This window comes from Thalassotalea montiporae, assembly GCF_053485855.1.
Window position 1 is genome coordinate 865,070 of sequence record NZ_JBQRUO010000002.1, and the last position, 57,671, is coordinate 922,740.

Consider the following 57,671-nt stretch of genomic DNA (forward strand, 5'->3'; position numbering starts at 1 on the left):
CAACTCTTCTTTCAATTCAGTTTTTACTGATTGCGAGAATTGTCGAACACCATTGATCCAATCACGTACGGTACGAATCGCCACAGGCAACCGTTCTGGACCCAGCACAAGCAAGCCAATCACGGCGATCAGCATTAACTCCCAAAAACCAATGTCGAACATAAACTAGGCGCGATCTTTTTCTTTGTCTGCACCCGTTTTTTCAACATTAGCTGGTGCGGAATTGTCTTCCAACGAATCAGTCTTTGCTGTTGCTTCGTTGTTTTCCTCAGATACCGCTTTCTTGAAACCTTTTACTGCCGAGCCTAAATCTGTACCTAATGTACGTAACTTTTTAGTACCGAACAATAAAATGACAATCACTGCGACAATCAGCAACTGCCAAATACTAATACCACCCATAAATCGCTCCTATTGATGCATCTTGGTGATGCGCACGGGCACCTGAAACAGGCTTACTATGTACGCTGTGGCTCTATTATACCCAAGCTAACCCAAAGTGCGAGTTTCACTTAGTGATTTAACTGATACAGATCACAACTGTGCCGACAACTCACTTATACCAATTCGCATAATAATATGGTCAGCTCAGAACGGTTTCAGCGGTTCAAGTACAAGTAAAACTTTTGCAGATATAGTCGCTCTCGGTTTTGTCTCCTGAGTCACTCTACCTCCTGCATCCATGCAGTCGTACATCAATAAAGTTTTGCGCAGTAACTGGGACGCTGAAAAGTTCCTGAAAGGCTTGGCTAAAACGCTTTATCGCTTCGTTGCTTGTCTTTGAAAGGGAGTAACCATTACGTGCAAACAAGCGCCTTGCACTAAAGCGTTTTATCACAAGCTGAGCGATCATTTATTTATGCGAAATGGTATTAAACCTATACTAAATTGATATAAAAGGTATTTTAAAGTAGCAAAATAAGCGCTAATTTAATGATAGCGACTATGATAGTGGCTGTAGTTGATTGTTCATCGGATGAAGTAAATGACAAGAACGGTTTGTTACCTCAGAAAACTTGCTTGGCTGCTAATGAGCGGTGTTTTTGTTGCGCCTATTGTTCATGCCCAACAAACAGCAGCTGAGCCAGATAACACGCCACCTCAAACAATTGAAAAACCACAAAACCCAATAAAGCCCGACGAACAATTCACCATTGTTGGTAGCCAAAGCCAAGCTGAAATCGATTGGATGGAAAGCCTGCACAGCAAAGTAAGCGACACTGTCTTTCGTTCCGCCTTCTGGTTCGATGGCTTTTTTACCGACAATGATGACGATGACCGAGAGCGGCCAAATGTAAAAGCCAGAATTAGACTTGGCTGGGAACCTAAAGCCAGAGACTTATCAGGCTTCGATAACAAGTTTCGCGTTCGCCTTAAGCTACCGCATTTTAAAGACCGCTTAGATTTAATCTTTTCTGACGATGAAGAAGATAGTTTGAGCCAGCTACCGCTTGAAGTGGTCAACACTCGTGAACAAGTGGAAGACGATTCTTTCGCGGCTGCTGTACGCTTTGTCCATCATAGCGATAGCGACCATATTACCGATACTCGCTTGGGCGTTTCATCTGGCGATATTTTTGTGCGAGCACGCCATAAAAGCCGCTATTCATGGAATAAAACCCATGGCCTGCGCGTGGAGCCCGCCTTATTTTATTTTGTGGATGACGGACTAGGGGCAAGACTGCTTCTTGAGTATGACTATCAATTAAGCCTGCGCAATCAGTTCCGTTTTGATTATTCCATTCGAGGTTCTGAATCGTTCAGTGGTATTCGCTGGAAACACGGCTTTTATCACCTGCATCAATACTCTTTAAAACGCGCAGGAGCACTGGGACTAGTGATTGAAGGGGAACGAAATGGTGGAAATGGTTTTATCATCGACAACTACACGCTGAGCTATCGTTACCGTTTTAACGCCTATAAACGTTGGTTATTTTTTGAAGTTGAGCCTTTTTTAGAGTGGCCTGAAGACGAAAATTACAAAACGACACCTGGCATTGCACTGCGAGTAGAAGGTTACTTCTACAAAAACCAATAGCAATGGTAAGCAACGATGGTAAACAACGAAGAGTAGCGATATCGCGCTATGCATATCACAGCGGGATTTAAACACGACTTGGTTGGAAACTCGATTAAGTTTATATCTCGACTAGGCGTATGTTTTATCTTCCAACGGAAGAATCGCTTGCGCAAGTTTACTTGGCTTGGCGATAAAATACCCTTGCCCAAAATCACACCCAGCCGCTTGCAACTTAGCTAGCGTCTCTTGATTTTCTATGCCTTCGGCAACTAATCGGTAACCAAATTTATTGCCAAGTTGATGCAATGCGGTAACTAAAGATAAGTGCTTGTCATTGTTGTTCAAGCTGCGAATAAAGCTGCGATCAAGCTTAATAAATTCAAATGGATACTGATGTATAAAGTTAAATGACGATTGCGAGGCACCGTAATCATCAAGCGCCAATTTAACGCCTAACTTCTTGAGTTTGCGCAAGCTAGCGAGTGCTAAATCAGGCTGTGGCAAGATTGCTGATTCATCAAACTCTAAAATCAAACGATGTGGCTCAATGCTCTGATCTCTGATCACTGCGATAAGTTCGTTTAGCTGGTTATGCTGTGTCAGATATCGGCTTGATAAGTTAATGGCGATTAACGCATTTTGGTATTCAGCAGAGGTATCAGGTGATGATTGCCATAAGGACAACTGCTCGACAACTTCACCAATTAACCAGCGTTCAATCTCAACAATCAAACCCGTTTCTTCCGCCATAAACAAGAATTCGCTCGGCGTTAACAAACCTTTCTTAGGGTGTTGCCAACGCAGTAAGGCTTCAAAACCAATGGTATTGGTGCGCTCTAAATTGGAGATTTGCTGGTAGTGCAACTCAAACTGTTGCTGTTTAATCGCAGCTCTTAACTCTTGTTCAAGCGTCATGCTTTTAAGCAGCTGCTCACGCATGCTATCGTCAAAAAACACATAGCGCCCACGACCTAAATTCTTCGCTTGATACATGGCTGCGTCTGCATCGCGCAGGATTTCTGATGCATCTTTGTAGGCTGGCGTGCACTGTGCAATACCGATACTCGCATTCGAGTATAAACAGTGCCCATCAAGATCAAAGGGTTGACTCACTGCCTCAATGATTCGTTCGGCAACGTCTTCAACATCATCGTGATTGGTCAGCGAATCCAGTAAGATCACAAATTCATCACCGCCTAAACGAGCTAGTACGTCATTATCACGCACGCAACTTGATAGGCGCTCTGCAATTTCAATGAGAAACTTATCGCCAATATGATGACCGAGTGTATCGTTAATCAGCTTAAAGCGGTCAAGATCAATAAAGAGTACCGCAAAACTATGCTCTACATGGCGCTTAATATGACGTAAGGCATGGGTTAATCGGTCAGTAAATAACGCTCGATTTGGCAATCGCGTTAATGCGTCATGATGTGCCTCAAAATACAAACGCGACTCCGCTTTACGACGCTCTTCAATTTGCATTCGTAATTTGTAATTTGACGTTTGCAACGCTTGCGTTCGCTCATTAACAATTTGTTCAAGCGACTCTTTACTTTGCTCGACTAAACTTAAATCTCGTTCACGCACAACCGCACTGGTCACCTGCTGAGCAACAAAGCGGAACATTTCTAAATGCTTTTCATGGTAGGCTTGTTGGTTCGAATAGTGCTGTGTCGCAATGATACCAATTGGCTGACCATTCTCAATTAATGGCGCTGCTAACCAAGTTTGAGGCTTACTCTTACTGTCAAAATCTAATAGATATTTCGCACGCTCTTTCGTGCCATCAGCGTTAAGTGTTACTAATTGACCTTGTGCTATTAGCAGAGGTTTCGCGATTTTTAACGCAAGCTCAGTAAATATGGCTAAGCGTTTGTAACTATCAATGCCGATGGTGTCGGCATCTTTTTGATAAACAACTTCTGTAGATTCTTGCTTATCTTGATTACATTGCTTAGTCACCACATAAAAATTCTGGCACGCAAACAAAGGGAGCAACTGCTGATGAACTTGTTCAAACAAGCTAGGTAAGTCTTTACTGGTTGCCACAACTTCAGAAACCCCCAATAACACCTGGTGGGTCATCTCTACTTGCTGGCGCTCGCAAATTTCTCGCTGTAGCCGACGATTCGATTCGGTTAGTTTCTTTGTTCTTTGCTCAATACTTTGTTCTAGCAAGGCACGGCTTTTGACACGGTCTATCGCGGTAACAAGATGTTCGCCAATAAATTCAAGTAATTGGCAGTCTCGGTCATCAAAATATAGGGCTTGATCGTAACTTTGCAAAGCAATTACACCGATAACCTGATGACCTCGCCTTAGTGGCACCCCTAACCAATCGACACAAGCTGAACCATAGAGCACAATTTTACCTGCTTTAGCCAGTGCCATGCGTTCAGCGGCATTGCAGTGCAGTGCTTGTTGCGTGAGATAGACTTGACCAGTTAAGCCTTTGCGCCAGTCATTAAATTCGACGTGTTCTGCTAGTCGATGCTCGACAGGATTATGACAGTAGACGATTTCAAGTTCTTTCTGGTCATTAACTAGAGCAATATGAACACTGTTGGTGGTCAGCAATGAATCAATGATCTCAACCATTGCTGGGTAAAAATTTTTAAGCTCAGTAACTGTGCTCGCAAGTTCGGATAGGCGTAACAAGCTCTCCTGCATGGCTTTCACCTGCCGGTACTTGTTCAATAGTGACTTTAATTTAGGAAGTTGACGCTGCGCTAGCGAATCTTCCACAGTACTGGTGTCGCTCAAGTAACTTGTTCTTATTATTTATAATTATTTGAATTATTTCCGGCAAATAGTCTATCAAAAATCAACTAGATCGCCAGAGTTAAGTAACATTTATCTAACAACTATAAGCTAGCCCACAGTATTAGTAGTCCGGACTGATACTATATCAAGCAAGTTAGAGGAAATTATGAATCTGAGCGCCTGATTTCGGCACAAAAAAGCCGACTTACGTCGGCTTTCTATATAAATCAGTTATTTATGCGAAGGTATTAGATAGTCATCGCACTTTTTAATTTATTCAGTGCATTTTTCTCTAATTGACGAATGCGCTCAGCTGATACTTGGTATTTATCAGCAAGCTCTTGCAACGTCGATTTATCATCGTCTAACCAGCGCGTACGAACAATATCTTGACTGCGTTCATCTAAGGTAATCAAGGCTGATGATAGTCGTTGATTAGCATGTTGCTCCCAGTTGGCTTCTTCAACTGACTGCGCTAAATCAGACTGCTTGTCTTCAAGGTATTGAGCAGGAGAGAAGTTGCCACCAGCACTAGCGCTATCGTCATCATCTGATGATAACTCGAATGCTTGGTCTTGGCTGCTCATACGTGATTCCATTTCCATCACGTCTTTCGTGCTAACCCCTAACGTTTCTGCAACGGTATTCACTTCATCATTGCTAAACCAACCTAGGCGCTTCTTGTTCTTACGCAGGTTGAAGAACAACTTGCGCTGTGCTTTGGTTGTTGCCACTTTCACAATACGCCAGTTCTTGAGCACGTATTCATGAATTTCTGCTTTGATCCAATGCACGGCGAAAGAAACCAAACGCACACCCACTTCTGGGTTGAAGCGTTTAACCGCCTTCATCAAGCCAACGTTACCTTCTTGAATAAGGTCAGCTTGCGGTAAACCGTATCCTGAATAGTTTTTAGCAATATGGATAACAAAACGCAGGTGCGACATGATCAATTCTTGCGCCGCGTTAAGATCGTGCTGGTCATGTAAACGAGTGGCTAATTCGTGCTCTCGCTCTGCGGTGAGCACAGGGATGCTGTATGCAGATTGGACATATGCTTCAATGCTGCCGCTTTGCGGAACAGTTAAGGCCATTGATTGCATTGATTCACTCATTTGAAAAACCTCGATTTACACTGGAAACTATAGAAAATATTCAGATAGTCGGCTCGCGATATTAGCACGCTTTATTTACCGATGCGACTATGAATACCAACTTTTTATTACCAGATCATGAATATCACTATTTTATTTCACTGCCGATGAAAATAATTACGGCATTCTGCTAGGCTAAGATTATATTTAAAAAACTTATACTTGAAACATCATCACCTTAGCAAAGATCCCTTACCAATAGCTAAGCATTGACTGTAATTAAAGGTAAAATATTGTGTATTCCTATGTTGCGCGCCAACCTATCCTCGACAACAACCAACAATTGGTTGCTTATGAATTACTCTTTCGCGATGGCGGCAGCAATTACTTTCCAAACATAAACCCCGATCAAGCAACCTCAAATATATTAACAAACAACCATTTAACTATGGGGGTTGAACAGGTTACTGGTGATCTTCCAGCCTACATCAATTTTCATGCGGATACGCTAATTCGTCACTTCCCCAGCTTTTTAGATCCAAAAAAGATCGTGATCGAAATTCTTGAAGATGTACCGATCAGCGACGAATTGTTAGCCGCGTGTAAGTCGCTTAAAGAGCAGGGCTATGTACTGGCACTCGACGATCATGACTTTGATCCTAAGTGGGATGTGTTCTTACCGTATATCGATATTATCAAGGTGGACGTCTTATCGATATCGATTCTTGAAGTAAGTCGCTATGTCAACCGGATCAAGCCATACAACAAAACCCTATTGGCTGAGAAAGTGGAAACAGCGCAGCAATTCGAACAATTGAAAATGTTAGGCTTTTCACTGTTCCAAGGGTACTTCTTTGCCAAGCCGGAAATGCTGAAACAAAAGAAGATAACAACCACCAAACACAATATTTTAGAACTTATCAATCAGGCCAGTAAAATGTCGCTCGACTTTGATCATATCAGCGATATCTTTAGTAGCGACCCGGGCTTAACCTACAAGCTATTGCGCTTTATCAATAGTCCAACCTATGGTCGTAGCCAACAAATTACCTCACTCAAGCATGCGCTTGTTTACATCGGGGAGGTTGAGCTGAAAAAGTTTATCGCGCTATTGGCACTATCTGATCTGGCCGAAGATAAAGCCAGCGAGTTAATGAGAATATCATTGTTCAGAGCAAGATTTTGTGAACAAATTGGCCAGCTACTTAAAGACAGTGATAACCCACCAAAAGCTTTTTTAACCGGCTTGCTTTCGATGATAGACGGAATATTAGATCACGATATTCAGAGCGTGGTGGAAATTTTACCCATAGATCAAGACATCAAATCAGCCTTGCTGGGAGAGGCAATCTACCTGACAAATTACCTAGATCTGGCCAAGCACTTTGAGCAAGGGCAATGGCTGCACAGTGAAAGCATCGCACAACAATTTGGCCTCGATATGGAAAAATGCTCGGCAGCGCATATCGAAGCAATGGGCTGGGCAGACAGTATGCTTAGCTGCTAATCAGCGGTTGGCTCGATGGCGCGAATGTGCTGTCGAACCGACAAGTAACTACCTAGCAAACCCAGTAAAATTGCAGCAAAGAGTAAAATTAGATTTTCACTCGCAGACAAGGTTTCTAACTCAAACTTGCTGCCGTATAAGCCAGTTAGATCGGTGATGGCTCCAGAAAGGTAATGAGCAAGAATAAAGATGGCTAAGTTTGCGAAAAAACCACCCGCAATGCCATACCACATGCCAGCATACATAAATGGCCGTTGAATAAAGCTGTCGGTCGCACCAACCAACTTCATTACCGCGATAGCTTCTTTTTGATTGAGTATCGCCAGGCGAATCGTATTACCGATAATTAATACCACTGACAAGCAAAGCAACAATGCAACGCCTATCACCACATCTTCAATCAGCTTTGCCATCGCTTCTAGACGAGTTAACCACTCTAAATCAAGCTTACCTTGGTCAACTTCGCGTTCTTGCTCAAGCTTGGCAAGTAAATCACGTACCGCATGTGCTTGGCTAGCACGCTGTGTTGGCGATACCAGCAGTGTTGCTGGCAAGGGGTTGCTGTCAAGATAGGCCAGCGCATCACCATAGCCAGAGTGTGCTTTAAAGTCTTTCAGCGCCTGCTCAGCAGAAATATATTCAACCGCCGCAACTTCAGGATAAAGCTCTACTCGGCTGGCAAAGTTTTGAGCGGCTTTATCATTAATATTCAGTTTTAAAAACAGGGTAATTTCCGAGGCAGAATCCCACTGTGCAACAACCGTATTGGCATTCTTAACAAATAAATGCAAAGTAGCCGGCAACGTAAGGCTAATACCTAACACCAGTAACGTCATCAAGGTAGTAAATGGCGTGCGCCATAAGTCACCTAAGCTGCCGATTGCTTGCTGCAAATGGCGTAATGGAAATGCTAGCATGCGCTGCACTAAACTTACTTTAGCTTGCTGTTGAGGCTGGAATTCACTAGTCATAGCGTGTTTCACCATTTGCCATCGCATCATCCGGCTGTAAGCCATCAACAAGGCCATCATTGATCATATTACCCGCTCGAAGCGTTAGCGTGCGATAGCGCATACGAGCGATTAAACCAAGGTCATGAGTGGCAATCAGTACAGAAACGCCAACAGAGTTAAACTCTTCAAATAGCTTAATAATTTCCAGTGAAAGCTTAGGATCAAGGTTACCCGTTGGCTCATCAGCAAGCAGAATAGGGGGCTTGTTGACGATTGCTCGTGCAATCCCGACACGCTGCTGTTCGCCACCAGAAAGCATATTGGGAAAGCTTTTTTGTTTGTTGCCTAAATGCACCTTATCTAGCGCTGCATCTACACGCTTGCGAATTTCCTTTTGACTATAACCTTCAATAATCAGTGGCAACGCAACATTGTCAAAAACGGTGCGATCCATTAATAAGTTATGATTTTGGAAAATCATACCAATATGGCGACGCATGTAAGGTACTTGCCTGTAGCTGACCTGAGCGAGGTCTTGGTTATTGATATGAATGGTACCTGAACTTGGCTTTTCCATCAGGCTGATCAGCTTAAGTAAGGTACTTTTACCGGCACCAGAGTGGCCTGTTAAAAAGGCCATCTCGCCAGGGGCAATTTGAAAGCTCACTTGCTTTAAGGCAAGGAAGCCGCCGGGGTAGGTTTTGTTTACTTGGTCAAAGCGGATCATTTATTGTTGTTATAATTAGCGTTTAGGTTAATGTGCGACTGATTTATTAGCCGTCTTTTGCCTTTATTCTCTTTTGGCAGTGCACAGCGTTGGATTAATTTAAGTAAGCCAACGCTGCAACCAATGCTTTATTGTTATCATCCCTGAGTTTAAAAGCAACGACTAAAGCCCATCGCGACAATTACCATCAGTGCTATTTATCCTTTGGGGCTCTCCGTTTAGCTACTCTCTTTAGCTATTTTCCTTACTAAACAAGGCTTCAATAAAGTCATCACTATTAAATGGACGCAAGTCGTCAATACCTTCACCGACGCCAATGTAGCGAATTGGGATTTGGTATTTATCGGCAATCGCAAATACCACACCACCTTTGGCAGTACCATCAAGCTTGGTTAGTGTGATACCAGATAAATTAACCGCTTCATCAAATAACTGCGCTTGGCTAAGCGCGTTTTGACCAGTGCCAGCATCTATGGTGAGCATCACTTCGTGTGGTGCGTTTTCGTCGATTTTCTTCATCACACGTACCACTTTCTTCAACTCTTCCATCAAGTGGCCTTTGTTTTGTAGTCGACCTGCGGTATCGGCAATTAATACATCAGCTCCACGCGCTTTAGCAGCATTTAATGCATCAAAGATAACCGATGCACTGTCTGCGCCAGTGTGCTGAGCAATCACTGGGATATCGTTGCGCTCACCCCAAACTTGCAGTTGCTCTACCGCCGCCGCGCGGAAGGTATCGCCCGCAGCTAACATAACCGACTTACCCTGCGCCTGAAGTTGCTTGGTGAGTTTACCAATGGTTGTCGTTTTACCCACACCATTAACGCCAACCATTAAAATCACATAAGGCGTATCGCTTTTTGGAATATCAAGCGGCTGAGTAACGGGGTCTACTAAATTTTTCAATTCCACTTTAAGCAAGTCATAAAGCGCTTCTGCATCTTTAAGTTGCTTTCTCGACGCAGCATCAGTCAGTGAGTCGATAATTTTCATTGTGGTATCAACACCGACATCAGCCAGCAATAGGTGAGTTTCTAGTTCTTCAAATAGATCATCATCAATTTTTTTACCACGAAACAGATCGAAAATACCGCCGCCTAGGTTTTGGCGAGTTTTGCTTAAGCTCTGTTTTAAACGTGCGAAGAAGCCTTTTTTCTGCTCTGGCTCTGGCTCTGGCTCTGGCTCTGGCTCTGGCTCTGGCTCTGGCTCTGGCTCTGGCTCTGGCTCTGGCTCTGGCTCTGGCTCTGGCTCTGGCTCTGGCAAGACATTATTGGTGTCGCTATCTGCTGAAACAAGAGGCTTTTCTCCAATAGGCTCAAGGTTTAGATCACTGGCAGCTTCAACGACTGTTTCTGATTCAACTGGCGCTGTTTGCTTAACTTGTTGCTGCTGCGCCTGCGGTGCATCCACTTCTGCAACAGGCGTATCTTGCTCGGTCGTTTCTATGTCAGCAGGCACTGCTTCGCTGCTTTTTGATTCCGTAGTAGTTGATTCCGTAGTAGTTGATTCAGTGATTGTTGATTCGCTAGTTTGGGGTTCGCTAGCCTGTGCATCGTTTACACCATTTGATGTATCGTCTTTACCAAAGCCTAATTTCGACCAGAAACCTTGTTTTTTCTGTTCGGTTTCAGCTGAACTTGCACTTGATTCACTGGCAACTTCTTGCTCAGGGGAATTCTGTTTGCCTCGACCAAAACGAGAAAATAAGCCTTTTTTCTTTGCCATAATATCTACTATTTATTACTTGGTTGTGCTTGCTCGATTAAGCAAGTTTGGTTCGTACTTTAGCCATGGTCACAGCATTAAGTTAACTTGATGCAGACAATCTAAGCCAGACATCACCTCGACGACATGCCATCTTAAAGAATGTCTCCAGTGTGTTGTCAATTCGATAGGTTTGGCATCCTTATAGCCAAGCAAGCGGATACCAGATAAAATTGGTCGCTATATTACCACCTAATTCTGTCTTGAAAAACCGGACGGCTTATCTAATGCCAATTGAATTAATTAATTGATCAATTCAGAGCGCTGTCAGCGGTGGGAGAACAAGCCAAATTTTTGTTGATATAGTTATTCTACATCTCATCAATTTGGCGAAGTTATCGCGACGCTGACACGCTCCCAACGGGCGAGTTTAAAAGACTCTTATGCGGCGTTATTGATTTTGCATCCCATGTAAAGGGGAGTGACCACTCTCTGCAATCAATGCCTTGCCGCTAAGCCTTTTAATTCTCGCTGAATGATTAAGTATTTATTTCAATTGGTATTTATTGGCTCGATGTCAATCAGATCAAATAAATGAGTAATGCTAAATGAATAAAGCGCGCGCTCGCAAACGCTCAACGACTTCTTCGACAGCTAAGTCACAAAAATCAACTAGCTCAATTCGTATCATTGCAGGTCAGCACAGAGGAAGAAAACTGCCTGTTTTGTCAGCTGATGGCCTGCGCCCAACAACCGATCGCGTTAAAGAAACCTTATTCAACTGGTTAATGACAGATATTCAAGGCAGTAACTGCTTAGACTGCTTTGCCGGAGCGGGCAGCTTGGGTTTTGAAGCGCAATCGCGCGGAGCGGAAACGGTCACTATGCTCGAACTCAATGACGCGGCAGCCAAACAGTTAAAAGCCAACCAATCGTTGCTAAACGCCACCAACCTAGAGGTGGTGAATACCAACACGTTAGATTTTCTTACCAAGCCTAAAAACCAGTTCGATATTGTATTTGTTGATCCACCATTTAGGCAGCAACTGGCTCAGCAAACCATTGACTTGCTCACTTCCGGTTGGCTTAGTGAAAACGCGTTAGTTTATGTAGAAACAGAATCCGATAGCCCAACACCGAGTGTGCCGGCAAACTGGCAGTTAGCAAAAGAGAAAACTGCAGGCCAAGTTACTTATCGCTTGTACCAGTTAGTATAAGTAATACAAAGCAAACATGGTTAGGCTATTGCAGGTTGCGTGAGCTACGATCGCTAAGCTGGTACTTTGGTATTTTACCCGTATCCAAGTGAAGTAAAGTCCCAATACAAATACAAAAATGATGCCTGCCATACTGTATTGAATGTGAATGGCTGCGAATAACAAACTTGTGATCGCAATCGCACCGACCAGCCCCAATTGCGTTAAGGCGAAGCGCTTAAATAGCCAGCCCCGAAAAACAAGTTCTTCAACGATGGGCGCCAACACACACGTATTCAACACAATAAACCATATTGGCGTGGCAGAGTTCTTGAGCTGCTCCATAAATGGCTCTTCTTCAAGCGCCAAGACATAAGTTGCGACCGTCATCATTAGCCAAAATGCTGCGCTAAAGACAATCACTAACCATACTAGTTTCGGTAATGGCAGAGCCAAGTTGAGGAAATGTCGGGCTGCTCTAGTTTCATGGCAGGACTGGGGTTCATGACTATATTTTGCCAATAACCATAGGCAGGGCAGTACGATCAAATAAACTGCAAACGTCATGGCAAGTAGGGTTTCAACCTGAGCAAACCAGGCGTCGCCACTTGCTACTCCGTAAGCTTGTGCATACATGCCAAAGCCAAAGCTGACGATAAAGCTTGGCACTATGTATAGAAACAGCGCCCAAAACAAGGTGGCTATAATCGACGGCGCGGTTGCTAACTTTTGTTGGCTATTTAAAGTACTAACCGCTTGCTTATCTTTTGACTCTTGTGGTTCCATCCGAAGGTTTCCAAGTTTTTACTCTGCAATTGCAACAAAGATTAAGGCAAAAAAGACAATTAAATTTCAATACTTAAGTTATTTCAATACCTAAGTTCGATAATCCTTCTTCTAACACCATCGCCTTTGCTTGCTGACAGGTGTTCTTGTTTTCAGGCGCTTGCTTGAGAAAATCAAACAATTCATTCTGTGTGGCTAATTCCCATTCCATTAATGGGTGCTGATTCAGTTGCTGCTGTGAAATGGAAAGTTCATCATCTGCATCATCACTTTCTTCTACTAACAGCAACTCAACATAATAGCTCACACTGTTGTGCGATAACCTTGAGACATTAGCAAATTCTTGTGCATCTTTACTTTGTAAAGCCTGTAGCAGCGACATTAATGCCATACAAACATCGAGCGCAGGAAACACGCCAAAGAAGTCAAAGGCTTCTGGATCAGGAATTTGTTCTTCTAATTTTTCCAACTGAGCGTCGAAATTTAGTTTAACTTTTTGCTTGCTATCAAGGCGCTGCCAGATCAAATCAAGTTGATTGCGCAGGACATTAACGTCGCCAAACTCTGCCGCTTGCGAAAACATCGCATAGTTGGGCAACATGCGCTCCAGTAATGCGCAACAAAATGCGGTTTGTTGCCATAAAGATAATTTTGCCAAAGGCAGGCGAATTGCCATAGAAGAAGTCTCGTTAACTAGCGTTGCCGAGAGTATACAAAGATCTTGCGCTGATCTCTTGTGAAATCAGCGGGAGTTGTTAAATTTTTATCCAATAAATAGTTAGAGCGTGTTGACCTTTCAGGGTTGTTTTTGCAGCAGTCTGTTTGGGTTTTATACAAGGCGGAGCACATGTCGTGTAGTTATTCTACATAAAGGCGCGACAACGCAGTAGAGAAGCCAAACAGGCGCTGCCTGAAAGGTTCATCCAAACGCTTCCTGCTCTTTGTTGCTCGATTTTTACATACGACTGCATGGATGCAGGAGGTAGAGCGACTCAGGAGACAAAGCCGAGAACAACTATGCCACAAACCGAGCGCCGTGATCAGAAAGCGTTTAGCTTGAACAAAACTCAACCTCGAAAGATCAACACGCTCTAGTTTTGCTGAAGCTGCTGCTGCGCGTATTCAAAGCGCAAACGATATTCGCGTAATTTATCTTCTAACTCAGTCAACTCTTGCTCGTGCTTAGTATTAAGCTCTAAGTTTTCATCACGCAAATACTTAATTGTTTCGCGGGTGTTATTGTTATCTTGCTCGAATTTCTCTTTCGCATTAGCCAGCTTTTCTTCCGCTTTTTGCTCATTTGCTAGTGCTTGCTTGATTTGTTCATTTAGCTTATCGAGCTTGATCTGCTGTTGTTCTGAGCTTTGCTGTTCTTGCGTTAATTGCTTTTCAAGCGATTCCACTTGGCTGGTTAAATCTTCAATTTTCTCCGTAAACAAAGATTCACCAGCCGCTAACTTGCCGGTTAATTCACTAATAATGGCATCATCACTTTCATGTTGCTTTTGAGCGATAGTGACTTTCTCTGTCAACGTCGCCACTTGCTCTTGCAATGCCTTAACTTGCTGAAGCTGAGACTGATGCTCGCGTTCAGCATCATTCGCTTTCATTTTGGCTTGCTCAAGTTGCTGCTGATAACTGCGTTCAGCAGCTTGATATTTTTCCGTTTCAACTTGATATTGTTCAGCTTGCTTTGCCGACGCTTGCTGATGATTAGTTTCAAGCTGCGTTAATTGCTCAGATTTCTCAGCAAGTGCTTGTTTAGCGTCATCCAGCGCTTTGGTTTGCTGCTCGCCATGGCTGTTAGCCTGTGTTAACTGATCTGATAACTGCTTAACCTGTGCTTCAAGCGTCTGGCTTTGTTTTGCTGCGTCACCAACTTGTTGTGTTAACGCTTGCTCATTTTGTTCTACTTTCTGCAAGCTTTGCTGAAGTAGGTTTACTTGCTCAGCTTTGTCGTTAAGCTCGGTAGTTATTGCATCTAGCTCAGTTTTAAATTCATTACGTTGCAGCTCTGCTTCCGCTAGCTTGGCCTGCAACTCTCCTTGGTCTTTATCCTGTTGTGCTTGGCTTTGATCAAGCTGTTCAGTCAGGGTGCTGACTTGCTCCGATAATAGTTTCGTTTGCGCTTGTTCGTTGGCCAATGATGCTTGCATGCTTTCATTTTTCTGGCCAAATTGTGATTGGGCATGTTCTAGTGCACTGCTAACTTCATTTAACTTGGTATTGAGATCAGATATTTGCTGATTTTGAACTTCCAGCGTTGCGGTTTTTGCTTTGTCTGATTTGAGTAAGTTTTGCTCTTTTGTTGCTAGCGTTTGGTTTTCTTGTTTAGTCTGTGCTAGTTGCTCGGTGATATCTGCCAGCTTTTCCTGAGTTTTATTTTGCTCGTCATTTAACTCAGCAATCTTTTGTTCTTGCGCAGCTATATTTGCGATTTTTTCTTTAAGTACTTGCTCAGTGTCAGTAAGTTTAGCGTTGTTCAATTCACCAATATTTTTTACTTCAGACTCACTAGCATCAAGTTTCGCTTGCAGCTCATCGAGGGCTTGTTGGTGTTTGGCTTGTTCTGCCTCGGTTTGTTGGTTAGCCGCTGCGAGATCTGCAGCTAACTGTTGTTGCTTCTCGAGGGCTGCTTGGTAGAGCTGATGTTCTGTGATCACTTGCTCTGAGATAGGCTGTTGTTGCGCAGACGATATAATACTCGCCATACGCTCTTCTACTTGAATGTAGACTTCACTGGCTAGGCTTTGTATTTGTTCTTCCAGTTCCTTGGAAAGTTTATTGTTGTCTGCCATAAAATCCTCGTTATTTACCACATAACCTATTATTAGCAATGTAGCTTAAATTAACACAGCAGTGGCTAGTTGTTAACCGTTATCGCACGCTGTATGAGTACCGAAGACTTATGCCAATAAAAAAGGGGCCTAAGCCCCTAATTTGTGATTAATATAATGATTATATTAACTATTTTATAAATTCATTTTATTTTTCAAGTGGCACTACTTGTACGCCAGCCACCTTCACGTCACTCTGTTCGTTACGTAACTGAGCCAGACGGTTTAATTGACCAATTGACGATAGCATTGAGTGAATTGGGATGAACATACCACGCTTGTGAAAATCTAGTACTTGCTCGTCTGATAACTCACGTAGCTTCGGCTCTTTAATGGTATGAATACCAACAATTTTTTTCTTCTCACCGTTGGCAAACGTAATCACTAATTCAACTTCTTCAAGTAATTCTGCGTCTTGCATTTCTTTGATGAAACGCTCAGTCATTACTTCACTTTCATATAAGCGGCCAAGCGTGTCTTGAATGTTCTTCATCAAGTCAGTTTCTTCGCCTTTTTCGTTATACAAAGGTAGCTCTTTATCTTCACCTACATATTCGCTATCTAGGTCAACACAAGCCGTTAATGTTTTTTCTTTTTCTGGGTCTAAACCTAATGCGAATGGCACCATACCAACACTTTGCGGTGCGTATAAACCAGTCCAGTCATCACCTTTCAAGAATAAGTTTTCACCCGTTTCTAAACCTAGCATAGCCACTGAGCGAAAACGGTTTGAATCAGGATCTTTAACAATAAATACAGGGTAGCTCATTGCACCTTTTGAGTACTCAGGCGCAGTAATTGGCACAATATGTAAGCCTGCAATATGCTTTAAGCTGCGCTGTGCAGCGATTTTTAAATTTTGGTGATGTTCTTTTTTAATTGGTACTAAATTCGCCATGGCAATACTTCTCTCTTCAAAATACAACTCAATACCGCAATGGCATCAGTTTAATTATTGTTTTGTTCATCATGCAGTCGAACCGACTACATTTTGTTACAACAGACATGGTAGCTAGTTAACTCGGTTTCAACCCGCCAGCGCAAAAAATTTTTCCTTTCTGTTAACTTGTGCAAATAAGCACCGAAAATCTCTCAATATCTGAATTTGGCTTTATGCTACTATCTCAGAAATTCAATCAAACTACGCATAACAAAGTACTGTGAAAGCTCTCGTTTTTGTTTCAATTTTATGGGCATTTTCCTTTGGGCTCATTAAAGGCGAATTAACCGGTATTGCTCCAAGTCTTGTCTCAGCATTACGACTGTTATTGTGCGCCTTGGTATTTTTGCCTTTCATTCGTTTGACCACCAATAACAAACTAAGCGTTCAGCTTCTATTATTAGGAGCCCTGCAGTTTGGTGTGATGTACTGGGCCTATATTAGTTCTTATCAATATTTACCTGGCTACTTGGTCGCAGTATTCACAATATTTACGCCTATGTACGTTTTTCTTATCGACGGCATACTGTCACGTCGTGTTAACGGACAACAGGTGCTGCCCATTTTACTCTCAATAGCTGGTGCTGCCGTGATCGTTTTTCAAGCGCCAGATAGTGATGCTTGGTTAGTTGGTTTTATCATATTGCAAGGTGCTAACCTCGCATTTTCCGCAGGCCAAGTTGGTTATCAACGTATCAGTAAAATGCACAACACTGACCACACCAACAATATGTCGATTATGTACATAGGCGCGGCAATTTTTATGCAGATAATTGTGTTAGTTGAGCAGTCTTATGTGGGCGTGTCAGAGATTACTAACCGTCAATGGTTAGTGATCTTATATTTAGGTATCATCGCATCTGGCGTAGGTTTTGCGCTGTGGAATTATGGTGCAAAACAAGTTAACGCAGCATCACTTGCAGTGATGAATAATGCCTATATTCCATTTGCGGTTATATTTGCTTTGACCTTGTTTAATGAACAAGCTGATATCGCTAGGCTGGCGTTAGGAACTAGCTTGATAGTCGCTTCTGCATGGCTGCTAAGCAAGCAACAAGTGCAAAAGGCAAGTGAATAAAACGACTCTTATGAAAAAATTGTTTTATGCCATCAAACAACAATCAGCTATCGCTCTTGTCGTCTTAATCACGACGTTCAATGCATCGGCAATTCCACGCATCGACACTGAATATGGTTACAACGCCGATGGTTTTGTCCGTGTTAAAGTAACCAATGAAACAACACGCGAGTTGGCCTGCTATGTTGCCATTGACGGTCGCAGTATTAAATTTGTATTACCGCCGAGAGGGGCATCGAGGTGGTATCGCGCAACGGATAAGCGTTTCACGGCAAAAAGCTTTAGTATTTGGTGTGATTACTTAGAGTTTCACCCTGCTTACCAAAGATACAAACGTTAAAGCGTGTATTCTTTAGTAAGCAGGTTACAAAGGAAAGATGTTATTTTCGCGCGCGATAAAGCGAAATTAAACCATTGGTAGAGCCGTCCATCGTCAACTCAGCGTTGGTATCTACAAGTTTACTTAATACTTGATTACCAAGTGCTTTACCTAGCTCTACCCCCCACTGATCAAACGAGTTAATCTGCCAAATCACCCCTTGCACAAATACTTTTTGCTCATACAACGCAATTAGGCTGCCTAAAGTTTTTGGATCAAGGCGATCGAACAATAAGGTATTGCTTGGTTTATTGCCTTTCATCACCTTGTGGCTAGAGAGATTTTTGATCTCTTCCGTACTACATTTTGCCTTTTTCATCGCAGCAATCACTTGCGCTTCACTTTGCCCTTCCATCAGCGCCTGACTTTGGCCAAAACAGTTTGCTGCTAGCATATCGTGGTGATTGGCACATTCACTTGCAGGGTGAAGCGGCATCATAAAGTCCACAGGAATATGGGTTTTACTTTGGTGGATCAACTGATGGAATGAGTGTTGACCATTGGTGCCTTCGCTACCCCAGATAATCGGGCCAGTGTCGTAGTCTGCTTCCTCATTATTTAAGTTAACCGACTTACCATTACTTTCCATATCTAACTGTTGAATATAAGCAGGAAGACCACGCAAATAGTGGTAGTAGGGTAGTAATACCTGAGATTGAGCACCGTGGAAGTTGCGGTACCATATGCCAAGCAGCGCCATAATCACTGGCATATTTTGCGCCAGCGGTGCTTGTTGAAAATGCTGATCTAGCTCAAACGCGCCCGTTAAGAACTCATGGTAGTTTTCGTAACCTATTGCAAGTGCTAACGGTAAGCCAATTGCCGACCAAACAGAGTAACGACCACCAACCCAATCCCACATTGGGAAAATATTGTCAGGATTAATACCAAATTCTTGTGCTGCGGCAATATTGGTTGAAACACAAGCAAAGTTATACTCGACGTCGGCTTGCGTAGCGGTTTGTAAAAACCACTCTTTCGCTGACTGGGTATTTCGTAATGTTTCTTGTGTCGTCAGTGTCTTTGACGACGTAATAATTAACGTAGTTTCTGGATTTAAGCCCGCTAATACATCTTGCAAGTGACAGCCATCAACATTGGCAACAAAATGCACATTAATATGTTTTTGACGATAAGGCTTTAACGCCTCTGACATAATTTTAGGGCCAAGGAATGAGCCTCCAATGCCAATACTGATGACATCAGTAAATGCCTTACCGCTGTAACCTTTCTTTTCACCGGTTGATACCGCTTCAACAAAACGCTTCATTTGCGCGCGTGTTTGTTCAATTTCAGGCATCACATCTTGGCCATCAACATACACTGGCTGGCCAGAGAAGTTACGCAATGCCGTATGCAGTACCGCGCGATGCTCGGTCACATTAATCTCACTACCAGCAAACATGCGCTCACGCTGTTGTTCAACATTGGCAGCTTGAGCCAATGCTACTAAATGCTCAATGGATTGCTCGGTAATATGATTCTTTGAATAATCTAAAGTCAGCCCTGCCGCCGTCATCGAATACTTGTTGAAGCGCTCACTGTCTTGCTCAAACAGTGATTTCATATGAATATCTTCGATATCTTGATAATGTTTTTGAAGGTTTTTCCACTCGGCAGAGGAAGTGAGCATAGTTGATTTCCCAATAATTATTCTAAAAGTACGCCTGTGTTTGCTTTAGTTTACGTAAACTCGCGGCAAAGGTTAACCATTATAGCGTTCAACAACACTTATGCATGGCCTTAAATCGCCTATCAATTCATATACAAAGCGATGAATAATATAACGCATCAACTTTGCAACTCTATGAAAGCCTACTTTATTTGTTCAGAGGAAACGATAGGTGAAAGGTTTCATTTCACTAGTTTTACTACTGATCACGATTATAAACTTACCTAGCTTACCCTAATCGTCTGTTTTATTTACACTTTAGCAATTCCTTTTCAACAAGATTCAAAAACAACCCAATAAATTCAATAACGTAGCTAAAGCCACCGGTTTGGGCATATGTTTTGCTTTTAACTCGTCTGACCAATACAAAAACTATCAATTATCATAATTTTAAAGGAAGAAAACATGAGAAATAGACGTAGTTTGATCCGCTCGCTGCTGGGAGTTAGTGCTTTAGCTAGCTTGATCAGTTCACAGTTTTCGTACGCAATAGTCATTACTGCCAGCCAAGATGCAACTGAACTCGCCAACACTCTTCTCGTTCCGAGTTCTGGGATCACAATAAATTCTGCAATACTCTCTGGTGGATTTAGCTCAGAATCTGGTGATGAGGGTAATTGTGAAGATGAAATAGGGTGTGGGCCAGGCGAAAATGGGAATGTTAACCTTGACAACCCTATCGCACCATTAAACCAAGCAGGCTTGTTTACTAATGCCTCCGGTGTTTACAACTTGCCAGCTGCTGGCGGTATAGTCTTTAGCACCGGTAACGTTACAAGTTATCAAGACGGCCCAAATACCAGTAATTCATTTGGGTTAGACAATGGAAGTAGTGCAAGTCAAGAACAAAACGATCAACTATCTCCTTTAACAGGCCAGCTTCAACATTTCGACCCCGTTCAGCTCGATATCAGCTTCACTGTTGATGAGGATAGCGCCTCAACAATCACCTTCTTCGGTGCTTTTGGTTCAGAGGAATTCCCTGAATTCGTCAATTCAGGGTTCGTGGATGGCTTTGGTCTGTTTGTAAATGGTCAAAATGTTGCTGGAGCATTACCAACAGGATCATCGCCAGGAGATGAACTAGCACCTATCAATATCAATCACCCCGACTTTCTACCTTTACCTGGCACTGAATTAGATGGTGTACTAGCTCCTAACGGTAACCCTTTACTTAGATTTGATGTACCTGTTCAAGAGGGAGTAAATACCTTTAGATTACTGCTAGCAGATGCTTCTGATGGCGGCTACGATTCAACTATTTTTCTGGCAAGTTTCGGTGAGCTAGGTGAATCGCCATTTACGCCTATTTTACCCGACCCTAGTAACCCTACGAATGAAGATGGGGCATTTGTTTTTACTCTCCCTGATGTTCAACAAGGCGAAACAATCTGGTTTGATCCTGATGTAGCATCCGGTTATACATATACATCAAGCCTTGCTATTGCAACGGTTACAGCACCACCATTTGACGCTGTTCCTGACCCAGACGGCTATATTTTGGAGTTTATGTTTAACAATATGTTGCAGCAGTTTGCACTTAACTCAGGTGAGACCTTTGACTTTGTTCTTAATGGATTTAATGGAGTAACTACATTCTCAATTCAAGGTATTAACCTTGACCTAGCCTTGGACCCAGACAACCCACAAGCATTCGTTACTGGCGTTGCTTTTGCCGAATCTGGCGCTTTGTCATTTACCCAAGATCCAATTACGGTATTTGTACCAGATGCCAACGATATCCCTGAACCAGCGTCTATCCTGATAATTAGCTTAGGCTTGGGTGGATTAGCCTTACGTAGAAGAAAAATTTAGCATTTAAAAGCAGTTGTTGTATAAAAATAGCCTAAGTATTCTTACTTAGGCTTTTTAATAGGGAAATTATGAAGAACATTAAAATACTTTTATTTACTATCAACTTAACCTTACTGGCGTTGACCACTCATGTGCAAGCTGCTGACAAAGATGGAAAATTTGCGGCAAAGGGGGCAGCAAGAAAGTCTTGTGCTGATTTTTTAACGGCTACAGAACAAAGAAGTTCTGATTTTTTGTTGTATGCTGGCTGGCTAGAGGGATATCTCACCTCATTTAATCAAGTCCAAGCAAAAAACTACGATATTTCACCTTGGCAAACGACTGAGTTGCTATTAATGCTATTACAAAAGCACTGCCAATCTAATCCTGAAATTAAGTACTTTGATGCCGCTAACGCGCTAATAAAGTCTATTTTTCCCATTAGGCTTAACGAAGAGGGGACGATCGTAAAGGTTCAAGTTGGTGATGCGGTAGGCTTTCATTACGAAGAAATATTGTTAAGAGCAAAACAGCGGCTAAAAGCTATGGGTTTTTATAAAGGTGAGGTAGATGGTAAACACTTTACCAATATCGACAGTAAAGTATTTCTGGCCTATCAAAAAAAACTGGGTTTAAAAGAAACTGGTATGCCTGATCAAGCGACACTCGCAAGTTTATTCTTGAAAGCGTTGAATTAGCGATTCATATTGCTCGATTTTAACATTGCTGTCGTATGCATTGCTTCCATCGTCAGGGTATGACTCATAAATCATGCCCAAATAGCGCATGTGCAGGTACTCAAACGTTAAACTAAAAATTTGTTCAAAACTGTGGGCAGGTTGCTCGTCGACGCCTGTCGCGATAACGCCCGCGGCCTTGCCTTTCAATTGTCTGCCAAGCGGTTTATTAATTTCCAACAAATCCGTTAGTCGATCCATAAACACTTTCATCTGCGCGCTCGGTGAATACCAGTAAATTGGTGAGGCGAGCAATATAACGTCGTGCTTTGTTACCACTTCATCAATCAATGTTGAAAAATCATCCGTTTGATTAGCAAACTCATAGTCATAAGGCAGTATGTGGAAATCACTTAGCTGATAAAGCGACACTTGTTGCTCACAATTGCTAATGAAGTCATTAACCAATTTAGCAGTGTTTCCTTCACGCCTACTCGTGCCTAAGACAATGGCTATCCTCATGTTTTGTTCCTTCTATCAAACAATACCAATTTCAATAAATACTTGATCATTCTAGCTGGTTAAAACGCTCATCAACTGTGTTGTTATTTTTGAAATTAGAACAACTAGTTACCAAAAAACAACGCCTTGCCTACATGGATGTAGGTACTTAGGTTTTGCTTGGAGCATAAAACCTGTGTTTATGAACCTTTTTCCTACGCCATAATTGATCAACTAATTAATTCAATTGGTATAAGAAAGACACAACCCTAAAACCTCAACGTAAGTTGAGATCAAGTAACAAATGAATATTGATGTTTGGTTCAGAGGGGAGAAGCCTTGGTATTGATCAAACAGCTGCGGAAAGTCGTACATTAATCAAACAGATTAAGCGTAAAACAATTCCGTATAACCGAGCAACCAGATGAAATTGCTATATAAAGACCTGCTAACCACGCCAATCGATAAGTTAATTATCAACTCGCTTGAACAAGCCTTGTATCAGGCGATTGTTGTGATTGACGGCTGTGAACATGTGGTTTGGCAATCAGAGCAGAAAACGCTAACCACCAGAAATCTCACCAAAATGCGTGAGCATTTCGAAAAATTCGACATTAAAGAAATTGTTCTCAGGCACGAAAGTGCATACGATGAAATGGTAGGACAACCAACTAAAAACGGTAGCAACCGCCTTGAAGTGCCGTTAAGACAAAATCCCTATGCCGTGTTAAAACACCTCCACTAAGAGAGATAATAAATTTGCGCGCTACTAACCCATTGGTCGTTTTTGACCTTGATCAGACGTTATTAAACAAACAGTCTCAACTCTCCGCTTACACACTAGCAACACTACGTGCGCTCGATAGCCAAAGCATTCAATATACGATCGCCACAGGACGCAGTGATTTGTCGGCAGCGCCCGTGATAAAAGAGCATGCTTTCTCGCTTCCCCATATTTACACCAATGGCGTATTAACTTGGTGTCCCAATGAAAAACGTTTTAGCTTTAATCATTGTCTTAGCGTGGATGAGAGTTTAGCGGCGGTCGAAATCATGGCTTCACCGCAATCGACTCCTTTTGTCAGTGCGTTAGGCGCTAAGTTAGACGGGAGTGTACATCGGTATATTTTTCATGGCTCTCTGAAGAATAAAGCCGAGCAAAGTCTATTGCAGCGTTTAAGCCAGAAAGGTGGTGTCAGCTTGCTACCAATTGAGCAATGTAAAGGTGACCTGCATGTCACTAACATCAGTATGATTGGGCCAAGCGAAATAATTAAAGAGGCGAATAAGAATATCTCGGCTCAAGCAAATCTCGTTGCCTACTCAGGCCAAGCCTTAGTAGCAGATTACCGTTGGATGGATGTGCACCACGCGTCAGCCAATAAAGGCTCTGCGGTACTAACGCTAAAAAATCAAATAGGTGCCGATAGCATTATCTGCTTTGGCGATAGCGACAATGACACCAGCATGTTTGAAATCGCCGATGAATGTTATGCGCCTGAAAATGCTAAAGCCCATATAAAAGCAGCTTCAACCGCGATCATTGGCCACCATGATGACGATGGTGTTGCTAGATTCTTGCGCGAACGATTTAGCCTTTCATTTTAAGTAAAAATGATTGCGCGAAAATAGCAATAAAAAAGCGACTAGCTCTATGAGCAGTCGCTTTTTTCGTTCAAATGCCTTTGTTAGTGTTCTACTTTCTAAAAAAGCATAAATTCAGCAGATAAAATTACTCAACCGTTACCGATTTCGCCAAATTGCGCGGCTGATCGACATCCGTTCCTTTAATTATCGCCACATAGTAAGACAGTAGCTGTAAAGGTAAGGTGTAAACGATTGGCGCAATCATATCGTCGCAGTGCGGCACGTTAATCACTTTCATCGTATCGTCGCTGTCAAATTTGGCGGCGCTGTCGGCAAATACATACATTAAACCACCACGAGCGCGCACTTCTTCAACATTCGATTTTAATTTCTCGATTAAGTCGTTCTTTGGCGCCACCACAATTACTGGCATTTCGGCATCGATTAACGCTAATGGGCCATGCTTTAATTCACCCGCCGCGTATGCTTCAGCATGAATATAAGAAATCTCTTTTAGCTTAAGCGCACCTTCCATCGCGATAGGGTACTGATCGCCACGGCCAAGGAACAATGAGTGATTTTTATCGGCAAAGTCTTCCGCTAAATCTTCAATTTCGTCCGCTAAGGCAAAAGTTTCTTCAATTTTATTCGGTAGGGTCGTTAACGCTTGCGCCATCGCGTGCTGATCCGCATCACTCATACCGTGATGCTTACCCAGCGCCAATGTCATCATCATTAAACCAACCAGTTGGGTGGTAAACGCTTTGGTTGATGCTACGCCAATTTCTGCACCTGCTTTGGTCATAAATGCTAAGTCAGATTCGCGCACTAAACTTGAACCCGGTACGTTACATATGGTCAAGCTGGCGCGGTAGCCAAGCTCTTTCGCTAAACGAAGTGCCGCTAAAGTATCAGCGGTCTCGCCTGATTGCGAAATCGTCACTAATAGCGCATTTCTTGGCACATGAGACTTGCGATAGCGGAACTCGCTAGCAATCTCAACATTACACGACACGCCGGCATGAGCTTCTAGCCAGTAACGCGCCACCATGCCTGAATGGTAGCTGGTACCACAGGCAATAATTTGCACATGCTCGATATCACGGAAGATTTCATCTGCGCCAGCGCCAAAGGTATCAATATTCAGCTCACCACCTAATAAGCGACCTTCTAGCGAGTTGCGAATTGCCGTTGGCTGCTCGTAAATCTCTTTCAGCATGTAATGGCGATATTCGCCCTTATCACCGGCATCGTGGCTAACTTCCGACTCTTTTGCTTCACGAATAACAGGCTTGCCATCAATGTCGAAAACATTCACTTCAAAGCGAGTAACTTCTGCCACATCACCTTCTTCGAGGAAAGCGAACTTACGTGTTACAGGCAGTAAGGCCATCATGTCAGAAGCAATAAAGTTCTCACCTAAGCCATAACCAATTACCAAGGGGCTACCTGAGCGAGCAACAACCACACGCTCAATATCACGCGTGTCTAAAATTACCGTGCCGTAAGCACCATCAAGTTGCTTAACGGCAGTTTGTACTGCCGCTAACAAACTATTCGCTGATTTCAGCTCATGGTGTACTAAGTGCGCGATCACTTCGGTATCGGTTTCGGTTACGAACTCATAACCTTTTGCTTGCAGTTCAGTGCGTAGTTCTTGATGGTTCTCAATAATGCCATTGTGCACCACGGCAATCGTGTCTGACGAAACATGCGGGTGAGCATTGTTCTCGCTCGGCGCGCCATGAGTTGCCCAACGGGTGTGCGCAATACCGGTACCGCCAGTAAGCGGTGTTTCATTAATCGCGTCAGCCAAGGCTTGTACTTTACCTAAGCGACGGACACGTTGTAGATGATTGTTACTATCAACCACAGCTACGCCAGCGGAATCATAACCGCGATATTCGAGGCGTTTTAAGCCTTCAACTAAGATTTCTGCTACATCTCGCTGTGCTACTGCACCTACAATGCCACACATATTTAATATCCTTAATTGTTGCTGGCGCAAATTACCTTTACGCCTTTTGCTGTTAATGCTTGCTCTACTGCTACCGACAAGCCCTCGTCAGTGATCAGCGTATTAATTTGTTGCCAATCAAGTTCTAGATTGGGGATCCGCCGCCCGATTTTTTCTGATTCCACCATGACAATCACTTCACGTGCGACACTCGCCATGGTTTTACTCAAACCGACTAGCTCGTTAAAGGTTGTGGTGCCGCGATCAATATCGATACCGTCAGCACCGATAAACAACTGATCAAAATCGTAAGACTTTAGCACTTGCTCTGCCACTTGCCCTTGGAATGACTCTGAGGTGGGATCCCAAGTCCCTCCGGTCATCAATAATGTTGGCTCATTTTCCAATTCGTTTAGTTGCCCAGCCACTTTAAGTGAATTGGTCATCACTACTAAGCCTTTTTTATCACTTAAATGATTCACCACGGTTGATGTCGTGCGGCCGCTATCGATAACAATGCGGTAGTGATCTTTAATAAGCTTTGCCGCCGCTTTGCCAATTTGTTCTTTCTGCACAGAGAGCTGTGCAGAGCCCGATTCAACAATTTCTTTCGGTAGGGCGATTGCGCCACCATAACGGCGCAATAGTAAGCCACTTTTTTCTAAAGCCGCTAAATCCTTTCGAATCGTAACCTCTGAAGTTTCAAATCGCTTTGCTAGCATATCAACACTAACTTCACCGTGGTTATTCAGTTCACTGATAATAATATGACGGCGCTGTTGAGTATTTCTTTTGGACATAAGTTTTTAGAGATAGCTTTTAAAAATTATAATTAGAGTAATACAAAGCAATAAGTTTCGTTTCGAAAGAATTATAGTAACAAACAAAACATTGTCAAATTGATAAGTGTTCAAAAAGCCAACGCTAAGTTATGTTTTTGTTTGATCACATCGCTTTTACTGGCTTTTCACGCAACGCCAAGGTAAAACGGGGCTTTGTCGTAGTCACTTTTTTCCAATCAATATGTTTCGACTATTTATAACGTTTTTCTTATTAACATTACTTACCAGCTGCAAGGTTACACCGAACCTGTCTTCACCTGCCCATGTCGAAAAACTGGTCAAGCAAATTAAAACCAATCCTGAGAATATTCCTGCTATTGCTAAGCAAGCAGAGCAAAGCCATCAGGCGATTAAATATGACGTAGCGAAAATCAAACAAGCGCTAGCAGAGCTGGAGCAGTTTGTAGAAAAGCAATGGGGGAAGGGCAATAGCGAATTACCAAGCACGCGCAAATACGTAAAGTACAGTAACGATTATCAGGCCAGAGCCATTATCGATTTCACCAAAGGCTCAGTCACTGTTGAAACCGTCGCAACGAAGCAGCCGCTTGCAATGTTAAAGCAAGCGGTTGTCACAACTTTACTGACGCCTGCAGATCCCGCAAATACGGATATTTTTTCAAGTGACGCTCCGAAACTAGGCGACACGCCTTTTCTGTATCGCCAAGTTATTGATACTGATAAAAAACCCATTCGCTACCAATGGCGGGCAGGGCGCTTCGCCGATTACTTAGTCAAACAAAAGCTGATCAAAAAACGCTTAGGTAAAAAGCCATTGCACCAAGTGAACTTCACTTTGGTTACCGATCACCAGAAATTGCGCAAGCACCAATTTAGCGACTATGTGATCGCGGCATCGAAAAAATATCAGATTGCCCCTTCACTGATTTACGCCATTATTGAAACAGAAAGTAGCTTTAATCCATTCGCGGTGAGTCACGCTAACGCCTATGGGCTAATGCAAGTGGTTCCTGCGACAGCAGGCCGTGACGTTTATCAAAAAGTTAAACGTAAATCCGGCCAACCAAGTAAGCAAATACTGTTTAATCCGGCACAAAATATTGATATCGGCACTGCTTATTTGTCGATTCTTGACGACAGGTATTTACAGAAGGTCACCAATAGTAAAAGTAAGCATTACGCCATCATCTCTGCTTACAATGGTGGTACTGGCAATGTGTTGAAAACCTTTCACAGTAATCGCAATACCGCGTTTAGCCGCATTAATCAGTTAGAAAGCAAGTCGGTTTACTGGGCGCTTACCAATAAGCACCCTAGAGCAGAATCGCGCAAATACTTGAAAAAAGTGACCAGCCGCGAGCCAAAATATCAATAGAGCCAATAAAAGTCGTCATTTGCTAGTTTTTAACCAATCTTTGTATGCTAATTTTTCGTAATTAAGTAATATTAATATTACAAATTAAAAAATAATAACGACGAAGATAATGATTAAGCCCATATGCACAACACTATTGTTTTTATTTCCTAGTCTATTAATGTCGTTTACGACACTGGCAAACGTTAATGCTACGCTTGGTAAGGCTTTAGCTAAACCAATAATAAACTACAGTGCTGAACAGTTATTTACTAATCAGCCAAGTGTAATGCCTAAGCTAGCCACATCAGGACAATATACGGTAGGTGTTATCACCGATCGCATCGTTAATAAAACAGCATTTGATCATACGGATTTTGATGGTACTTACGAACGCCCCTTAACTATAGAGTTGTGGTATCCCGCCGAAGAAAGTAGCAATGGCAATCTGGCGACCTATAAGGCAGTAACACGTTTACATAAGCCATTTGAACTACAAGGAAATGCTTACCGCGATATTGCGCCTTTAACACAAGGTAGCTTTCCTTTTATTGTGCTTTCACATGGCTACACGGGCGATCGCACTATTATGTTTTATTTGGCCGAGCACTTGGCCAGCCATGGTTATGTGGTTGCTAGTATCGACCATACCGACTCGACTACGAAAGAAATAGACATTGTTAACGCTGCAACTGCTGGCTTTGTTTCTACCTTGCTACATCGCAGCCGTGATCAGCAATTTGTTTTAGATCATTACCGCCAGCAGCGCAGTGAGATTAGTAAAATTAGCGACTTCAAGCACGCTGGTGTCATTGGCTATTCCATGGGCGGCTATGGCGCGATCAATACGGTAGGTGGCTGTTATGACATTAAACCCGATAGCTTAACGGCATTAGGGTTTAATGAAAAACAAGCCAAAGCGCTAGCACCAACTTTTAGTTTTTGTAATGCAGGTGAAGAAAAACCAGATACCAGCTGGCAAGCTATGATCGCGTTTGCGCCTTGGGGCCAAGAGCTAAACCTACATAGCTCAGCAGCGCTTAATAAGCTGAAAGTGCCAAGCTTATACGTTGCTGGCGATCAAGACGATATTTCAGGCTTTGAATATGGCGTGAGAAAACTCTTTCAGCAAACCAGTTCGCAAGATAACTACCTGCTGGTCTACAACAATGCACGACACAATATTGCGCCGCATCCTGCGCCTAAAATCGCGTATCAAGACGATATAGATTTAGGCCATTATTTTGAACCCAGTTGGAGTAGTGAACAACTCACCCGTTTTAATCGCCACTTTGTCTTAGCGTTTCTGGACTGTCATCTGAAAAAAGAAAAATGTGAGTACTTACCCACCACAAAATCATCTACACAAAAGAAATTAGATCGAGAGACCTACAGTGAGGCTTGGCCGGGAATACCACATCGCTGGGCAACCGGTATTGAATTTTATCGTGCTCAATCAGCAAAGTAACCGAGCAAGAATTTGAGTAAAAAAACAGTACTTAAATGACAAAGGGAGCTAAATGCTCCCTTTGTTTACATAAGACTGAGCCTTTTAAACTAGGCGTAACATTAGTCTTTTTTAGTCGGACGTTGCCAGCCTTTGATATTGCGCTGTTTACCGCGAGCAACACCAAGTTCATTTGCATCTACATCTTTAACAATAACTGAGCCTGCTGCTGTTGTTGCCATCTCACCAACAGTAACTGGCGCTACTAAGGAGGCGTTTGAGCCAATAAAAGCGCCATCACCGATACGTGTTTTCGATTTATTAACGCCATCGTAGTTACAGGTAATGGTACCGGCACCAATATTGGCTTTACTGCCCACTTCAGCATCGCCAAGATACGTTAAGTGACCGGCTTTAGCACCTTCCCCCAACACAGACTTTTTCATTTCTACAAAGTTGCCAACATGAGCATCACGCTTAAGCTCAGAGCCCGGGCGAATACGAGCAAAAGGCCCCGCAGAAGCAAGCTCACCAATGATGGCGTCCTCGATAATGGTATTTGGCTTTATTTCCGCCCCTTTACCTATTTTGCAGTTCTTTAAAATACAGTTAGCGCCAATCGTTACATCGTCGGCAAGCTCTACCTGGCCTTCAAAGATGCAATTAATATCGATTTTAACTTCTTGCCCCACCAATAGCTCGCCGCGCACATCAATACGGGCAGGGTCACGTAAGCTTGCACCAGCAATCATCAATTGCTCGGCTTTTCGTTGTTGATAAGCACGCTCAAGCGCCGCTAATTGCACACGATTATTTGCACCTTCCACTTCAATTTCAGTTTCCGGGTGAGCAGTAGCAATTTGTTTACCTTCACCGTGAGCCATCGCAATAATATCCGTTAGATAGTATTCGCCTTGCGCATTGTCATTGGAAAGGTTGCTTAACCAGCGTTTTAAGTCACCACCATTGGCTAATAAAATCCCAGTGTTACACTCGTTAATGGTTAATTGCTCTGGGCTGGCATCTTTTTGCTCAACTATACCTACAACAGACTCACCGTCACGAATAATTCGACCATAACCCGTCGGATCTGAAAGTTTTACGGTCAGTAATGCCATACCTTCAACCGGTTTTGCTGCGACCAATTGCTGCAAGGTTGAAACTTTCGTTAGCGGGACATCACCGTAAAGTACTAAAACATCTTCATCGTCTTTGAGGTGAGGTGAGGCCATATCAACCGCATGACCAGTACCTAACTGCTCTTTCTGCTCAACAAAGGTAAGATCATCACCTGAAACTTGTGCCTTTAAAACATCGCCGCCAAAGCCATAAACCAGATAGATATTTTCAGCATTCACGCGGCGCGCCGCATCGATAACATGACCCACCATAGGTTTATGAGCAACGGGGTGTAACACTTTGGGTAGAGAAGAGCGCATACGAGTACCTTTACCCGCAGCTAAAATTACAACAGAAAGAGACATGATTAATCCATTAATGTTAAAGCGAACTAAATAAGACTAGCGCTATTGTACTGAGTTTTACTCCAAGTGGTAGCGATAAACTGTTAAGTAAATGTGATAGCGGTGCTTTGGGTCGAACGGCTAGCGAGTAATCATAACTGATCGGTTTTTATTGCTTTTGCATACGCCTCAACATCTTGCTTGGAAGTATTACGGCCACGCAGCGTAAACAAAGCATTATTGTTGACCACAAAAATAAGTTCGATGTTGTTACCGTTTTGCTCATACATGGCATTGTTGCCATTGATTTTAGTTAGCCGTTTACCACTCATAGTGATCATGGCAGGATTGTTAAACATCGCCAACATAGTTTGCAGCATTGGCGAATCCACCATAAGTTCTATCTCAATTGACTGATTATCTTTGGTATACCTGCGGTTCGCGGAAATGCCACCGCCCATCATCATAGCGCCCGCTATTTGTGATTCAGCTTGATCTGCTTGCCAGCCTGACAATGGCTCAGGGAAAATATTAACGATATTGTCCGCTTTTTGCTGCTGTAATAGAGAAGTGGCATATTGCAGTTGAGAGATGGCGTCTTTATATTCACCTTTCTGATAATGATTTAACGCGCTATCTATAGCTTCTTTGATTTCGTCAGCACTGGCTTTATCGCTTGTTAAAGTAGCGATAATCAGCACAGTGCTAACTGCTAGTGTTTTAATCGACATCATTCCCTTGCTCGCTCGCTAAGTGATGAGATGCAGTTAATTATAGAAAACAGCTATCAATTTGCTTTGTTTTTTAGGGCACAAAAAAGCGATGCTTAAATTGCATCGCTTCCTATAGTGAAGGCCATGTTACAGAGCGCTAAGTATTGTTGGCGAGTGCTGTTCCTACTTCCAGTTTATAGAACCAATCAAGAAAACGTTTAACGTCGTCTCCCTTAAAAATTCGCCCATGTTGTGGGCACATCATATCAATTTCAAGTTTACTCACTCGTTCCACCCAGTCGTTTTTGGCGCGATTAGAGGGCATCCAACGTTGATGGAACATAGTCATTTTCTGGCAATGCTCGTCAAAGTTTTCAACATACAGCGGTGCGTCAGCGCCCTCGATGGCTGCACCAATATCACCAGACATTAAAATTTTTGCTTCCTCATCGTAAACATTAAAGTTACCTGAGGAATGAAGATAATGTGCAGGAATAAACGTTAAGTTGGCGTCATCAATACGCAATGGGTAGCCTTCGTCAGGAATCGGGCTATATTCAATATTATCCATGCCAAAGTGGCGGATAAAACCTTCCCACAACCAAGGAGAATGCAGCGTAGCATCAGGTAACGCTTGATCCCACAAACCCAGCGATGAAATGATGTCAGGATCCTGATGCGAAGCAAATAAATGAGTAATTTTTTCAATCGGTACATGTTTAACGATTGCAGCTAACATCACCGAGAACAACTCGATCCCTCCTGGGTCCATCAGTAATGCATTATTCTTTGTAACCACCATATACTGATTAGTATCAATAATTTTATTAGGCTTTTCTGGATCGCGACCAAACACCAGCCACTGGTGGTGTTTACTTTCGAAAATTTTATACGTTTGCATCTTGGTGTAACTCTTGAGCTAACTTTTTAGCTTCTTCAATTAAGGTTTTTATTTGTCGAGCAGACAACTCTACATTGTCGGCAACGCCATTTAAGGATTCTTGATATAACAAAGCCGCTTGCGACGCTTCAACACGTGATAAGGTTGCTAAGATAACCGCAGTGCGCAGTTCTCTCGCAAGCTCATCTAGTGCGTCATTAAGTCGAAATATCTCACCCACATATTTGTTATTTAACGCCAGTTCTGAGCGCTTAATACGCCCATAAGCAGGAGATAAACTCTCAACATAGGCATAATCAGTAGCAATGCGATCTGCGCGCTCAAAGTGGCAAATAGCGTTATCCGTGCGCATCTTGTTAGCTGACACTCGGCTGAGCTGAGTAGCGAGCACATTTATTTGCTTGGAAGAGGCTATCGTGACGCGTGCCAGTTGATCAATAAAATCAGTCAGTGGCTTAAAACCAGCGGCACTATCACCAGCGCGCAATGCAACGGCTCGCGCATTACTGGCGGTTAGCAATAGCTGTTTGGCTATCTTATTCGCATTGTCGAGCTTGGCAGCGATCAGCGCAGTAGTGACAAAGTAATTAATCTGTTTAGAGGACATGAACGCAGAATATTAATAGATTTGAGCACACCCAACACCAGCGCCAACAGTTTATTATTGGTGAATGTAAAGAATGGCATTTTTAAGAATTTTAGAACAAAGCGCGAGAATTCGCCTTGTAGTAGATCAATTATTACAGAAAAAAAAACGACCTATTACAAAGTAATAAGTCGTTTTTGTTCACTAAAACTTAGTGCTATTTATAGCTTTTTCTTGGCCGCTTGAATAACGCGAAGTTGTGCAACAGCGCGTGCTAGCTCAGAAGCAGCTTCCGCATAGTTAACGTCGCCACTTTGAGTGTTTAAACTCGCTTCAGCACGTTGTTTAGCTTGCTCTGCCGCTTGCTCATCTAAGTCGTCGGCACGTGTTGCCACGTCAGCCAAAACAGTAACGCTATTCGGTTGAACCTCTAGCATACCGCCTGAAAGGTAAATCACTTCTTCTTCACCGTGTTGTTTCACGATGCGAGCCATGCCAGGTTTTAGTGAGGTCAGTAAAGGTGCGTGACCAGGCATAATACCTAATTCACCTTCACTACCAGTGATTTGTAATGATTCAATGCGACCAGAAAATAACGCTTCTTCGGCACTTACTACATTCAAATTTACAGTCATTGCTGCCATTGTTTGACCTCCTAACGATTAGCCGCTTTACCCCAAGGCTAGCGGCTAAACACCTTACATTGATTTAGCTTTCTCTACAGCTTCTTCGATTGAACCAACCATGTAGAACGCTTGCTCTGGTAAGTCATCGTATTCACCAGCAAGAATGCCTTTAAAGCCAGCAATAGTGTCTTTAAGTGCAACATACTTACCTGGAGAACCAGTGAATACCTCAGCAACGAAGAACGGTTGAGATAAGAAACGCTGGATCTTACGAGCACGGTCAACAGTTTGCTTATCTTCTTCAGAAAGCTCATCCATACCTAAGATTGCGATGATATCTTTAAGTTCTTTGTAACGTTGTAGTGTAGTTTGAACGCCACGTGCAATTTCGTAGTGCTCGTTACCTACTACTAATGGATCTAATTGACGCGATGAAGAGTCAAGTGGATCGATAGCTGGGTAGATACCTTGAGCAGCGATGTCACGAGAAAGTACAACGGTTGCATCTAAGTGAGCGAAGGTTGTTGCTGGGCTCGGGTCAGTCAAGTCATCCGCAGGTACGTATACCGCTTGGATTGAAGTGATTGAACCTTGCTTAGTTGACGTAATACGCTCTTGTAGTACACCCATTTCTTCAGCAAGTGTCGGTTGGTAACCTACCGCTGATGGCATACGACCTAGCAATGCTGATACCTCTGTACCCGCTAGTGTGTAACGGTAGATGTTATCAACGAAGAATAATACGTCACGACCTTCGTCACGGAATTTCTCAGCCATTGTAAGACCGGTCATCGCAACACGAAGACGGTTACCCGGTGGCTCATTCATTTGACCGTATACAAGCGATACTTTATCAAGTACGTTTGAATCGTTCATTTCATGGTAGAAATCGTTACCCTCACGAGTACGCTCACCAACACCAGCAAATACTGAGTAACCGCTGTGCTCGATCGCGATGTTACGGATAAGTTCCATCATGTTTACGGTTTTACCAACACCAGCACCACCGAATAAACCAACTTTACCACCCTTAGCGAATGGACATACTAAGTCGATTACTTTGATACCAGTCTCTAACAATTCGTTAGCCGCTGCTTGCTCTTCGTATGAAGGCGCTTCACGGTGGATAGACCATCTTTCTTCTTCACCGATTGGGCCAGCTTCATCAATTGGCTCACCCAATACGTTCATAATACGACCCAAAGTTGCAGTACCTACTGGAACTTGGATGTTATTACCTGTGTTTTCTACGTTCAGACCACGACGCAAACCGTCAGATGAACCCATAGCGATTGCACGTACTACGCCACCGCCTAATTGCTGTTGTACTTCTAGTACTAAGCCTGAAAGGTCACCTTCAGTTACTGTTAACGCGTCATATACCTGAGGTACAGCATCTTGTGGGAATTCTACATCCACAACTGCGCCAATGATTTGGACGACTTTACCTGTACTCATGTTTAATCCTCTAATCTTTGCTCTTATTTACTTTTTAAATAAAAGAACCTTTGCTTAATTAAACCGCGGCAGCACCGGCACAAATCTCACTCAATTCTTGTGTGATACTTGCTTGACGTGCCTTGTTGTATACCAATTGAAGTTCACCGATTAAGTCACCAGCATTATCAGTTGCGGCTTTCATCGCAACCATACGAGCAGCTTGCTCACATGCTAGGTTCTCAACCACACCTTGGTACACTTGCGATTCCGTGTAACGAACTAATAACTGATCAAGTAATACTTGAGCGTCAGGCTCGTAAACGTAATCCCAACGGTGTTTAATTTCGTCATCATCTGACTTAGGCAAAGGTAAAAGTTGATCGATTGTCGGCTGCTGCGTCATGGTGTTTACAAACTTGTTGTAAACCACGAACAGCTTGTCAATTTCGCCATTGTCGTATGCGTCCAACATTACGCGTACTGAACCCACTAGGTCAGTCACTGAAGGACGATCACCTAGACCAGAAATTTGTGCCGATACTTTAGCGCCCATGTTGTTGAAAAACGCAGTAGCTTTTGAGCCAACTAACGCAAATTCAACTTCAGCGCCTTCTGATTGCCATTTACCGGCATCAGCAAGTACTTGCTTGAATAAATTAATGTTCAAGCCGCCACAAAGACCACGGTCTGTGGAGACAACGATATAGCCTACGCGCTTAACTTCACGCTCTTCCATATATGGATGGCGGTATTCTAAGTTACCTCGCGCGATGTGACCGATCACATTTCGCATATTTTCAGCGTATGGACGAGAGGCAGCCATAGCATCTTGCGCTTTACGCATTTTACTGGCTGCAACCATTTCCATTGCGCTGGTGATCTTCTGCGTATTTTGTACGCTTCCAATCTTCGATTTTATCTCTTTAGCGCCGGACATGACTATTTCTCTCCGAAAAAGTTAACTATTACCAAGTTTGAGTAGACTTGAATGTATCAAGTGCTTTAACCAAACCTGCTTCAATATCTTTGTTATAGTCGCCTTTCTCGTTGATAGTAGCCATCAACTCAGCTTGCTCGTTGTTTACGTAAGACAACAATGCAGCTTCGAAGTCTACAACTTTGTTGATTGCAACATCGTTTAAGTAGCCTTTTTCAGCAGCAAATAGTGATACAGCTGTCTCAGCAACAGATAGCGGGCTGAATTGCTTTTGCTTCATCAATTCAGTAACGCGCTGACCGTGCTCTAATTGTGCACGAGTTGCATCGTCAAGATCAGAAGCGAATTGAGCAAAGGCTGCTAATTCTGCGTATTGAGCTAATGCTAAACGGATACCACCACCAAGCTTCTTGATGATCTTAGTTTGTGCAGCACCACCAACACGAGATACCGAGATACCTGCGTTAACCGCTGGGCGAATACCTGAGTTGAATAAGTTCGACTCTAGGAAGATCTGACCATCGGTAATTGAAATTACGTTGGTTGGTACGAATGCAGAAACGTCACCCGCTTGTGTTTCAATGATAGGTAAAGCTGTTAATGAACCTGTTTGGCCTTTAACTTCACCGTTAGTGAAACGCTCAACATAAGCTTCGTTTACACGCGCTGCACGCTCTAGAAGACGTGAGTGCAAGTAGAAAACGTCACCTGGGTATGCTTCACGACCTGGCGGACGACGAAGTAGCAATGAAATTTGACGGTAAGCAACAGCTTGCTTAGACAAATCATCATATACGATTAACGCATCTTCACCGCGGTCACGGAAGTATTCACCCATAGTACAACCAGAGTATGGCGCTAAGTACTGAAGTGCAGCAGCTTCTGATGCAGACGCAACAACAACGATAGTGTTTTCTAATGCGCCGTGCTCTTCTAATGCACGTACTACGTTAGCTACAGTTGATGCTTTTTGACCAACAGCTACGTAGATTGACTTAATACCAGTGTTCTTCTGGTTAATGATTGCATCTAGTGCGATCGCTGATTTACCTACCTGACGGTCACCGATGATAAGCTCACGCTGACCACGACCGATTGGAATCATTGAGTCAATTGACTTGATACCAGTTTGTACTGGCTCATCAACAGACTTACGATCGATAACACCTGGTGCGACAACTTCGATTGGTGCGAAACCATCGTTGTCGATTGGACCTTTACCGTCAATCGGCTCACCTAGAGTGTTAACTACGCGGCCTAAAAGACCACGACCTACTGGTACTTCCAAAATACGGCCAGTACCTTTAACTTTTACGCCTTCTGCTAGGTCTGCGTAAGGACCCATCACAACCGCACCTACTGAATCACGCTCAAGGTTAAGCGCGATTGCGTAGCGGTTGCCAGGAAGTTCGATCATCTCACCTTGCATTACATCAGCAAGACCGTGGATGCGAATGATACCGTCAGTTACAGAAACGATAGTACCTTCGTTACGAGCTTCACTAACTACGTCAAACTGTTCAATACGTTTTTTGATCAGTTCGGCGATTTCAGTGGAATTCAGTTGCATGCTCTGTTCCCCGTTAAGATTGCATTGTTGTTGCTAAACGGTCTAATTTACCTCGAATAGACCCGTCAATTACCATGTCGTCGGCTTTGATGATCAAGCCAGACACGATACTTGCGTCAACAACACAATTAAGCTTCACTTTACGAGCCAAACGCTTTTCAAGCGCGGCGCTAATGTTTGATTGTTGGTCAGCTGATAATTCAACAGCAGACGACACATCGACAGTTACTTCTTTATCAAACTCTGCTTTTAGGGCAGCGAATTGTTCAGCAACTTGTGGTAGCACCAACAGACGTTCGTTCTCAGCCATTACCTTCACGAGGTTTTGACCTTGTTCATTTAGCTGTTCACCACAAACGCCAAGGAAAACTTCCTTCGCTTGTTCTACTGACGCGTTACCTGAAAGGTAGCCAGTAATGGTGTCATTTTTCGAAACTTCAGCAGCAAAAACTAGCATTTCTAACCAGCTTTCAACCGCTTTAGCTTCAACAGCAAATTCGAACGCTGCTTTAGCGTAAGGGCGAGCGATAGTTGTCAATTCAGACATGCTCTATACCCCTTAAAGTTCAGCGACTAATTTATCTAAGATGTCGCTGTGTGCAGCGGCATCAATTGAACGCTCGAGAATTTTCTCGGCACCAGCAACAGCTAACGCAGACACTTGCTGACGTAGCTCTTCTTTGGCACGGTTGCGCTCAGACTCAATTTCTGCATGACCAGACGCGATAATTTTTTCGCGCTCGGCTTGTGCTTTTTCAGCAGCTTCGTCGATCATTTGTGCTTCGCGTTTTTTCGCAGCTTCAATGATCTCAGCAGCTTGTGCTTTGGCTTCTTTTAACTGTGCAGCAGCTTTCTCTTGAGCAAGCTCAAGATCTTTAGCAGCACGGTCTGAAGCAGCAAGGCCATCAGCAATGGTTTTCTGACGGTCTTCAATAGCAGCCATAATTGGCGGCCACACAAACTTCATGCAGAAGATTACAAATACGATAAATGCAATAGATTCACCGATAAGGGTGGCATTAATATTCATATTCGTTAGCTCCTATTTACAGTAATTCGCGGTTAATTAAGACTCTTTCGATTAAGCTAACGCGAACAACATGTATAGGCCGATACCAACACCGATCATCGCGATCGCATCGATAAGACCAGCTACGATGAACATTTTAACTTGAAGTTGAGGTGCAAGCTCAGGTTGACGAGCCGCTGACTCTAGGAATTTACCACCTAATAGACCAAAACCAATCGCAGTACCTAAAGCACCTAAGCCGATTAGCAATGCAACAGCGATATATAACATATTAATCTCCGATTATTTAAAGTAAGTTATAAAGTTAAAAAATAAAAAATTGTTGCGGACTTCCTGTCCTGATAACCCTTTGGGTTTTTAATTATTAATTCAGTCCCAAAGAATTAATGATCTTCATGCGCCAAGCTTAAGTACACGATGGTTAACATCATGAAAATAAAGGCTTGAAGCGGAATTACTAATAAGTGAAACGCAGCCCATAGGAAGTGAACCGGTAATTGGAATAAACCAATGGTTGCGATCAAGATAAAGATCAATTCACCTGCGTATAAGTTACCAAATAGACGTAGTGCTAATGATACTGGACGCGCAATCAAAGTAACGGTTTCCAAGATAAAGTTCACTGGAATAAACGCCCAATGGCCAAATGGCTGCATCGTTAGTTCTTTAGTGAAACCACCAATACCTTTTACTTTAATTGAGTAGTAGATAATTAATGCAAATACACCAATTGAAAGGGCAAATGTCATGTTCATATCAGTGGTTGGTACAGATTTGATGTAAACATCGTGAGGGTCCATACCAAAACCGTATTGACCAATTAAACCTGCAATTGTTGGGATCCAGTCAACTGGTACCCAGTCCATTGCGTTCATTAACAATACCCATACGAAGATAGTTAATGACAATGGCGCAATCAGTGCGTTTTTACCGTGAAATGTTTCTTTTACGCTCTTGTCAACAAACTCGACAACCATTTCCACAGCACACTGAAGTTTGCCTGGAACGCCTGTCGTTGCTTTTTTAGCGACTGAACGGAAGGTAAGTAAGAAAACCAAGCCTAGAACAATTGACCAAGCAAGCGTATCAACGTGTAAAGTCCAGAAGCCGGCATCAGCACACGCTTTGTTAAAAGCGACGCCGCCGTCAGACATACACATTTTCGCGTTAGTCAAATGGTGCTTGATATAAGAGCCAGTATCTGCTGCCATCTTGTATCCCAATTATTGTTGATTAAAAGTAAATCTGCTCAGTGCGGCGTAGACAATGGGAGACACGACCGCGATTACATATGTGCAAAAAAATGGGGCTAACGATAAATTGAGAAACTTGAAACTCAAGGCAAATAATAGCGCCGTTAGAACCATTTTTATTTTTGCGCCTTTAAAGAATGAATCCATTACTTGTTTGGCGGCGCTAGCTCCTGCAAATTTGAACGCATACAGGGCAAACACAAAATTAGGGATTATGCCGATACAACCGCCAACCAAGGCTGACTGGGCATGGCTTAACCCCCAACTAAAATAAATCAATACTGTAGAAACTAGAGTTAGTGTAGAGGCAAAAATCAATTGTTGCCGCGCTAAATTGCGACCGGGCTTAACCAACTGATTCACACTGACAACCTCTAACGAAAACCTTCGTAAAACCTACATTTTTTGAGTGAGAAAATTTCAACTCAAAAAATCCTCGCAAGTATACTTAATTACGGTTTTATTGCAACCAAATAGGGCTACGAACGCTGGTATTTTGTACGAAAAAAAGGAATATGTGAAAAATGTGTAACATTGAGGAAATTGATACCTAAATGTTCGCATTGAGTAATTTAACTTACTGGTTAATGATATTGGATATATAACCCTAAATATCAAAAAGTTAAACTATTCACTATAGTGTGTTCAACCTATTTAACTCCCTATATTTAGTAAGGTAATTAAAAGTTATCGCATCACTAACAAATAAACACTGAATAGCAGAAAATAAAAAGAAAAATAGTGTTGATGGCTAACAACAACACTATCGGATTTGGATATAAATATGTTTAAGGTAGAAACTTAGGAATTAGTGAATTTTCGCCAAAATGCCGTCAAGTTCTTCAAGGTTGGTATAAGAAATCACCAGCTTGCCTTTGCCTTTTTTGTTGTGGCTGATCGACACTTGCGATCCTAGACGCTCAGCTAGCTGTTGTTCCAATGACACTGTGTTGGGATCTGGTTGCTGTGGCGCTTTTTCTACTGGCGGCTCTTGCACTTTTTTAATTAAGGCTTCTGTTTCACGCACTGTCAGCTCTTTTGCCACAACAGTACGTGCAGTAGTGTTTTGCACATCGCCTTCAAGTGATAACAAAGCACGGGCGTGACCCATTTCAATATCACCATGCTCTAGCAAGGTTTTTACTTCGTCATTCAGGTTATTTAAACGAAGTAAGTTTGTCACTGTTGTGCGCGATTTTCCTACCGCCTCGGCGACTTCTTGGTGAGTTAGTTCAAACTCAGTCAATAAACGCTCTAATGCTATTGCTTCTTCCATGGCATTAAGATCTTCACGTTGAATGTTTTCAATGAGTGCGATCGCGACAGCGGCTTCATCCGCTACATCTTTAACTAGACATGGTACTTCAGCAAGTTCAGCTAGTTGAGCTGCGCGCCAACGGCGTTCACCCGCAATAATTTCGAATTGGTGATCACCAACACTGCGCACAACGATTGGCTGGATAATACCTTGTGCCTTAATAGAACTGGATAATTCTTCTAACGCATCCGGCGACATATCTTTGCGCGGTTGATATTTACCCGGTTGCAATTGCTCAATCGGTAATTTACGCAATTCACCTTTTTCTGGTGCTGCACTAACGTCTTGCATGTCGTTATCAACATTTTCATCAGCCTTAGGGGCTTGTGTTAACAAAGCATCTAAACCTCGGCCTAAACCGCGACGTTTTGCAGGGCTCATATCAATCCTTCAAATATTGTTATTTTAAGTGACGTTTATATTTATTAGTCAGTGACTTCTTCAGTTTTTGGCTGCTTAGCCAGCTCTTCGCGTCTTAATATTTCACCAGCAAGCGCTAAATACGCTTTCGCACCTGTTGATGATTTATCGTAATACATCACAGGCGCACCAAAGCTTGGCGCTTCGGCGAGACGAACATTTCTTGGAATAACGGTGCGATAGACTTTATCACCAAAATGACGCTTTAACTGCTCAGAAACATCATTGGCTAAGCGATTGCGCGGATCGTACATGGTTCGTAGGATTCCCTCAATCTTTAATTCGCTGTTCACTACTGAGGTCAGTTGAGAAATAGTTTCCATCAACGCGGTCAGCCCTTCCAGTGCATAATATTCACACTGCATTGGTACTAACACCGAATCTGCCGCCGCCATGGCATTCACCGTTAACATGTTTAGCGACGGTGGACAGTCAATGATAATAAAATCATAGTCATCTTTTACGGGCGCCAAGGCATTGCGCAACCTTAGCTCACGCGCAAAGACTTCCATTAATTTAATTTCTGCCGCGGTGACATCCGCATTGCCAGCAACCAGATCGTATAAACCTGAAGTTTCACGATAAACGACTTCGTCAAACGGCTTTTGCTCGACCAGTAGTTCGTAACTAGTCACCAGATCTTCATATTTGTCGATACCACTACCCATAGTGGCATTACCTTGAGGATCAAGATCAATCAATAATACTTTTCGTTTGGTTGCCGCTAACGAAGCAGCTAAATTGACTGATGTCGTGGTTTTGCCCACGCCACCTTTTTGGTTTGCAACCGCAATAATTCTGCCCACAAGTGCCTCGAAGTCTAGTTATTCTTTTTCAATTCGATTAAGTGTCGTTCGCCGGTTAATTCAGGAACATGCAATTCATGACTTGCCACTAACGTAACATTTTCAGGTAAAGCATCCAGCTCATCTTCTGGGTATTGTCCCTTTAGCGCATAAAAACGGCCAGTTTCACTGTCAATCAAGTGATGACACCAAGACACCATGTCTTGCAATGAAGAAAATGCGCGGCTTAACACTCCATCAAATGCTTGTGCTGGAATATGTGCTTCAACCCGTGATTGCACAGGCTCGACATTGGTTAACTTCAATTGATAGACAACTTGGCGTAAAAACGTAATACGTTTTCCTAAACTATCTAATAATACAAAATTCCGCTCAGGATACAATATGGCAAGAGGAATGCCAGGCAAGCCAGGCCCAGTGCCAACATCGATAAAGCGATTACCATTGAGTAATTGACCAACAACTAGGCTATCAAGAATATGTTTAACCAACATTTCTTCTGGATTGCGGACGGAAGTCAAGTTGTAGGTTTTATTCCATTTGTCGAGTAGTTCGACGTATTGAATTAACTGATTAAATTGAAGATCGGTTAAGGAAATATCAGTTTGCGCCACAAGGGCGCGTAATTTATCTGCCAACATCTAATTTTGTCTATTGTTTTGCTAAGCAAGCGTTAGTCTGTGCGCTTGCCTAAACGCATTAATACGTTAGGCGGTTTTGCGCAATAAGCCGTGTTTTTTCAAGTATACCAGCAATAATGAAATCGCCGCAGGAGTAATTCCCGAAATACGTGACGCCTTGCCTAAGGTTTCTGGGCGAGCATCGGTAAGCTTGGCAACGACTTCATTGGATAAGCCAGAGATTTGGCTGTAATCGAAATCTACAGGGATGACGGTATTTTCGTGACGCTTTTTCTTTTCAATTTCATCCATTTGGCGATCGATATAGCCTTGATACTTAATTTGGATCTCTACTTGTTCAGCCGCTTGCAGATCTTCAATCGCTGGGCCAAAAGCGTCAATCGACATCACTTCCGCATATTTGGTTTCTGGGCGACGTAAAATATCTTCTAACGTCGCTTCTTTGCTGATCGGGTTCTTTAATTGCGGATTTAATTCAGCCGCCGCGGGATGATCTTTTTGCACCCATACCGATTTTAAGCGTTGGCGCTCTTGCTCGATATTGTCCATTTTCTCGTTAAAGCGTGCCCAGCGCGCATCGTCAACTAAGCCTAACTCACGACCTTTCTCTGTTAAACGAATATCGGCATTGTCTTCACGGAGCAATAAGCGATATTCAGCACGCGAAGTAAACATACGGTAGGGCTCTTTAGTGCCTAAGGTCGCAAGATCATCGATTAACACGCCCATATAGGCTTGATCACGACCAATGATCCATTCATCTTTACCTTGTACACGCAATGCCGCATTCGTGGCAGCCACTAAACCTTGAGCACCCGCTTCTTCATAACCTGTCGTACCGTTAATTTGGCCAGCAAAGTAAAGGTTATTCACAAACTTGCTTTCCAACGTTTGTTTTAAATCGCGAGGATCGAAGAAGTCGTACTCGATGGCATAGCCAGGGCGAGTAATGTGCGCATTTTCAAAGCCTTTGATCGATCGAACTAAATTCATTTGCACATCAAATGGCAAGCTCGTTGAAATACCATTAGGGTAGACTTCATGCGTTGTTAAGCCTTCTGGCTCAACAAAGATCTGGTGGGTATCTTTGTCGGCAAAACGCATGATCTTATCTTCAATTGATGGGCAATAGCGTGGTCCAATTCCTTCAATAACACCGGTATACATCGGCGAGCGATCCAAGCCAGAGCGGATAATGTCGTGCGTTTTCTCGTTAGTATGGGTGATGTAGCAAGAGATCTGCTCAGGGTGATCGTCATGAGATCCCATAAACGAGAAAATTGGTCTTGGTGTATCACCAGGTTGCTCTTGCATCACCGAAAAGTCTAACGTTCGTGCATCTAAACGCGGCGGTGTACCTGTTTTTAAGCGATCAATTCGAAATGGCATATCGCGCAGACGAGAAGCTAAATTTACTGAAGCAGGATCGCCAGCACGTCCACCTTGATAATTGTTAAGACCAATATGGATCTGACCAGCAAGGAAAGTTCCGACAGTAAGTACTACTGCATTACCTTTGAACTTTAAGCCCATTTGCGTAGAAACACCGACCACTTGATCGTTTTCTAAGATCAAGTCATCACAAGGTTGTTGAAATATGGTCAGATTTGGTTGATTTTCCAGTGTATGGCGCACAAATGAGCGATATAAAGCGCGATCAGCTTGTGCTCTCGTCGCTCTAACAGCAGGCCCTTTACTAGCATTTAAGGTTCTAAATTGGATCGCAGCGTGATCAATCGCTGTTGCCATTAACCCGCCTAGTGCATCGATCTCTTTCACTAAATGCCCTTTGCCGATCCCGCCGATCGCAGGATTACATGACATTTGTCCAAGTGTATCAATATTGTGTGTTAGCAATAGGGTTTTACAGCCCATTCGAGCTGCAGCCAAACAAGCTTCAGTGCCAGCATGACCACCACCAACAACAATTACATCAAATGTATCTTGATACCACATGAACTCACTCACTCAACAAATAACACCGGAAAAAAGAGGCGTATTTTAGCATTGTTTTTAAAGTCAGGGGAATGATCATTTTTGTAAAAAGATCGGCTGTGGATCGCGAGATAAATATTTAGATCTATATAAAGATCTTATTATTATTTCTTATTAGCTTTGCGCTTTTTTGTGGATAAGCATAAAAAGCACATATAAATCATGATCTTTAATTGATCATGATCTTGTGATCAAAGTTTGATCTAGTGTGGTAAAAGCTATGATCAATAAGGCTATTTATCCACAGTTCACATTGTTAATTTATTTACCAACTGAATAATAATAACTAATTAACTGGGTTATACGTTATTTATCCACATTTGATGTTTTTTATAGATCTAAATGTGGATAAAGGCTTAATAAGATCAGGATAAGCGATCTTTATGTGTTTCAAGCCACTCTTGCGCTGCTGCTTCAGGATCGTCTATTCGCGTGATATCAATGGTTTTTACATCAATGATTTTAGTGCAAAACTTTGAATTTAAAAGCTTATCTACGTTTTTTGCGGCGTAGCAAAAGGTATCGTAGTTAGTATCACCAATACCGATCACGGCATATTTAGTGTGTATAAGATCCTGTTGACTATTTTCGAGATCGGTAACAAATGCTTGAATATTGTCTGGGTAGTCACCTGCGCCATGTGTGGAGGTGCAGATCAACCAAGTTTGATCTTTTTGCTCGATCTCAGAAAATTCAGGGGTGTAATGTAGGGTTACTTGGTGGCCAAGGGTCTCTAACGTTTCTTGACATGCTTCCGCGACATATTCTGTACCGCCAAGCATGCTGCCAATAATGATTTGAAAAGATGCCATAAAAAGAGAGGTTAACTTCTGATAAAAATATATGCGGCATCTTAGCACTTTTTTACGGTCTAACAGGTCTATTGTTCTAATCGCATTAAATTTGCGACGACCATTAACTTTTAACGCAGCAAACTCATTATGCAGGCGGTTCGCATGATAAAGAAAATATCCTTAATTCCATGGTTGATGCTATTTGTTTCAGGGCATAGCTACAGTGATACACAACAACAAGTGCACAGTGTATTTACTGCTTGGACGACGATAGCCAATAAACCCAGCGATAGCAGCAGCTTAATGTCGGCAAGCAGTGATGTACAAAGTAACGTGCGCAGTTTCGCCAGACAAGAGTACTTATCACAAATTGATTTTACTCAGCTTTCTGCCAATGTTGATGCCGTTACAGACGCTCAGCAAGCCGAAGCTTTTATTATTAGTGTGCCATTGCCAACTGGTGAGCTGGTGAATTTTACTTTATCGCCAAGCCGGGCTATCGATGGTGCGTTAGCTGAAAAGTATTCCAATATTACGACATTTAATGGGGTTCAAGTTAATCAGCCTGATAACCTTGGTAAATTTGAACTTACGCCAGCGGGCTTTCGCGGCATGTTCTACCATCAAGGTAAACTGGTTTATCTCGATCCTAAATATATTGATAACAACCGCATTTATACCAGTTATTACCAGCAAGATGCACTTGAGCATGGGCAAGCTTCAGTTACGCGCTATCAACCTAAGGTAACCCGTCAGTTAAGCGAAGAACTTGCACAATCAAAACAAGCTAACCAAACAGTAAAAGCCGCACGTACGCCAGTGCAACTCAAAGAGTATCGATTAGCTATTACCACCACAGGGGAGTATACGGCGTTTTTCCAAGGCAGTGTTAGTAACGTTATGGCCGAGCTTGCGACCTTGGTTAACCGCATTAACATGATTTTCGAGCAAGAGCTTGCGGTACGGATGATCTTAGTGGCTAACAATGATCAACTGATTTTCACTGACGCAGCAAGCGATCCTTTCGAGAATGAACTTAACAATGACAGTGATGAGTCAACACGGGTGATCTCGAACATCATTGGTAGTAACAACTATGATGTTGGCCATGTACTTGGTACCGATGGTGGCGGGTTGGCATTCCTCGGCGCTGTTTGTATTGATAGCATCAAAGGAGGCGGCGCAACGGGATCGTTTAGGCCAACGGGTAGTTCATTTTATGTCGATCTTGTTGCCCACGAACTTGGTCATCAGTTTGGTGCTAGCCATACGTTTAACGGCTTAACCGATTCTTGTGGTGGTGGTAATCGCGCGGCTGGCAGCAGTTATGAAGTTGGCAGTGGCTCAACTATTATGGCGTATGCGGGCATTTGCGGTAGTCAAAATATTCAATTTAGGGCAGATCCATTCTTTCATGGGCATTCAATGGATCAAATGGCGAGTCATCTTGCCCGTTTTCCAAGTTGTGGAATAAGCACTGAACAAGTGAATAGAAGCCCTTTCGCCGATGCAGGCAGTGATTTTACCATTCCTGCCAATACCCCATTTACGCTGACCGGCACGGGCACTGATGAAGATGGTGACGAACTTACTTATGACTGGCAACAGTTTGATTTAGGTCCTGGCAGCAATGGTACTAGCGAACAAGTTGATGATGGCCAACGTCCTTTGTTTCGGGTGTTTGCTCCCCAATCAGTGCCAAGCCGCACGTTTCCAAGGCTGACCGATGTGCTTTCTGGCAACCTAACGCTGGGTGAAACTTTTGCCACAACCAATCGCGATTTGAATTTTCGTTTAATTGTTCGTGATAACAACGGCGGTGTTGCCTCAGATAATGTTGTCGTTAACGTGGTAAATACTGGGGAAACGTTTGCGGTTACTGAGCCATCACTGAATGATAGTTGGACTAGTGCTGAGCAGCTTGTGCAATGGAATGTTGCTGGTACTGATCTTACCCCAATCAACTGCGCAGCAGTGGCAATAGACTTGTCACTTGATGGTGGTAATACTTTCGATGTAAACCTGGCAACAAATGCGCCGAATACTGGCAGCTTTACCGTTAATTTACCGGCGTTAAGTAGCAATAATGCACGGCTTAGGGTCAGTTGTGCCGACAATGTATTTTTTGCCGTAAACGCGGGGCGATTTAGCGTTAATAATTCGCAAGCGCTATCATTTGAAATTACGGGGTTGAGCAATCCGTTAGCAGTTGATGAAGACCAACAATTAACACTCTCTGTGGCTAATTTTACGATTCAAGGGCAAGTTGCTGATAGCTTGATAATTTCTGAAGGTGATAATTACTCTGTCGATGATTCGACCGTCATTCCAGATACCAACTTTAACGGCAGCTTGTCTATTGAAGTACGTGCTGTTGCAGGTAGCGAGCAAACTCCTGTGTTTAGCGCGCAAGTGGCCGTTGCAGCCGTTAACGATGCACCTGTAGCGACTGATGATGAGTTAATGCTAGTACAGGGCGCCAATACGCAACAAATTAATGTACTTAGCAACGATTCTGATGTTGATGCTCAAGATAACTTAACGTTATCACAACTGATTTATACGGGTGATGGTCAAGCGAGTATTGTAAATAACCAGATCAGTTATACGCCTGCAACCAGTTTTATCGGTGAGGAGACGATTAGCTATACGGTTAGTGATAGCAGTGGGGCAACCGATACCGCCAATTTGATTATTACCGTTAATGAAGTTGACGTGAACAACCCTCCGTCAACAAACAATGACTCAATTACGTTAACGCAAGGCGCTGGAAGCCAGTTAATTGATGTGTTGGCGAATGATTCAGATCCTGATGCAGGAGATACCTTAACTCTGACTAGCATTGACTATTCAGGTAATGGACAAGCCAGTATTTCTAATAATCAGATCAGCTATACACCTGCGGCAACCTTTAGTGGCCAAGAAAGCATTGCTTATACCGTGAGTGATAGCTCTGGGGTATCTGCCACTGGGCTATTGAATATCACCGTGAATGCTGCACCTCAACCGCCAACACCGGCACCAGTCGAGCCCGCACCCAATGAGTCTGGCGGCTCTGGTGGTGGTAGCCTTTATTGGTTAATGATATTGTTGTTTATAGCAGGTAGTTTCCGTGTCGTTGGCTTTTATCAACGAGGAGAGCGCAAGTGAAAATCTATTCGATGATAATAGCACTTTTAGCATTTTCTCTTACGGCTTGCCAAAAAAGTGATATAGCGAGTGAAGCTACAAGTTCAACATTGGCACCTGCGTCAAAACAAGAATCAAAAATGTTTGAAGCCAGTTATCAAGGTATAACGGCCAACGATGCAGTCGCTAGTGCGATTGCTAATCAAGACTTTCGCTTGTTGTCGACATCGACGCGAATGCCACAATTTCCGGGCACGGATCAGTCGCGTTATCAAGAATACAAAGCAAAATGTGGGGCTAATTTCCTGCCGAATATGGGCGATGTTAAGCAGCAAGGTGAAAGTTCAGAAATGCGAAAACAGGTAAAGCAATATATGGTCGAGTATAACCTGCTGATGCTTAATAGCTGCTTAAAGCATCATAAGAATGGCTAAAAATAGTGACTAAAAGTTTCGTTAACCAAGCGAGCTTGATGTTTGCGTAGGAATAACAGTGCTTGCTCGACAATCATGAAGAGCAAGCATTATTTGAATACTAACTATCGCGCTGTTTGAGTAATGGATTATTTACCAATACAGAAAGATGAGAAGATCTTACCGAGTAGATCATCACTGGTAAATTCACCAGTAATCTCATTAAGTGACTGCTGACAAATTCGTAACTCTTCTGCCAAGATCTCGCCGGCAACATAAGATTCTAGCTGATCTAAACCGGTTTGTAGGTGATTGTGCGCCGCTTTCAACGCCACTAAGTGACGACGCCTTGCCATAAAGCCACCTTCCGTACTACCTTGATAACCCATAATGGTTTTTAGGTGCTCTTTGAGATCATTAATACCATCACCGCTTTTGGCTGAAATGGTAATGCTAGGCTGTTCACTATCACCACTTAGGCCAGTTGTTGCGCCGCTTAAATCAGCCTTGTTACGAACAATGGTCACGCCCATTTTTTCGGGTAGCTGTGCAAAAAACTCTGGCCAAAAGTCACGTGGGTTCTCTTGTTCGCTGGTGGCTGAGTCCACCATTAAGATAACGCGATCGGCTTTGGCTATTTCTGCCCAAGCACGTTCAATACCTATTTGTTCAACTTTGTCTGGGCTTTCACGCAGTCCTGCGGTATCAATGATATGTAATGGCATGCCATCAATATGAATTTGCTCAGATAAGACATCACGAGTCGTTCCTTCAATATCGGTGACAATTGCGGTTTCTTTACCACTCAGGGCATTAAGTAAACTTGATTTACCCGCGTTAGGGCGACCTGCGATGACTACTCTCATCCCTTCGCGAATAATACTGCCTTGTTTGGCTTGCTGCTGAACGTCTTCAACTCGAGTGATGATGCCTTTGAGGCTATTAAGGACTTTTTCGTCGGCGAGAAAATCAATTTCTTCTTCGGGAAAGTCTATCGCCGCTTCAACGTACATGCGCAGGTGGATAACATCTTCAACCAGTTGATGAACGAGCTTAGAAAAGTCACCTTGCAGTGAGTGTAGGGCACTACGGGCAGCTTGCTCTGAATTAGAGTTAATTAAGTCGGCAATTGCTTCGGCTTGGGTTAAGTCGAGCTTATCGTTTAAGAACGCTTGCTCGCTAAATTCACCTGGCTTAGCCATACGCACGCCATTGATTTGCAATATCTCTTTGAGCAACATGTCAAGAATTACGGGGCCACCGTGTCCTTGTAGCTCAAGGACATCTTCACCGGTAAATGAATTAGGACCTTTGAAAAACAGCGCAATACCTTGGTCTAAGGTGTTGCCCTTCAAATCATTAAAATTTAAGTAATCTGCGTATCGCACCTTAGGGCATTTACCTAGTAGTTGCTCGGCAACTTCGCTTGCTTTAGGACCTGACACACGAATGATACCGACACCACCTCGACCTGGGGCGGTCGCTTGGGCTGCGATGGTTTCTGTGTTGCTAGATAAAGTTGCCGACATAATGGTGCTCTGTAGTGATATGTTGGATAAATACCAAGCTATTATAACTTGGTGAGGGATAAACAAAAAAGGTGGCTAGTGCCACCTTTTCACATTACTCAGTTCTAGTTACGTGAACTGAGTATATTTTTGTTCTCGCGATTAGGCTTATGCTTTCGCTTGCGCCTTTTGCTTGTCTAGCCCCGCGAAAATAATCTTCATCTGAATGATTGAAATCACGTTACTGATGAACCAGTAAAGTACTAGGCCAGATGGGAACCAGAAGAAGAAAATCGTAAAGATCAGCGGCATGTATTGCATCATTTTTTGCTGCATTGGATCTTGTACGGTCATTGGTGTCATCTTCTGCATGATGAACATACTGACACCCATCAGTACTGGTAATACAAAGTATGGGTCTTTTGATGATAAGTCAGTCAACCATAAGCCAAATTCTGCGTGACGAAGCTCAACACTTTCTAAAAATACCCAGTATAGTGCTAGGAAAATCGGCATTTGAATTAGAATTGGTAAACAACCACCGGCTGGGTTTACTTTTTCTTTTCGGTATAGCTCCATCATCGCTTGTGACATCTTCTGACGGTCATCACCGAAGCGCTCTTTTAATTGCGCCATTTTCGGTTGCAACTCACGCATTTTTGCCATTGAGGTGTATTGCGCTTTCGTTAGCGGGTACATAGCACCTTTTACAATAATCGTGATGATAATGATCGCGATACCCCAGTTGCTCACTAATGCTTGAATTTGCAGTAGTAACCAGAATAGTGGTTGGCTGATCATAAATAAGAAACCGTAATCAACGGTTAAGTCTAAACCATCGGCGATTTGCTCTAGTGCGTCTTGGTCTTTTGGACCAACGTAGAAAACCGCACCTGTGGTTGCTGTGGTATTGGCATCAATGTTTAGCGTAGGCGCTTTAAAGCCAATTACCGCATCACCTGCGCTGCTGTAGCTTGTGTAAAGCTGATTAGCGGCATCTTGTGCTGGTACCCAAGCAGACACGAAGTAATGCTGAAGCATCGCAACCCAGCCACCTTGCGTAGTTTTGTTTAGGTTGGCATCGGCAATGTCTTCAAAGTCGTACTTCTCATAACGCTCTTCGGTAGTTGAGTAGGCTGCACCACGGTAAGTTGGGATTAAGCCTGATGAACTATCGACATAGCTAGACTGCTTCAGTTGACCATACATTTGTACGCTTGCTGGAGCAGCCATGTTGTTTTGAATTTGGTAATCAACATTTACTTTGTAGCTATTAGGCGTAAACGTATAAGTTTTAGTAACGGCTAAGCCTGTGTCGCTAACATAGTTTAACGCAACACTTAGCGGCTGACCGTCAACCATAGTGAAGTTTGACTGCGCAACTTGGTAAATAGGGCGGCCTGGTACTGTGCGGTCGATACCGTTAGCACCCGTTAAGCCACTTTGCGCAATGTACTTCATTTGACCATTTTGCATGATGGTAAATGGAACACCACTACCTTGCTCAGTTTCATAAGCAAGTAACGTTGCTTCAACAATGTCACCGCCTTGCGTATTGATTTTCACCTTTAGTACATCAGTGGTGATTTCAATTAAACGGCTATTGGCAGCTGTTGGTGCGGCAATCTCTTTAATGTTTTCAGATGAAGCCGGAACAAAGTCATCGGAAGCAGGCGTATCTTCGCTTGTTTGGCTAGCAGTCGGTTGTTGCACTGGGGCAGGGGCATAGTCAAGCTGCCACTGCTGATAGAGCATATAGGTGACTACCAATAAGCCAATAAAAAGCATACTGCGTAGGGATTCCATAATATGTTATTTCTCTTTGTTGGTTGGTGGTACGGGATCTTCTCCACCCGCATTGAGTGGGTGGCATTTTAGTATACGTTTAAGCGCTAACCAACTCCCTTTTACTGCCCCAAAGCGATTAATTGCTTCAATGGCATAACTAGAGCAGGTTGGCTGAAAGCGACAATTATTGCCCAATAAAGGGCTGATAAACTTTTGGTAGAGTTTTATTAGGCCTATGGCTAAGGCTTGTGGCGCTGAATGATTTTTCGCCATGTCTTTACCAATTGTTTATTAATGGTGGCGTTATCGAGATTATCAATACCAGATTTCACCATAACGACAATATCGATATTGGGTAAATCGTGTTGAGCTAATCGAAAGCTTTCGCGTGTAAGGCGTTTAATGCGATTACGTTGAACCGCTAATTTGACGCGTTTTTTCGCGACAGCAAAACCTAGACGAGGTTTGTCTAACTTGTTCTTAGTAATTAGGATAGTGAAATGGCTAGAGCCAAAACGAGAAGATTTTGAGAAGACTTGTTGGAATTGTCCGGGAGTCAATATTCTTGACTCCCGGCTAAATTCATAAGTAACCATATCGTTCATTGAAATTATGTCACTGAAGTACTGCGGTTACCTATATTTCGCAAGATGTAGTCTCTTACGAAATTAAGCGCTTAACTTAGCACGACCTTTTGCACGACGACGTGCTAAAACGGCACGACCGTTTTTAGTAGCCATACGTGCACGGAAGCCGTGGTTGCGCTTACGCTTTAATACAGAAGGTTGAAATGTTCTTTTCATTACGCTTTTCCGTTCGGTTGTTGTTGCCCTGGCAAAACAGCCGTTGTGAGCACACAGGTCTAAAAAAGAGGCCGAATTTTAAATAGTGTACGAACAATTGTCAATATATTAGTCAGATTTAATAAATAGCGATCAATCAGAGGATCGTTTAGATCTTGCAACTATCCACAATTTAATCACATGCCAATCAGAATTTAGTGTTAAATTCGTTGGTTTTCGGCTAATGAAAAAATATTATTAGCTCAATTAAAGATCAATTAAATTATTCTAATGAAAAAAATATTGTATATTTAACAGTGGTTTATTTTGCCATTGTTTTTTCATAGTTATTTTTAACGGTTTTCCAGTTGCATCTGTGGATAACTGTAGGGATAATTGATCAATTCGTATAATAATTTTACTTTTCCTATCCCTCTCAAGCGCAGATAAGATCGTCTTAAACACGCAAGATCGTAGAAGGAAGTATTTCCAGGAGCCTCCGTTGGATCATTCGCTTTGGCAGCGTTGCCTTTCAGTATTGCAGGAAGAATTACCCGCTCAACAATTCAGCATGTGGATCCGCCCACTGCAGTGTGTCGTCGAAGACAATATTATGACCTTGTATGCGCCAAATCGCTTTGTACTTGATTGGGTGCGCGATAAGTACGTTGAGCGGATCACTACGATCGTGTCTTTGGCCGAAACCAGTAATCCACCGCTGTTGCGTTTTGATGTTGGTGCTAAGCCAGTTCAACAAACACCTGTTAATACACAGGTTAGCTCAGTCGATCACACTACGGGTAGCAACCTAGCCGAAACGCCAGCAAAAGAGCCTGAAACCAACTTACCTAAAACGACGAACGTTCGAAATAAGTACACGTTTGAAAACTTTGTTGAGGGTAAATCAAACCAACTCGCACGTGCAGCCGCATCACAAGTTGCTGATAACCCTGGCTCAGCTTATAACCCATTGTTTATTTATGGTGGCACAGGCCTAGGTAAAACTCACTTATTGCACGCAGTGGGAAATGGCATTTTACTCAATGATCCTAAAGCTAAAATTGCCTACATGCACTCAGAACGCTTTGTCCAAGATATGGTCAAAGCGCTGCAAAATAATGCGATAGAAAAGTTTAAACAATACTATCGATCGGTCGATGCGCTATTGATCGATGATATCCAGTTTTTCGCCAATAAAGAGCGAACGCAGGAAGAGTTTTTCCACACCTTTAACGCCTTGTTAGAAGGTAATCAACAGATCATTTTAACCAGTGATCGTTACCCAAAAGAGATTGAAGGGGTAGAGGATCGTTTAAAGTCTCGTTTTGGTTGGGGCTTAACACTGGCGATCGAACCGCCAGAGTTAGAAACTCGCGTCGCAATTTTGAAGCGCAAAGCGCAAGAAAGCCAAATCAATCTAGCGGATGAAGTTGCGTTTTTTATTGCTAAACGTTTGCGCTCAAATGTGAGAGAATTAGAGGGTGCGTTGAACCGTGTAATTGCTAATGCTAACTTCACTGGACGACCGATTACGATTGATTTTGTTCGAGAAGCACTGCGGGATTTATTGGCCTTGCAAGACAAGCTGGTCACAATTGACAATATTCAAAAAACAGTTGCTGAATATTACAAAATTAAAGTGGCTGATTTGCTGTCAAAACGACGTAGTCGGTCAGTGGCTAGACCTCGACAAATAGCAATGGCATTATCTAAAGAATTGACGAATCACAGTTTACCTGAGATTGGTGATGCTTTTGGTGGCCGCGACCATACAACAGTATTACATGCTTGCCGCAAGGTGAAAGACTTGCGCGAGGAAACGCACGACATTAAAGAAGATTATTCAAACTTAATAAGAACACTGTCTTCCTAACGGAATAAAATAAAACAGGTATATAGCATGAAGTTTTCACTTAATAGGGAATCATTACTTAAACCTTTGTTATTGGTATCGGGTGCGGTTGAGCGCAAAAGTACCTTACCTATCTTAAGTAATATCCTTTTTGAGATTAGTGATCAGTCATTAACGCTAACCGCCACTGATTTAGAATTAGAAATGGTCGCTGGTACCCAGATTGAAAATGAAGGGGATAGCGGTAAACTCACGGTACCTGCAAAAAAATTACTCGATATTTGTAAAAGCTTACCAGAAGATTCTCGTTTAACGTTCGAGGCACAAGGTGATACGGTTATTATCAGTACGGGTCGAAGTCGTTACTCGTTATCAACTTTACCTGCAACTGACTTTCCTAATATTGAAGAATGGAAAGGTGATGTAGAGTTCAGAATTATGAAATCTGAACTGTTGCGCTTGATCGAAAGTACGCATTTTTCCATGGCAAATCAAGATGTTAGGTACTATCTGAACGGTATGTCTATTGAAACGGAAGGAAGTGAAATACGTTCAGTTGCGACAGATGGTCACCGCTTAGCTATCTGTAAAATTGCCAATGAGTCCCTAGCTTTACCGGCACGACAAGTTATTGTCCCTCGCAAGGGTATTTTAGAAATTATCCGTTTGTTAGATCCAGTGGATGAAGAGATTCAGGTTTTCCTTGGCTCAAACCATGTGCGCATCATTGATAATGAATACTCTTTTACCAGTAAGTTAGTGGATGGTCGTTTCCCTGACTATCGTCGTGTTCTTCCAAGAAATGGCGATAAAGTACTTGAAACGAATAAAGATCTTTTACGCCAAGTGTTGTCTCGTGCATCTATTCTATCGAATGAAAAGTTTAAAGGGGTGCGTTTGAATTTTGCTGCTAATGAATTAAAGATTACAGCAAATAATCCTGAGCAAGAGCAGGCAGAAGAAGTCATCGAAATTAGCTTCCCATATGAAGATTTAGAAATTGGTTTTAATGTTAGTTATGTACTTGATGTACTGAATGCCATTAAAGAACAAGAGGTAAAATTTACCTTAGCTGATGCTAATAGTAGTGTTGTTATTGAAGGGCGAGAATCAGGCGAAGCACTCTACGTTGTTATGCCAATGCGTTTGTAATGAGTATAGAGTCAGTCTACGTAAACAATTTTCGTAACTTAGCAGAACAGCGTATACAACTAAATCGCCAATTAAATTTTATTCTTGGTGATAATGGCTCCGGAAAAAGTAGCTTTTTAGAAGCTATTTTTTTTGTAGGGCACGGCAAGTCTTTCAGAACGACTAAATCTGATACTGTTTGTCATTTTGATGAAGAAGAATTTTTCATCAATGTAAAAGATGAAGAGCAGCTTAGTTTCGGCTTAAGTAAGCATAAAGACAATGTTAGCTTTCTAATAAAAAAGCAAGGCAATCGCATTAATAAGCTTTCTGAGTTGGCTGATCAGTTTGCTGTGCAAATAGTAACACCAGAAAGTTTTAAATTGTTTTTTGGCGGAGCAAAAGAGCGGAGAAAATTCTTAGATTTAGGATTGTTTCACGTGGAACATAAGTTCAGTTCTTCGTGGAAGTTGTTCGCAAAGATATTAAAACATCGTAATGCTTGTATTAAAAATCGTTTGGACAATCAGCATTTTGCGTACTGGACTAACGAATTTATAAAAGCTTCTATTGTTTTAGCAGAACTGAGGCAAGTGTACTGTGAGCAACTCGCTAACGAGTTAACAATCTGGCTTGATATATTGATGCCTGAACTATCGTCTGAAATTACGCTAAGTTATTTTCGAGGGTGGTCGGCGAATAAGGAATTAGTTGATACATTAGTAAATTTTAAAGAGAAGGAGTTTAAACAAGGCTTCACCGCAGCAGGCGCTCATAAATTTGATATCAAATT

At 42.7% G+C, this 57,671-nt stretch carries 54 protein-coding genes (2 of these 54 running past the window's edge); 16 read left to right on the plus strand and 38 right to left on the minus strand.

The genetic code is table 11. The annotated features are described in order from the left end of the window. Both tatB and tatA read right to left on the minus strand, forming a co-directional pair. On the minus strand, positions 1–162 hold the start of the coding sequence (gene tatB, locus ACSLUR_RS10250) for a Sec-independent protein translocase protein TatB (RefSeq protein ID WP_448554200.1). Its footprint begins 249 nt before the window's first position; only the first 162 of its 411 coding nucleotides appear in the window; its start codon is at positions 160–162; the stop codon falls past the left edge of the window. Positions 163–165: 3 nt separating this feature from the next. After that, positions 166–402: a Sec-independent protein translocase subunit TatA gene (gene tatA, locus ACSLUR_RS10255; protein ID WP_448554202.1), complete on the minus strand. Its 237-nt coding sequence runs from the start codon at positions 400–402 to the stop codon at positions 166–168. Positions 403–985: 583 nt separating this feature from the next. On the opposite strand from tatA, the gene ACSLUR_RS10260 reads away from it, so the two are divergent. Continuing rightward, positions 986–2,038 carry a hypothetical protein gene (locus tag ACSLUR_RS10260; protein ID WP_448554204.1) on the plus strand — a complete coding sequence of 351 codons (1,053 nt, stop codon included), beginning with the start codon at positions 986–988 and terminating at the stop codon, positions 2,036–2,038. A 111-nt stretch (positions 2,039–2,149) separates the two neighbouring features. On the opposite strand, the gene ACSLUR_RS10265 is transcribed toward ACSLUR_RS10260, so the two are convergent. After that, positions 2,150–4,786 carry a sensor domain-containing phosphodiesterase gene (locus ACSLUR_RS10265; protein WP_448554206.1) on the minus strand — a complete coding sequence of 879 codons (2,637 nt, stop codon included), beginning with the start codon at positions 4,784–4,786 and terminating at the stop codon, positions 2,150–2,152. A gap of 248 nt (positions 4,787–5,034) precedes the next feature. Further along, entirely contained in the window at positions 5,035–5,901 is an 867-nt protein-coding gene (gene rpoH / locus ACSLUR_RS10270; protein ID WP_116002194.1) for an RNA polymerase sigma factor RpoH, read from the minus strand. 274 nt (positions 5,902–6,175) lie between these two features. On the opposite strand from rpoH, the gene ACSLUR_RS10275 reads away from it, so the two are divergent. Further along, positions 6,176–7,387, plus strand: coding sequence for an EAL and HDOD domain-containing protein (locus ACSLUR_RS10275; protein WP_448554209.1), 1,212 nt, complete (start codon positions 6,176–6,178; stop codon positions 7,385–7,387). On the opposite strand, the gene ftsX is transcribed toward ACSLUR_RS10275, so the two are convergent. From ftsX to ftsY, 3 genes are all read right to left on the minus strand, one after another. Then, entirely contained in the window at positions 7,384–8,358 is a 975-nt protein-coding gene (gene ftsX / locus ACSLUR_RS10280) for a permease-like cell division protein FtsX (RefSeq protein WP_448554211.1), read from the minus strand. The genes ACSLUR_RS10275 and ftsX overlap by 4 nt on opposite strands. After that, positions 8,351–9,067, minus strand: coding sequence for a cell division ATP-binding protein FtsE (gene ftsE / locus ACSLUR_RS10285; protein WP_116002197.1), 717 nt, complete (start codon positions 9,065–9,067; stop codon positions 8,351–8,353). Before ftsE ends, ftsX begins: the two co-directional genes overlap by 8 nt. A 231-nt stretch (positions 9,068–9,298) precedes the next feature. After that, on the minus strand, positions 9,299–10,795 hold the full coding sequence (gene ftsY, locus ACSLUR_RS10290; protein WP_448554214.1) for a signal recognition particle-docking protein FtsY: 1,497 nt from the start codon (positions 10,793–10,795) through the stop codon (positions 9,299–9,301). Between the two features lie 587 nt (positions 10,796–11,382). Here ftsY and rsmD point away from each other — a divergent pair. Beyond that, positions 11,383–11,991, plus strand: coding sequence for a 16S rRNA (guanine(966)-N(2))-methyltransferase RsmD (gene rsmD / locus ACSLUR_RS10295; RefSeq protein ID WP_448554216.1), 609 nt, complete (start codon positions 11,383–11,385; stop codon positions 11,989–11,991). Here the strand turns inward: rsmD and ACSLUR_RS10300 are convergent. The 4 genes from ACSLUR_RS10300 to ACSLUR_RS10315 form a co-directional block, all read right to left on the minus strand. Beyond that, positions 11,983–12,756 (minus strand): CPBP family intramembrane glutamic endopeptidase, encoded by a 774-nt coding sequence (locus ACSLUR_RS10300; protein ID WP_448554218.1) that lies wholly within the window; start codon positions 12,754–12,756, stop codon positions 11,983–11,985. The two genes, rsmD and ACSLUR_RS10300, sit on opposite strands and share 9 nt — an antisense overlap. A 73-nt stretch (positions 12,757–12,829) precedes the next feature. Continuing rightward, on the minus strand, positions 12,830–13,432 hold the full coding sequence (locus ACSLUR_RS10305; protein WP_448554220.1) for a YjaG family protein: 603 nt from the start codon (positions 13,430–13,432) through the stop codon (positions 12,830–12,832). A 415-nt stretch (positions 13,433–13,847) separates the two neighbouring features. Further along, positions 13,848–15,554: a hypothetical protein gene (locus ACSLUR_RS10310; RefSeq protein ID WP_448554222.1), complete on the minus strand. Its 1,707-nt coding sequence runs from the start codon at positions 15,552–15,554 to the stop codon at positions 13,848–13,850. 187 nt (positions 15,555–15,741) lie between these two features. Further along, entirely contained in the window at positions 15,742–16,491 is a 750-nt protein-coding gene (locus tag ACSLUR_RS10315; protein WP_448554224.1) for a SapC family protein, read from the minus strand. A 262-nt stretch (positions 16,492–16,753) separates the two neighbouring features. Between ACSLUR_RS10315 and ACSLUR_RS10320 the strand changes: the two genes are divergently transcribed. Then, the gene (locus ACSLUR_RS10320; protein WP_448554226.1) at positions 16,754–17,611 is read left to right on the plus strand and encodes an EamA family transporter; all 858 of its coding nucleotides are present in this window, start codon (positions 16,754–16,756) and stop codon (positions 17,609–17,611) included. 10 nt (positions 17,612–17,621) lie between these two features. Continuing rightward, the gene (locus ACSLUR_RS10325; protein ID WP_448554228.1) at positions 17,622–17,951 is read left to right on the plus strand and encodes a hypothetical protein; all 330 of its coding nucleotides are present in this window, start codon (positions 17,622–17,624) and stop codon (positions 17,949–17,951) included. A 40-nt stretch (positions 17,952–17,991) separates the two neighbouring features. Here ACSLUR_RS10325 and pgi read toward each other — a convergent pair whose 3' ends face one another. Beyond that, on the minus strand, positions 17,992–19,623 hold the full coding sequence (gene pgi, locus ACSLUR_RS10330) for a glucose-6-phosphate isomerase (RefSeq protein WP_448554230.1): 1,632 nt from the start codon (positions 19,621–19,623) through the stop codon (positions 17,992–17,994). A gap of 444 nt (positions 19,624–20,067) precedes the next feature. On the opposite strand from pgi, the gene ACSLUR_RS10335 reads away from it, so the two are divergent. Both ACSLUR_RS10335 and ACSLUR_RS10340 read left to right on the plus strand, forming a co-directional pair. Further along, on the plus strand, positions 20,068–21,477 hold the full coding sequence (locus ACSLUR_RS10335; protein WP_448554232.1) for a choice-of-anchor L domain-containing protein: 1,410 nt from the start codon (positions 20,068–20,070) through the stop codon (positions 21,475–21,477). Between the two features lie 131 nt (positions 21,478–21,608). Next, entirely contained in the window at positions 21,609–22,154 is a 546-nt protein-coding gene (locus tag ACSLUR_RS10340; protein ID WP_448554234.1) for a peptidoglycan-binding domain-containing protein, read from the plus strand. On the opposite strand, the gene ACSLUR_RS10345 is transcribed toward ACSLUR_RS10340, so the two are convergent. Next, the gene (locus tag ACSLUR_RS10345; RefSeq protein WP_448554236.1) at positions 22,131–22,655 is read right to left on the minus strand and encodes a flavodoxin family protein; all 525 of its coding nucleotides are present in this window, start codon (positions 22,653–22,655) and stop codon (positions 22,131–22,133) included. The genes ACSLUR_RS10340 and ACSLUR_RS10345 overlap by 24 nt on opposite strands. A 403-nt stretch (positions 22,656–23,058) precedes the next feature. Here ACSLUR_RS10345 and ACSLUR_RS10350 point away from each other — a divergent pair, with 403 nt between their 5' ends. Both ACSLUR_RS10350 and ACSLUR_RS10355 read left to right on the plus strand, forming a co-directional pair. Beyond that, positions 23,059–23,379, plus strand: coding sequence for a DUF6482 family protein (locus tag ACSLUR_RS10350; RefSeq protein WP_448554238.1), 321 nt, complete (start codon positions 23,059–23,061; stop codon positions 23,377–23,379). A 14-nt stretch (positions 23,380–23,393) separates the two neighbouring features. Next, positions 23,394–24,242: an HAD family hydrolase gene (locus ACSLUR_RS10355; protein ID WP_448554240.1), complete on the plus strand. Its 849-nt coding sequence runs from the start codon at positions 23,394–23,396 to the stop codon at positions 24,240–24,242. A 124-nt stretch (positions 24,243–24,366) separates the two neighbouring features. Here ACSLUR_RS10355 and glmS read toward each other — a convergent pair whose 3' ends face one another. Together glmS and ACSLUR_RS10365 are read right to left on the minus strand one after the other, a co-directional pair. Then, positions 24,367–26,199: a glutamine--fructose-6-phosphate transaminase (isomerizing) gene (gene glmS / locus ACSLUR_RS10360; protein ID WP_448554242.1), complete on the minus strand. Its 1,833-nt coding sequence runs from the start codon at positions 26,197–26,199 to the stop codon at positions 24,367–24,369. An 11-nt stretch (positions 26,200–26,210) separates the two neighbouring features. Continuing rightward, on the minus strand, positions 26,211–26,978 hold the full coding sequence (locus tag ACSLUR_RS10365; protein ID WP_448554244.1) for a DeoR/GlpR family DNA-binding transcription regulator: 768 nt from the start codon (positions 26,976–26,978) through the stop codon (positions 26,211–26,213). 223 nt (positions 26,979–27,201) lie between these two features. Between ACSLUR_RS10365 and ACSLUR_RS10370 the strand changes: the two genes are divergently transcribed. Both ACSLUR_RS10370 and ACSLUR_RS10375 read left to right on the plus strand, forming a co-directional pair. Further along, a complete protein-coding gene (locus ACSLUR_RS10370) occupies positions 27,202–28,356 on the plus strand; it encodes a murein transglycosylase domain-containing protein (RefSeq protein ID WP_448554246.1) in 1,155 nt (384 codons plus the stop codon). A 109-nt stretch (positions 28,357–28,465) separates the two neighbouring features. Continuing rightward, positions 28,466–29,803: an alpha/beta hydrolase family protein gene (locus ACSLUR_RS10375; RefSeq protein WP_448554248.1), complete on the plus strand. Its 1,338-nt coding sequence runs from the start codon at positions 28,466–28,468 to the stop codon at positions 29,801–29,803. Between the two features lie 101 nt (positions 29,804–29,904). On the opposite strand, the gene glmU is transcribed toward ACSLUR_RS10375, so the two are convergent. The 18 genes from glmU to mioC all read right to left on the minus strand — a co-directional run bounded on the left by glmU (position 29,905) and on the right by mioC (position 46,293). Next, positions 29,905–31,266 carry a bifunctional UDP-N-acetylglucosamine diphosphorylase/glucosamine-1-phosphate N-acetyltransferase GlmU gene (gene glmU, locus ACSLUR_RS10380; RefSeq protein WP_448554250.1) on the minus strand — a complete coding sequence of 454 codons (1,362 nt, stop codon included), beginning with the start codon at positions 31,264–31,266 and terminating at the stop codon, positions 29,905–29,907. A 131-nt stretch (positions 31,267–31,397) separates the two neighbouring features. Then, positions 31,398–31,979, minus strand: coding sequence for a hypothetical protein (locus ACSLUR_RS10385; RefSeq protein ID WP_448554252.1), 582 nt, complete (start codon positions 31,977–31,979; stop codon positions 31,398–31,400). A gap of 136 nt (positions 31,980–32,115) precedes the next feature. Further along, positions 32,116–32,859, minus strand: a complete 744-nt coding sequence (locus tag ACSLUR_RS10390; protein WP_448554254.1) for an oxygen-binding di-iron domain-containing protein — start codon at positions 32,857–32,859, stop codon at positions 32,116–32,118. Next, positions 32,846–33,466 carry a chemotaxis protein gene (locus tag ACSLUR_RS10395; protein WP_116002217.1) on the minus strand — a complete coding sequence of 207 codons (621 nt, stop codon included), beginning with the start codon at positions 33,464–33,466 and terminating at the stop codon, positions 32,846–32,848. Before ACSLUR_RS10395 ends, ACSLUR_RS10390 begins: the two co-directional genes overlap by 14 nt. 200 nt (positions 33,467–33,666) lie before the next feature. Next, on the minus strand, positions 33,667–34,089 hold the full coding sequence (locus tag ACSLUR_RS10400) for a F0F1 ATP synthase subunit epsilon (RefSeq protein ID WP_116002218.1): 423 nt from the start codon (positions 34,087–34,089) through the stop codon (positions 33,667–33,669). Between the two features lie 54 nt (positions 34,090–34,143). Continuing rightward, complete coding sequence (gene atpD, locus ACSLUR_RS10405; protein WP_116002219.1) at positions 34,144–35,529, minus strand: F0F1 ATP synthase subunit beta; 1,386 nt, start codon at positions 35,527–35,529, stop codon at positions 34,144–34,146. Between the two features lie 58 nt (positions 35,530–35,587). Next, complete coding sequence (atpG, locus tag ACSLUR_RS10410) at positions 35,588–36,448, minus strand: F0F1 ATP synthase subunit gamma (protein WP_116002220.1); 861 nt, start codon at positions 36,446–36,448, stop codon at positions 35,588–35,590. A 28-nt stretch (positions 36,449–36,476) separates the two neighbouring features. Further along, positions 36,477–38,018: a F0F1 ATP synthase subunit alpha gene (gene atpA, locus ACSLUR_RS10415; RefSeq protein WP_116002221.1), complete on the minus strand. Its 1,542-nt coding sequence runs from the start codon at positions 38,016–38,018 to the stop codon at positions 36,477–36,479. Positions 38,019–38,031: 13 nt separating this feature from the next. After that, positions 38,032–38,565: a F0F1 ATP synthase subunit delta gene (atpH, locus tag ACSLUR_RS10420; RefSeq protein ID WP_448554258.1), complete on the minus strand. Its 534-nt coding sequence runs from the start codon at positions 38,563–38,565 to the stop codon at positions 38,032–38,034. A 12-nt stretch (positions 38,566–38,577) separates the two neighbouring features. Beyond that, the gene (gene atpF, locus ACSLUR_RS10425) at positions 38,578–39,048 is read right to left on the minus strand and encodes a F0F1 ATP synthase subunit B (protein ID WP_116002223.1); all 471 of its coding nucleotides are present in this window, start codon (positions 39,046–39,048) and stop codon (positions 38,578–38,580) included. Positions 39,049–39,099: 51 nt separating this feature from the next. Further along, positions 39,100–39,318 (minus strand): F0F1 ATP synthase subunit C, encoded by a 219-nt coding sequence (gene atpE / locus ACSLUR_RS10430; RefSeq protein WP_116002224.1) that lies wholly within the window; start codon positions 39,316–39,318, stop codon positions 39,100–39,102. A gap of 113 nt (positions 39,319–39,431) precedes the next feature. Beyond that, positions 39,432–40,259: a F0F1 ATP synthase subunit A gene (atpB, locus tag ACSLUR_RS10435; protein WP_116002225.1), complete on the minus strand. Its 828-nt coding sequence runs from the start codon at positions 40,257–40,259 to the stop codon at positions 39,432–39,434. 12 nt (positions 40,260–40,271) lie between these two features. Then, positions 40,272–40,664, minus strand: coding sequence for an ATP synthase subunit I (locus ACSLUR_RS10440; RefSeq protein WP_448554261.1), 393 nt, complete (start codon positions 40,662–40,664; stop codon positions 40,272–40,274). A 445-nt stretch (positions 40,665–41,109) separates the two neighbouring features. Further along, a complete protein-coding gene (locus ACSLUR_RS10445; RefSeq protein WP_448554263.1) occupies positions 41,110–42,000 on the minus strand; it encodes a ParB/RepB/Spo0J family partition protein in 891 nt (296 codons plus the stop codon). Positions 42,001–42,044: 44 nt separating this feature from the next. Further along, a complete protein-coding gene (locus tag ACSLUR_RS10450) occupies positions 42,045–42,845 on the minus strand; it encodes a ParA family protein (protein ID WP_448554265.1) in 801 nt (266 codons plus the stop codon). 14 nt (positions 42,846–42,859) lie between these two features. Beyond that, on the minus strand, positions 42,860–43,486 hold the full coding sequence (gene rsmG / locus ACSLUR_RS10455) for a 16S rRNA (guanine(527)-N(7))-methyltransferase RsmG (RefSeq protein WP_220347677.1): 627 nt from the start codon (positions 43,484–43,486) through the stop codon (positions 42,860–42,862). 66 nt (positions 43,487–43,552) lie between these two features. Further along, entirely contained in the window at positions 43,553–45,442 is a 1,890-nt protein-coding gene (gene mnmG, locus ACSLUR_RS10460; protein WP_448554268.1) for a tRNA uridine-5-carboxymethylaminomethyl(34) synthesis enzyme MnmG, read from the minus strand. Between the two features lie 404 nt (positions 45,443–45,846). Then, positions 45,847–46,293: an FMN-binding protein MioC gene (gene mioC / locus ACSLUR_RS10465; protein ID WP_448554270.1), complete on the minus strand. Its 447-nt coding sequence runs from the start codon at positions 46,291–46,293 to the stop codon at positions 45,847–45,849. Positions 46,294–46,437: 144 nt separating this feature from the next. Here mioC and ACSLUR_RS10470 point away from each other — a divergent pair, with 144 nt between their 5' ends. After that, positions 46,438–49,425, plus strand: coding sequence for an Ig-like domain-containing protein (locus ACSLUR_RS10470; RefSeq protein WP_448554272.1), 2,988 nt, complete (start codon positions 46,438–46,440; stop codon positions 49,423–49,425). Next, complete coding sequence (locus tag ACSLUR_RS10475; protein WP_448554274.1) at positions 49,422–49,838, plus strand: hypothetical protein; 417 nt, start codon at positions 49,422–49,424, stop codon at positions 49,836–49,838. The genes ACSLUR_RS10470 and ACSLUR_RS10475 overlap by 4 nt, the downstream gene beginning before the upstream one ends. Positions 49,839–49,966: 128 nt before the next feature. Here ACSLUR_RS10475 and mnmE read toward each other — a convergent pair whose 3' ends face one another. The 5 genes from mnmE to rpmH form a co-directional block, all read right to left on the minus strand. Further along, entirely contained in the window at positions 49,967–51,346 is a 1,380-nt protein-coding gene (gene mnmE / locus ACSLUR_RS10480) for a tRNA uridine-5-carboxymethylaminomethyl(34) synthesis GTPase MnmE (protein ID WP_448554276.1), read from the minus strand. 147 nt (positions 51,347–51,493) lie between these two features. Next, the gene (gene yidC / locus ACSLUR_RS10485; protein ID WP_448554278.1) at positions 51,494–53,131 is read right to left on the minus strand and encodes a membrane protein insertase YidC; all 1,638 of its coding nucleotides are present in this window, start codon (positions 53,129–53,131) and stop codon (positions 51,494–51,496) included. A 6-nt stretch (positions 53,132–53,137) separates the two neighbouring features. Next, positions 53,138–53,386, minus strand: coding sequence for a membrane protein insertion efficiency factor YidD (yidD, locus tag ACSLUR_RS10490; RefSeq protein ID WP_116002235.1), 249 nt, complete (start codon positions 53,384–53,386; stop codon positions 53,138–53,140). Next, the gene (rnpA, locus tag ACSLUR_RS10495; protein WP_116002528.1) at positions 53,353–53,709 is read right to left on the minus strand and encodes a ribonuclease P protein component; all 357 of its coding nucleotides are present in this window, start codon (positions 53,707–53,709) and stop codon (positions 53,353–53,355) included. The genes yidD and rnpA overlap by 34 nt, the downstream gene beginning before the upstream one ends. A 72-nt stretch (positions 53,710–53,781) precedes the next feature. After that, positions 53,782–53,916 (minus strand): 50S ribosomal protein L34, encoded by a 135-nt coding sequence (gene rpmH / locus ACSLUR_RS10500; protein WP_116002236.1) that lies wholly within the window; start codon positions 53,914–53,916, stop codon positions 53,782–53,784. 481 nt (positions 53,917–54,397) lie between these two features. Between rpmH and dnaA the strand changes: the two genes are divergently transcribed. The 3 genes in view from dnaA to recF are tightly spaced (at most 27 nt apart) and all read left to right on the plus strand, a layout consistent with a single transcriptional unit that may run on beyond the window. Next, positions 54,398–55,768 (plus strand): chromosomal replication initiator protein DnaA, encoded by a 1,371-nt coding sequence (gene dnaA, locus ACSLUR_RS10505; RefSeq protein WP_448554281.1) that lies wholly within the window; start codon positions 54,398–54,400, stop codon positions 55,766–55,768. A 27-nt stretch (positions 55,769–55,795) separates the two neighbouring features. Beyond that, positions 55,796–56,899: a DNA polymerase III subunit beta gene (dnaN, locus tag ACSLUR_RS10510; protein ID WP_448554284.1), complete on the plus strand. Its 1,104-nt coding sequence runs from the start codon at positions 55,796–55,798 to the stop codon at positions 56,897–56,899. Next, a protein-coding gene (recF, locus tag ACSLUR_RS10515; RefSeq protein ID WP_448554286.1) for a DNA replication/repair protein RecF crosses the window boundary here: on the plus strand, positions 56,899–57,671 show its 5' portion. It continues 346 nt past the right edge of the window; only the first 773 of its 1,119 coding nucleotides appear in the window; it begins with the start codon at positions 56,899–56,901; its stop codon lies off the right edge, out of view. Before dnaN ends, recF begins: the two co-directional genes overlap by 1 nt.

Coding starts and splice junctions, on each gene's coding strand:
- ACSLUR_RS10445 (WP_448554263.1), bottom strand. CDS start 42,000: ATGAGCCCTGCAAAACGTCGCGGTTTAGGCCGAGGTTTAGATGCTTTG.
- atpF (WP_116002223.1), bottom strand. CDS start 39,048: ATGAATATTAATGCCACCCTTATCGGTGAATCTATTGCATTTATCGTA.
- tatA (WP_448554202.1), bottom strand. CDS start 402: ATGGGTGGTATTAGTATTTGGCAGTTGCTGATTGTCGCAGTGATTGTC.
- ACSLUR_RS10300 (WP_448554218.1), bottom strand. CDS start 12,756: ATGGAACCACAAGAGTCAAAAGATAAGCAAGCGGTTAGTACTTTAAAT.
- ACSLUR_RS10395 (WP_116002217.1), bottom strand. CDS start 33,466: ATGTCCTCTAAACAGATTAATTACTTTGTCACTACTGCGCTGATCGCT.
- ACSLUR_RS10370 (WP_448554246.1), top strand. CDS start 27,202: ATGTTTCGACTATTTATAACGTTTTTCTTATTAACATTACTTACCAGC.
- atpB (WP_116002225.1), bottom strand. CDS start 40,259: ATGGCAGCAGATACTGGCTCTTATATCAAGCACCATTTGACTAACGCG.
- glmS (WP_448554242.1), bottom strand. CDS start 26,199: ATGTGTGGCATTGTAGGTGCAGTAGCACAGCGAGATGTAGCAGAAATC.
- ACSLUR_RS10335 (WP_448554232.1), top strand. CDS start 20,068: ATGAGAAATAGACGTAGTTTGATCCGCTCGCTGCTGGGAGTTAGTGCT.
- rnpA (WP_116002528.1), bottom strand. CDS start 53,709: ATGGTTACTTATGAATTTAGCCGGGAGTCAAGAATATTGACTCCCGGA.
- atpG (WP_116002220.1), bottom strand. CDS start 36,448: ATGTCCGGCGCTAAAGAGATAAAATCGAAGATTGGAAGCGTACAAAAT.
- ACSLUR_RS10385 (WP_448554252.1), bottom strand. CDS start 31,979: ATGATGTCGATTAAAACACTAGCAGTTAGCACTGTGCTGATTATCGCT.
- ACSLUR_RS10260 (WP_448554204.1), top strand. CDS start 986: ATGACAAGAACGGTTTGTTACCTCAGAAAACTTGCTTGGCTGCTAATG.
- ACSLUR_RS10390 (WP_448554254.1), bottom strand. CDS start 32,859: ATGCAAACGTATAAAATTTTCGAAAGTAAACACCACCAGTGGCTGGTG.
- dnaN (WP_448554284.1), top strand. CDS start 55,796: ATGAAGTTTTCACTTAATAGGGAATCATTACTTAAACCTTTGTTATTG.
- mioC (WP_448554270.1), bottom strand. CDS start 46,293: ATGGCATCTTTTCAAATCATTATTGGCAGCATGCTTGGCGGTACAGAA.
- glmU (WP_448554250.1), bottom strand. CDS start 31,266: ATGTCTCTTTCTGTTGTAATTTTAGCTGCGGGTAAAGGTACTCGTATG.
- rpmH (WP_116002236.1), bottom strand. CDS start 53,916: ATGAAAAGAACATTTCAACCTTCTGTATTAAAGCGTAAGCGCAACCAC.
- ACSLUR_RS10310 (WP_448554222.1), bottom strand. CDS start 15,554: ATGGCAGACAACAATAAACTTTCCAAGGAACTGGAAGAACAAATACAA.
- ACSLUR_RS10325 (WP_448554228.1), top strand. CDS start 17,622: ATGAAAAAATTGTTTTATGCCATCAAACAACAATCAGCTATCGCTCTT.
- rsmG (WP_220347677.1), bottom strand. CDS start 43,486: ATGTTGGCAGATAAATTACGCGCCCTTGTGGCGCAAACTGATATTTCC.
- yidC (WP_448554278.1), bottom strand. CDS start 53,131: ATGGAATCCCTACGCAGTATGCTTTTTATTGGCTTATTGGTAGTCACC.
- ACSLUR_RS10345 (WP_448554236.1), bottom strand. CDS start 22,655: ATGAGGATAGCCATTGTCTTAGGCACGAGTAGGCGTGAAGGAAACACT.
- ACSLUR_RS10400 (WP_116002218.1), bottom strand. CDS start 34,089: ATGGCAGCAATGACTGTAAATTTGAATGTAGTAAGTGCCGAAGAAGCG.
- ACSLUR_RS10315 (WP_448554224.1), bottom strand. CDS start 16,491: ATGGCGAATTTAGTACCAATTAAAAAAGAACATCACCAAAATTTAAAA.
- ACSLUR_RS10350 (WP_448554238.1), top strand. CDS start 23,059: ATGAAATTGCTATATAAAGACCTGCTAACCACGCCAATCGATAAGTTA.
- mnmE (WP_448554276.1), bottom strand. CDS start 51,346: ATGTCGGCAACTTTATCTAGCAACACAGAAACCATCGCAGCCCAAGCG.
- ftsX (WP_448554211.1), bottom strand. CDS start 8,358: ATGACTAGTGAATTCCAGCCTCAACAGCAAGCTAAAGTAAGTTTAGTG.
- pgi (WP_448554230.1), bottom strand. CDS start 19,623: ATGCTCACTTCCTCTGCCGAGTGGAAAAACCTTCAAAAACATTATCAA.
- rpoH (WP_116002194.1), bottom strand. CDS start 5,901: ATGAGTGAATCAATGCAATCAATGGCCTTAACTGTTCCGCAAAGCGGC.
- atpD (WP_116002219.1), bottom strand. CDS start 35,529: ATGAGTACAGGTAAAGTCGTCCAAATCATTGGCGCAGTTGTGGATGTA.
- ftsY (WP_448554214.1), bottom strand. CDS start 10,795: ATGGCAAAGAAAAAAGGCTTATTTTCTCGTTTTGGTCGAGGCAAACAG.
- ftsE (WP_116002197.1), bottom strand. CDS start 9,067: ATGATCCGCTTTGACCAAGTAAACAAAACCTACCCCGGCGGCTTCCTT.
- atpE (WP_116002224.1), bottom strand. CDS start 39,318: ATGTTATATATCGCTGTTGCATTGCTAATCGGCTTAGGTGCTTTAGGT.
- ACSLUR_RS10365 (WP_448554244.1), bottom strand. CDS start 26,978: ATGTCCAAAAGAAATACTCAACAGCGCCGTCATATTATTATCAGTGAA.
- yidD (WP_116002235.1), bottom strand. CDS start 53,386: ATGGCGAAAAATCATTCAGCGCCACAAGCCTTAGCCATAGGCCTAATA.
- ACSLUR_RS10305 (WP_448554220.1), bottom strand. CDS start 13,432: ATGGCAATTCGCCTGCCTTTGGCAAAATTATCTTTATGGCAACAAACC.
- rsmD (WP_448554216.1), top strand. CDS start 11,383: ATGAATAAAGCGCGCGCTCGCAAACGCTCAACGACTTCTTCGACAGCT.
- ACSLUR_RS10375 (WP_448554248.1), top strand. CDS start 28,466: ATGATTAAGCCCATATGCACAACACTATTGTTTTTATTTCCTAGTCTA.
- ACSLUR_RS10470 (WP_448554272.1), top strand. CDS start 46,438: ATGATAAAGAAAATATCCTTAATTCCATGGTTGATGCTATTTGTTTCA.
- atpA (WP_116002221.1), bottom strand. CDS start 38,018: ATGCAACTGAATTCCACTGAAATCGCCGAACTGATCAAAAAACGTATT.
- atpH (WP_448554258.1), bottom strand. CDS start 38,565: ATGTCTGAATTGACAACTATCGCTCGCCCTTACGCTAAAGCAGCGTTC.
- mnmG (WP_448554268.1), bottom strand. CDS start 45,442: ATGTGGTATCAAGATACATTTGATGTAATTGTTGTTGGTGGTGGTCAT.